This is a genomic window from Paraburkholderia dipogonis, assembly GCF_042680985.1.
Lineage (GTDB): Bacteria > Pseudomonadota > Gammaproteobacteria > Burkholderiales > Burkholderiaceae > Paraburkholderia > Paraburkholderia phytofirmans.
Genome location: NZ_JBHUFR010000002.1, coordinates 115344 through 173014 on the forward strand (window position 1 = coordinate 115344; position 57671 = coordinate 173014).

Below are 57671 nucleotides of genomic sequence, written 5' to 3' on the forward strand. Positions count from 1 at the left end.
ACCCCGAGTTCGTACTGGCTGCCGAGCGCGCCGCGCGCAAAGCGGGCCACTTCCTGATGGTTTGCAATACTGACGATGACGCCGAAATCGGCCGCGCGTATCTGAACCAGATCGCCGGCACACTGGCCGACGGCGTGCTCGTCATGAACACGGACATCACGATCAACGACCTGTGCGCCTCTGCCACGCACAGCGCCCCGATTCTGCTGGCCATGTGGGAGCATCCGGAAGCGCCGCCCGCGCTGCCTTGCATCGCCGTGGATTTCGCGCGTGCGGGCGAGTTGGCCGCGCAGCATCTGCTCGAACTCGGCCACCGCGAGATCGGCCTGTTGATCGGCGACGGTTGCGGCGGCCTGCAGGACGCGCGCTCCAACGGCTTTCGTGCCGCCATGCGCGCCGCCGGCATCGAGACCGATGCGGCAGCGGTGCTGCAGATCCGCGACTCGATCGACGCCGGCTACGCCGCCTGCATGCAGTTGATGGCGAACCGGCCGCACCTCACCGCGATCTTCGCAACCAACGACCTGCTCGCGATCGGCGCGGCACAGGCCCTGATCACGCTGGGCCGCGCGGTGCCGAACGACGTTTCGGTGATCGGCATTACGGATATTCAACTGGCTCATCAGGTGCACCCTGCTTTGACGACGGTCGCGATTCAGACCGCGGCGATCGCGGAGTTGTCGATCGAGAGTCTGATCCGACTCATCCAGACCCCGCACCAGCAGCCGTCGATGGTGCTCGCGCCGCCGCCCACTTTGATAGTGCGCGCATCGACCGGCCCACGCCGGCTGAAATGAATTCGCAGGGTAATCAGCAGAAAATGCTGTGATCGCCGCAAAAAAACGGCATGCAACCCGTGAGCGCCTCGATTGGCAATTTCATCGATTGCGCTAGAGGCGTAGCATCGATCCATCAATCGACGCGCGTGCGCGGCCGCGAGCCTCGCTACGTCAAGGGCAACCTGAAGGAGCAACCGAATGTCTCTCGCATTGACACGCAGTGAACTGATTCGCCCGCAGAACCTGATCGACGGAGCATGGACCGGCGCCGCCGACGGCGCCCGCTTCGCCGTCACCAACCCGGCCACCGGCGAGACGATCGTCGAAGTCGCCGACAGCGGCGCCGCTGACGCGCGCGCCGCCACCGACGCCGCAGCCCGCGCGTTCCCCGCCTGGCGCGACAAGCTGCCGCGCGAGCGCGCCGAGATTCTGCGCCGCTGGCATGCGCTGATCGTCGCCAATACCGACGACCTTGCAAAGCTGATGTCGATGGAACAGGGCAAGCCGCTCGCCGAGGCCCGCGGCGAAGTCGCTTACGGCGCGTCGTACGTGGCCTGGTTCGCCGACGAGGCGACTCGCATCTACGGCGATCTGATTCCGCAGCAGCAGCGCGGCAAGCGCATGAGCGCGGTGAAGGAACCGGTCGGCGTGATCGCCGCGATCACGCCGTGGAATTTCCCGCTGGCGATGATCGCCCGCAAGATCGCGCCCGCGCTCGCGGCAGGTTGCACCGTGGTAGCCAAGCCCGCCGAAGACACGCCGCTCACCGCGCTCGCCCTCGCCGCGCTCGCTCAGGAAGCCGGTCTGCCGGACGGCGTGCTGAACATGCTGTCGGCGTCGCGCGAACAAGGCATTGCCGCCGTTGCCGATTGGCTCGCCGACGCACGTGTGCGCAAGATCACCTTCACCGGTTCGACGCCGGTGGGCAAGCATCTCGCACGTGAATCCGCGGGCACGCTGAAAAAGCTCTCGCTGGAATTGGGCGGCAACGCGCCCTTCATCGTGTTCGACGACGCCGATCTCGACGCGGCTGTCACCGGACTGATGGCAGCGAAATTCCGCAACGGCGGCCAGACCTGTGTGTGTCCGAACCGCGTCTATGTGCAGGCCGGTGTCTATGAGCGCTTCGCCGATCTGCTCGCGAAACGCGTCGGCGCGCTGAAAGTTGCGCCTGCAACCGACCCCCAAGCGCAAATCGGTCCGATGATCAACGAGCGCGCGATCCAGAAGATTGCCCGTCACGTGGAAGACGCCGTCAAACACGGCGCGAAGGTGCTGGTGGGCGGCAAGCGCCTGACCGAACTCGGCCCGAACTACTACGCGCCGACCGTGCTGACGGACGCGCGGGACGACATGCTCGTCTGCTGCGAGGAGACCTTCGGCCCGGTCGCGCCGCTGTTCCGTTTCAACGATGAAGCCGAAGCGATCCGTCTCTCCAACGACACGCCGTTCGGCCTCGCCGCCTACTTCTATACGCAGGACGTGCGGCGTATCAATCGCGTGGCCGCGCAACTCGAAGCGGGGGTAATCGGTATTAACGAAGGCGCAGTGTCGAGCGAAGCGGCGCCGTTTGGCGGCGTGAAGGAATCGGGCTATGGCCGCGAAGGGTCGAAGTATGGACTCGACGACTACATGTCGATCAAATACATGTGCCAGGGCGGGCTTGATTGACGAGCCGCAATCCCGCTAGTAGCTCAACGCCTGAATACCTGAACGCCTGAACACTCTGCCGCCGAACGCCAGCGCTTCCCAGTTGTGAGAAGCGCTGTGCCAAGGCGGCAGTTCTCATTTGCCCGCAATAAATCCGGCACGACGCCAGACCGACAACGCGTTCGCTTCTCAAGAGAACGCAGCCACCTCTCCCGCCGCAACACCCCTCGCGCGAAATACCGTAACCGTCATGCACACGATTCATGACGGCCATTTTTGGCCCGAATTTGACCGCGTTTTTTCCCGGCCCTATTGTTCGACCATGCCTGCCGGGCTCGTCTCGCCGCTCCTGCCGAACATCATGGCTAGACGCGCGACCCTCCACATCGTGATCTTCCACCTGCCATGACCCGCCATGAATTCTGACGCGACAGCCGCTCTGACATCTCTGACCGCAACCCGGCCCACCAGCAAAGTTCGTCGCGCGGTGACGACCGCCGTGCTCGGGCAGGTCCTCGAATGGTATGACTTCTTTCTGTATGGCACCGCTGCCGCGCTCGTGTTCGGCAAGCTGTTCTTTCCGGTCGGCAGCGATCCGCTGACGGGTACGATCGCCGCATTCGGCGGCTTTACGGTGGGCTTTATCGCGAGGCCCATCGGCGGCGTGTTGTGCGGTCATATCGGCGACCGCTACGGCCGCAAGACGGTCATGATGCTGACGCTGCTCGTCATGGGCACGGCCACGGTTTGCATGGGTCTGCTGCCGACCTATCAGCAAGTCGGCCTCGCGGCGCCCGTCATGCTCGTGCTGCTGCGCATTCTGCAGGGCCTCGCCGCCGGCGGCGAATGGAGCGGCAGCATTCTGCTGATTCACGAAAGCGCGCCCGCTTCGCGGCGCGGCGCACTCGCGGCGTGGAGTCCATGCGGCGCGGCGTTCGGCTTCGTGCTGTCCACCGCCGCGTTTCTGCTCGTGCAAACGCTCTCGCCCGCCGACTTCCACGGCTGGGGCTGGCGCGTGCCGTTTCTCTGCAGCGCCGTGCTGGTCGCGCTCGGTCTGTGGATGCGCCGCTCCGTCGACGAAAGCGCGGAGTTCGCCGCCGTCAAGGCGACTCACCGCGATGCCCGCATGCCGGTCGTCGAAGTGCTGCGCCAATGTCCGCGTCAGGTGCTGACGGTGTTCGGCCTGCGCTTCGGGGAAGGCGCGGCGTCGTACATTTTCTTCGCGTTCTCGATTGCGTACGGCCAGTTCATCGGGCTCAAATCGAGTTGGGTGTTGGGCGGCCTGACCGTGTCGATGCTGCTGATGATTCCCGTGTCCCTGTTGATGGGCCGCCTCACGGATCGTGTCGGCCGCAAGCCGGTTTATCTCGCCGGCGCCGTGGCGATGGTGTTGGTCGCTTACCCGTATTTCACGTTGCTCGGCTCCGGCGTGCTGTGGAAAGTCATCACGGCGCTCGTGCTCGCCAACAGCATCACGCTCGGCATTCTGGAAGGCGCGCAGCCCGCGTTCATCAGCGAACTGCTGCCGGTTCATCTGCGCTTCTCGGGGCTCGGCATTGGCCGCGAGATTTCGTCGGTACTCGGCGGCGGACTCTCGCCGATGGTAGCGACCGCGCTACTCGCGCATTACCGCAGCGCCGCGCCGGTGGCGATTTATCTCGTCGTGCTCGGCCTGATCACGGTGATCGCGACCTGTCTCGCACCGGAGACCTTTCCCAAAGCGCTACGGCTTCAGGCGAAAGCCAAAGAGCACGCCGGGCACGAAAGCGTCTAAGCCCGCCTCTCCTGTACCGATCCCGCACCCATTCACTTTCTTTCGAAGCCGTCATCATGCAAAGCCTTCAGATGAGCACTCTTTCGACTTACGCCTACGAACCTCGCGCGATCGATCACGCGGATCCGTATCCCGACTACGCAGGCCCGCTCACGCTCGACGCGCTGATCGGCGAGATCGAGCGCCGCCGCGACGAGTTCGATCAACTCTCGCACGTTCCGCGCGACATGATCGCGAAGATGAAGCGCGCCGGCATCTTTCGCGCGAGCACGCCGCAGCGCTTTGGCGGCGACGCGCTGCCGCCGGCGCAATTCCTGCGGATGCTCGAACGCATCGCGATCGCCGACGGCTCCGCCGCATGGGTTGCCGCGTTCGGCTCGGCGAATACCTACCTCGCCGCTTTGCCGATTGAAACGCAGCAGCAGATTTATGCCACCGGCCCCGACCATGTTTTCTCGGGCGGCCTCTATCCGCTGCAACCCGCGATGAAAGCACCCGGCGGCTTCGTGGTCAGCGGGCAGTGGCGCTTCGCGAGCGGCTGCAAGGGCGCGGACTGGATCGGCGTCGGCATCGGCGGCACGCCCGCCAATTCCGGCGATGCCGGCGCAGGCAAGCCGTTCACCGCCGTGTTTCCCGCGCATGAAGTCGAGATCGTCGAGAACTGGAACGTGGTCGGCATGCAGGGAACAGGCAGCCACGATTTGCGGCTGCGCGAGAAATTCGTCGATGCGCAATGGACCTTCGTGCGCGGCGGCGCGGCGCTGATCGACGAGCCGCTTTATCGCTACCCCGCCGTCGCCTATCAGGCGCAGGTGCACGCCGCCGTCAACATCGGCCTCGCGCGCGCGGCGCTCGATCTGCTGACGGACCTGTCCGGCTCGACCAAAACCACCACCGGCGCGCCGCGCCTCGCCGATCGCGGTTACTACCGTTCGGGCCTTGCGAAAGCGGAAGCCAACTGGCGCAGCGCCCGCGCGTTCTTCTACGAATCCGCCGAGGCCGCGTGGCGGACGATCATCGACGGCGATGCCGTCTCGCAGGAACAGGCCAATCTGTTGCGCCTCAGCGCGACGCACGCCGCGCATATCGGCGCGGAAGTGGTGATGCAGGCTTATCAGATGGCGGGCATCGCCGCGATCTATCGCGAGAACCGCTTGCAGCGCCTCGTGCGCGATTCGATCGTCGTGACACAGCATGCGTTTCTCGGCGAGGGCACGTACGACGCGTCCGGCGCGCTGTTCGCCGGCGTGCCGCCGGTCACGCCTTTTCCGTGACGCCGCGCACCCTGACTCATGCCATGCAAAAGGAAAAGGAAAAGACCGTGACGATCGAAGACACCAGAAAGCGTTTCCGCGATGCGATGGCGTGCCTGCCGGCCGCCGTCAACATCATCACCACGGACGGACCCGGCGGCCGCTGCGGCATGACTGCAAGCGCGGTGTGCTCGGTGACGGACGCGCCGCCGACCATGCTCGTCTGTATCAATCAGGCCAGCTATGTGCATGACATCCTGCATCGCAACCGCAGCGTGTGCATCAACGTGCTGGCCGCCGAGTGCCAGGAAGTGGCCCGTGATTTCGCCGGCATGACAGCGTGCCCGATGGACGAACGCTTCGCACGCCACGCGTGGACCGGCGGCGCGTTGTCGGCGCCGGTGCTCACGGATGCGATCGCGAGTCTCGAAGGCGAGATCGTCGACATCAAGACGGTCGGCTCGCACTCGGTCATGTTCGCGCAGATCCGCCACGTCGCGTTGCGCTCGGACGGCGACGGGCTCATCTATTTCGGCCGCCAGTTTCATCGGCTGACACGGCCGCAAGCAGCCGCGCCCCTGGGCGCCGCGCAGGGCGCGAGGTGAGCGTGGAAGTCTGCTTATTTTTGATTGGCCACGCGAATGCACCTATGCGTGAAACGCGCTCTCCTGATCTTTCATTTTTCGAGCTAACACCGCGAGACGTAGACGGATTACGCCGCTGCGTGATCCACGTGCCAGCGGCATCGAGCGACTGCGATCCTCTGTCGAAGACCGACGCTTCCGCGCGACCCCGCTGCGTGCTGCAATGGTATTTCGACGACCTCGAACTACTTGAACAAGCGCTGCAACCAAAGGGCGCGATACATCACATCGCACACGAATCTTCTAGTACGGGTCTCACTTTCACGCAGCAAGCCATGGCGGTCAGGCGATTCGACATTCCGAATCCGGGCAACCTCGGCACTCACACCGAACGCTGCACCTACCTCGTCAGCTACGAAGGCGAAGCGCAGGACTTCAATGCGTGGCTCTCCCATTACCTCGCGCATCATCCACCGCTGATGGCGCAATTGCCCGGCATTCGCGAGCTGGAAATCTACACGCGGCTCGATTACCGCTCGGGTCCTGGCGTCGTGCGCGCCGCGGCCATGCAACGCAACAAAGTCGTATTCGACGATTCCGCCTCGCTGGCGGCCGCACTGGCGTCGCCGATACGCGCCAGCATGAAGCAGGACTTCAACGCCTTTCCACCCTATAGCGGCGCGACGCTGCATTTCCCTATGCGTAGCATTTACGGTAATCTGAAACCCAAATAAATGTCCGCCCTCGCCGCGATCCGAACGTCATGAGCCACTCGCACACCGGCATTACGGATTTGAACCTGCTGCGCGTGTTCCTGGCCATCTCCGATCTGCGCAGCCTGACCGCAGCGGGGGAACGCCTCGGACTCACGCAACCGGCGGTCAGTCACGCCTTGCGCCGGCTGCGCGTCCTGTTCGACGACCCGCTGTTCGTTCGCACGCCCATCGGCATGGTGCCCACCGACGCCGCATTGCGCCTGCACGCACCGCTGACTCAGGCGTTCGGCATCATCAACGGCGCGGTCCAGCAAATCGCCAAATTCGATCCCGCCACGGCGCAGCGCGTGTTTCGCGTGTCCATGTCGGACATGTCGGAGTTCTATTTCCTGCCGCCGCTGCTTTCGATGCTCGACCGCAACGCGCGCGGCATTCGCCTGGAGATTGCGAACGTCTCCGTCGATTCGGTGAGTTCGGCCATGCGCAGCGGCAAGATCGATCTGGCGCTCGGCTATGTGCCCGGTCTCGACCCGGGTTGTGTGAGCAGGACGCTGTTCGTCGACGAACATGTTTGCGTGGTGCGGGCCGGTCACCCGTTGCGCAAACAGAAGCCGACCAAGGAGGATCTCGCGAGCCTGCGCTACGTCTACGCCAGCACCAACGCGACCGGCCACCGGATGGTCGAACAGTGGCTCGAAGAGTTGAACCTGCGCCGGGATATCGTGCTGCGCCTGCCGCATTTCGTGGTCGCGCCGGAGATCGTTCAGCATACCGACCTCGCCGTGATTTTTCCGCGGAGTATCGCGCAGCGCTTCAATCGCAACAAAGCCTTTCGTATTCTGCCCTTGCCATTCGCGTTGCCGCCCATCGAAATCCAGGTGCACTCGCATTCGCAATTCTCGGCGGATCCGGGCATTGCATGGTTGCTCGATGAGATTTACGGCATGTTCCATCAACCGCCGGATAGCGGTAAAACGCGAGTGGAAAAACCGCTATGAACATCAGAGCCCTGCAATGCTTCGTGATTCTCGCGGAGGAACTCAATTTCAGCCGCGCCGCCGAGCGCCTGCATATCGCGCAGCCCGCGCTGAGCCAGCAGATCCGTTCACTCGAAGAACGGCTCGGCACGCAGCTGGTCGATCGCGCAAGACGTCCGCTGAGTCTCACCGAAGCGGGCCACTATCTGTGTAACGAGGCGCGTCAGATACTCGGTTCGCTGGAACAGGTGACGCTCGTCGCGCAGGAAATCGGCGTGGGCCGGCGCGGCTGGCTGAGTGTGGGCTTCACCCGTTCGTCGATGTACAGCGTCTTGCCGCCCGCGCTGAAGGCGTTTCACAAGGCGTATCCGCAAGTCGAACTCAAACTCTTCGAGATGCTCACCGAAGAACAGACCGATGCGCTGCGCGACATGCGCATTCACATCGGCATCGGCCGGCAGCCGCTGACAGTTGAAGGCTGCACATCGTATACGCTGCTGCGCGAACGTGTCGTGGCCGCGCTCGAGCCCAGCCATCCGCTTGCGGCGCAAAAGAAAGTGAGCATCGCCGATCTCGCCGACACGCCGTTGATTCTGTACCCGAAGCATCAGAACGCGCAGTTCAAGCGCTCGGTGCAATCGCTCTATCGCGACGCGGGCATCACCCCGCTCGTCGCGCACGAGGCTTATGAAATCCAGACCGCGATTGCGCTGGTTGCGGCAGGCCTCGGCGTGACGTTCATTGGCGAATCCGTGGCGCGGCTCGGACGCACCGATGTGGTTTACCGTCACCTTACCGGACCGGGCTCGTCGTACCGCTCCACACTTGCCGCCACCTTCCGCACCGACGACGCGTCGCCCCACCTGCGGGCGTTTCTGGCTTGCCTTCCCGCGCCGCTCAAAGACAGCGCACTATAAGCAAAAAATTATAGAAGCATAAGCAAGCGGTCTTGGACTCCCTGTCCGCGCGTTCTTATCATTGACCTCACACATGATTAGAACGCAGCGTTGGCCAAGGCCATCGCCGCAAGGTAGGAGACAGGATGACCGCGACGATCAACGAAGCCGTAACCATGCGAAAAGTCTACGGGCGCCTCATGCCCCTGCTCTTCGCGATGATGTTCTTCAACTATCTCGACCGGATCAATATCGGTTTCGCCGCGCTGGACATGAACAAGCAGCTCGGTTTCAGTCCGGCCGTGTTCGGCTTCGCGGGCAGCATCTTCTTCGTCGGCTACATGCTGCTGGAAGTGCCGAGCAATCTATTGCTGCATCGCGTCGGCGCACGCCGCTGGATTGCCCGCATTCTTCTGACGTGGGGCGCGGTCGCCGCGGCCACGGCATTCGTGTTCAACGATTCGAGCTTCTACGTGCTGCGCTTTCTGCTCGGCGTGATGGAAGCGGGCTTTCTGCCGGGCGTCGCGGTCTATCTGACGAAATGGTTTCCAGTGCGTTACCGTGCGCGCGCGGTTGGGGGCTACATCATCGCCGGTTCGTTTTCGGCGGTGCTGGGCGGCCCGATCTCGACCGCGTTGATGACCTACGCGAACGGCATTCTCGGTTTGCAGGGCTGGCAGTGGATGTTCATCCTCGAAGGCGTGCCGGCCATGCTGCTCGGCCTGTTGACGCTGCGCATCATGACCGAACGCCCCGCCGACGCCGACTGGCTGTCCGACGACGAAAAGCGCTGGCTCGAGTCGACGCTCTCCGCCGAGCGTCAAGCCGTAGGCGGCAACGCACATGTTCCCTTGCTGCGTGTAGCGGGCGACATCCGCGTGTGGAGTCTCGCGTGTCTGTTCGGTTGCGCGCTGGTCGGTATTTATGGCCTCTTCCTGTGGCTGCCGCAGATCGTCAAGAGTCTCGGTCATCTGAGCAATCTCGAAGTCGGCTTTCTGTCGGCCGCGCCGCCGTTGCTCGGCGTATTGGGCACATTCCTGATCAGCCGCAGTTCCGACCGCACCGGTGACCGCAAGAAGCACCTCGCCTTCGTGTACGGCATGAGCGCGCTGGCCATTGCCGGCAGCGCGTACGCGCCAAACCCCGTGATCGCTTATGTGCTGCTGTGCGTGACCGGCTTGTTCATCTATGCGGGCAACCCGCTGTTCTGGAGCCTCGCGTCGTCTTTCAGAACCGGCGCGGCAGGCGCGGCGACGATCGCGCTGATCAACACCATCGCGCAGTTCGGCGGGCTGGTCGGCCCGTGGAGCATCGGCCTCGTGCGCAATGCGACCGGCAACTTCAAACTGGCCTTGCTGACGATTGCGGCTTTCCTGATTGTCGCGACGATCATCGCGCTAGTCATGCGGGTCGCGCCGGTTGAAGACGAAGCGAACTCGCTCGCCACCGGCGACGCCGCGCCGCGCGCCTGAAGGGCCGAGCGGCAACACATCGAGCCTGAAAAAAACAGCGGACTATCTGCGCACGCATCACCTGCGTGCGCAAAGACAACTCACAGGATTTGCACACCATGATCATCGATTGTCACGGTCATTACACGACCTCGCCGCGCCAGCATGAAGCCTGGCGCGCGCAGCAGATCGCCGCGCTGAAGGACGGCGGCATGCCGCCACCGCGGCCCGTCATTACCGACGACGAGATTCGCGAGAGCATCGAGGGTGGCCAGTTGCGGATTCAGCGCGAACGCGGGACGGACCTCACGATTTTTTCGCCGCGTGCGGCCGGCATGGGTCATCACCTCGCCACCGCCGAAGCCAACGCGCTCTGGTCGAGCCAATGCAACGACCTCGTGCATCGCGTGTGTGAGCTGTTTCCGCGCAATTTCGTCGGCGTGTGCCAGTTGCCGCAAGCGCCTGGCGTCGCGCCCGCGAACTGCATCGGCGAATTGCGGCGCTGTGTCGAAGAGCTCGGCTTTATCGGCTGCAATCTGAACCCGGATCCGTCCGGCGGCCACTGGTCCGGCTTGCCGCTCACGGACCGTTGCTGGTATCCGCTCTATGAAGCGATGGTGGAGCTCGACGTGCCGGCAATGATCCACGTCTCGTCGTCGTGCAATCCAAATTTCCATGCGACGGGCGCGCATTACATCAACGGCGATACGTCGGCGTTCATGCAGTTGCTGCAGGGCGATCTGTTCGCCGACTTTCCCACGCTGCGCTTCATCATCCCTCATGGCGGCGGCGCGGTGCCCTATCACTGGGGACGTTATCGCGGACTCGCGCAGGACATGAAACGTCCGCTGCTCAGCGAATATCTGCTGAAGAACGTGTTCTTCGATACCTGCGTCTATCACCAGCCCGGCGCCGAACTGCTCGCCAAGGTGATTCCGGTGGAGAACATTCTGTTCGCGTCGGAGACCATCGGCGCGGTGCAGGGCATCGATCCAGAGACCGGCCACTATTACGACGACACGCGCCGCTATATCGACGCCATCGAATGGCTCAGCGACGCGGACCGTCAGCGTATCTACGAAGACAACGCGCGCTGCGTCTATCCGCGGCTCTCGCGTCAACTCGACCGACAACTCGCTGCGCAGGCAACTCAAGGGGCAACCGTATGAATCCAATCGGATGGCGCGAATACGACTCCGCGCCTCAGGCCGACGCGGCCACGCTCGAAACACTTCGTGAACTGGCCGTCTCGCTGCTGAGCGACAACATGGCGCGCGCGAGCGGCATGGTGGGCTTGCGGCCTTATCACCAGCCGCGCCCGATGGCCGGCACTGCCGTCACCGTCCACACACGGCCGGGCGACAACCTCGCGATTCATCGCGCTTTCGACTTTTGCCGACCCGGCGACGTGCTGGTGATCGACGGCGCGGGCGACCTCACACAGGCGCTGATGGGCGAGATCATGGCGAGCTTCGCGGAAAGTCTCGGCGTGCAAGGCCTCGTCATCGACGGAGCGATCCGTGACGTCGGTGCACTGGGCCGACGCGAGTTTCCCGTCTATGCGCGCGGCGTGACGCATCGCGGGCCGTACAAGAACGGACCGGGCGAGATCAACGTGCCGGTCACGGTTGGCGGCACGGTGGTGCATCCTGGCGATATCATTGTCGGCGACGAAGACGGCCTGCTCGCGATCGCACCCACCGACGCGGCAGCGGTGATCGAAGGCGCGCGCCGCCAGCACGCAAAGGAAGCGGCGGCCGTGAAGTCGATTGCCGAAGGCAAGTTCGACCGCTCGTGGGTCGTTCCGCACCGGCAACGCATGATGAACAACTGACCGTGAGCCTCATGGCGCAATATCTGAACGCTGCAACCCTCCTCGAACTCGCACGCGCCGCGCAGACGCGCGCCATCGCGCCCTGCACGTGCACGAAGACGCCGCTCGACGGCTGGCAATCGCAGCCTTTATCGCTCGATGAAACTCAGTTCGAGGAAATCGGCACCTTGATGCCGGAGGACGATCCGGAGCCGACGTTCAGCGAGTATCTACCGGGCAAGACGACTTACTGGGCGGCGGATGCGCCTATCGCGCCGCGCTACTTTCCGTATAACCGCTGCGCCGTGTGGCAATGCTCGCGGTGCGGGCGGCTTTATCTGCGTTACGTGGAAGGCGGCGGGTATTTCGTGGACCGCAGGATTCGTGCGGTGAAGGCAGAGTTGATCGACGATGTACCTTTGCCGGCGTGATAGCGGCAGCGCGATCGCACGCCGCCTAATGCCCCGGCTTTAATGCCGCATACGCCCCGGGCGTGATCCCATAGGCTCGCTTGAACAGCCGGTTGAGATGGCTTTGATCGTAAAAGCCCACAGCCGCCGCAGCCGTCGCCGCACTCTGCCCTGAGGCAAGCATCCGCTTCGCCGCCAGCAGCCGCACTTGCGTCGCGTACGCGTGCGGCGGCAGTCCAAATTCATTGCAGAAAGCGCGCGTGAGGTAGTAACGGCTCAGCCCTACCAGTTCCGCCAGTTCATCGACCGAGATATCGCGCTCGTAATTGGCGGCGACGTACTCGCGCACCTGCTCCATCTTGCGCGCCTCGCGCCGGGGTTCTCCCGCTTCTTCCCCCGAGCGCCCATAGCGCCCGACCAGCATCCCCATCGCAGCCCACCAGTTCGCCTGACGCTCCATCAGCGACACGGCGCGCTGTTCGTCCAGGCTCGCATGCGCCTTGACCAGCAGGCCCGCGAGGTGCGGATCCTGATACAGCCCCGGCGGGATCAGCAGCGGTTTGTCGGTGCGGGCGTCGGGAGAGAAGACGGCGCTGAGCGCGCCGAGCCCTTCCATGTCCAGGTAGATCGCCCGATAAATCCATTCGCGGCCTTCCCAGACCTCGCCGCTATGGTATTCGCCCGGCCCGAAAACCAGCACGCTGCCGGGGCCGGCAACCTCGCTGCCCGCGCGCGTATGACATTGGCCCGCGCCGGTCTCGGTCATGACGATGACGAGTTCGTCGTGCAGATGCCGGTCGAATTTGTGATTGCCGTAACGGGCGCTCGCGAGACATGCGCCATCGAGCGCGCCGTCGCGCCAGCAGACCACTTCCGGCTCGCTTTTATCCGATGTCTCCATAGCTCGCGCCTCCCTGTTCTTCAAACCAGTTCGATCCTGACCCGGCGATTGCGACGGCCCTTGTTCTCTATCTTCGCGATGCGAATGGGCCGCGACTGCGCGGTATTGGTCAGGTGAGTGCCGCCGCACGCCTGCCGGTCCAGATCGCCGATCTCGACGATGCGCACCGTGCCGTCCGGCGTCGGCGGCGGCGCCACCGAGAGGCTGCGGATCAGGCCTTGGGTCGCCTTCGCTTCATCGGCGCCGACATAATAGGTGCGCACTTCCATCGCGCTGCGAATCACCTCGTTGACGGGTTCTTCCAGCAGCCGCAGCGCGTCGTTATCCGCTTCGGGCAGATCGAAGTCCATGCGCGCGGTGCCGTCGGCGTTGATCTGCGCGCCGGTCACGAGCGCGCCGGCAAAGCGCTGATACACCAGCGCGTTGAGAATATGCGTCACGGTATGGAGTTGGGCGACCGCGGCGCGGCGCGCCGCGTCGATGGCCACGTGCACGTTGCCGTCCAGTTCGAGCGGCGCGTCGAGCAGATGCCAGAGCACGTCGCCTTCCGCCGCGACGCCGGTAATGCGCACCACGCCCTGCGCGTGCGTCAGCGTGGCGGCGTCCGACACCTGGCCGCCGCCGCCCGGATGCAAGGCGGAACGGCCCAGCACGACCGCGCCGGGCCGCGCGGCGATCACGGCTGTTTCAAAGTCCAGCAGATCCGGTTGCTCATGGCAAAGATAATGCGGCACCTTGGTGTCCTCGCGGGAATTGACGGAATACGCCTAGGATACCCAGTCCCGTGGGAGGCCGTCTTGGTTAAAAATGCCCTCGCGGAGCGAGTCACGGGCGAACGCCTGTTGGCGAACACGAAAAAGCCAACGCCCGGAGCGCTCAGGCGAAGGCCTATTTCTCGCGAATTCCAGTATCCTGAACATCCCGCTGAACGCACCCGACAGCCCCGGCTCTTCTCCATGAATCTATCTTTTGAAGTCCTGCAGGTACTCGATGCAATCGATCGAACCGGCACGTTTGCAAGCGCTGCGGAAACGCTTCACAAGGTGCCGTCCTCGCTGAGTTATCTGGTTCAGAAACTCGAACTCGATCTCGGCGTCAAGCTGTTCGACCGCACCGGCCGGCGCGCCACGTTGACGCACGCGGGGCGTGTGGTCGTCGAGGAAGGCCGCCGTCTGCTGGAAGCGGCCGAAGCACTCGAATTCAAGGCGAAGCGAATCGAGCACGGCTGGGAGTCCGAACTGCACATCGCCGTCGACGAGATCATTCCGTTCGACCTGCTCTGGCATCACGTCGGCGAGTTCTACAAGCTGAAGCTGGACACCAGACTGCATCTGTCGAAAGAAGTGCTGGGCGGCTCGTGGGACGCGCTGCTCACGCGTCGCGCCGACCTGATCGTCGGCGCGGCCGGCGATCCGCCGCCCATTCCCAATCTGATCGCGAGACCGATCGGCTCGCTGAAGCATGTGTTCGTGGTGGCGCCAGATCATCCGCTCGCGTCGATACCCGGACCGCTCACCATGGACATCGTCGCGCGCCATCGTGCGGTTGCGATCGGCGATACGTCACGCAAACTGGCGCCGCGCACGATCGCGCTCGCCGTCAATCAGGAAGTGCTCACGGTGCCCACGCTCGAAGCCAAGCTCGCCGCACAGATCAGGGGCCTCGCGGCGGGCACGATTCCGGAATGCCTCGCCGTCGACGCGCTGAGCCAGGGCGAACTGGTGCAAAAAGAAGTGATCGGCATGCGCGACGTCACGCATTTCTATCTGGCATGGCGCGACGACGAAAGCGGCAAGGCGCTGCAATGGTGGGTCGATCAGTTGAACCGGCCGGACCTGATCGACGAAGTGGTGCAACGGCGTACGCTGCACGGTTGAGGTTCGATGACTAGCAGGCTTCGCTGATCTCATCCGGCGGCGGGCCGTCGAACGACGCCGCATTCGCTTCCGCATTCGTCTCCATACGCAGATCGATGCCGGCGGAAATACCGGCCAGCGTACAGGCTTCGTTCGCGACGCGCAGTAGTTCTTTAGCCGCCTTGAAGTCGTCCCAATCGCGGCCTTCCGTGAGTCCCGCACAGGCGGACTTCAGCAGATGCACCGCCTCGGCGCTCCGGCCTTGCGCGTGCCAAAGCCGCCCAAGGCTGGTCGCGGCTCGCAGGTGCAACGTGCAGCAATCCCGTGCCGACGATTCTTCCACTGCCGCGATCAGACTCGCCTGTGCGTGTGTCGCCGCATCGCCGAACGGTGATTGGCCAGAGCCGTACTCCATCAGCAGCAATTCGGCGTGCACGCGTCTGAGTTCAGCCGCATACCACTGATCGCCAGTTTCGTCGCTGCGCGCGAGCGCATCGACCACGGCGGCAACGCCCTCCTCGTGCTGTCCGGCGCGGCCGAGCGCAAGGGCGTATTGCGCGGCGAGCATGGCGCGTGGCGCGGCGTAGTCGAGCGCGTCGAGATCGTCCAACGCGGCGCGAAAGCTGTGCACACGCTGCGCGCTGGTGTCATCCAGCGAATGCAGGTATTCGTCGAAACAGCGGCAGCACGCATGCGCCACTCGCAGCCCGCCACGCGCCGACACGTCGCGCAATAGCGCGATGGCCTGAGCCGCCCGCTTGCGCTGGCCCGCCAGCAGCGCCAGCGGAATCTCCGCCTCGACCAGCACGTAGCACGTGACGATCGCCTGCCCCTGCCGGCACGCTTGCGCAACGCATGCCTCGGCGATCATCAACGCCTGATCGCGCGCGCCTTGCAAGCCAAGCACGCGAGCGAACGTCGCGCGGCCGACCACGCCCTGATCGATGGACTGCCCCAGCGGTAGCCGATGTTGCAGACGCCCGGCGTGCTGCAAAAACCGATCGAGCGAGGCGCGCGCCTGGTGCTGATCGCCCGCGTAATGTGCGGCAATGCCGAGCAGGCGATCAGCGAGAATCCCGTTGGCGGTATCGCCCGTCTCCGCGGCGAGCGACGCGAAGCGCTGCGCGAACGCCAGCGCGTTGCGCGCCTCACCGGAGGACTGGCTCGCGTTCCACATGCCCCACAACGCGCGTGCTTCGAACGTCTGATCGCCGAGCGCGATCGCGATCGCGAGCACCTCCGCCCAAACGCCGAGCGCTTCCCGGTTCGGTCCGTTGACGTAGACGAGCGCCGCAGCGAGCGCGGCCAGCAGCTGCATCCGCACGCGCAAATGGCGCGGCGAGCGCGAGCCTTGATATGTCGCGTTCATGGCGTCGAGCGCGCGCCGTGCCCAGACGCAGCATTCGTCGACCAGCGAAAGCTCATACAGCAGCGACACGAACTTCACCGCCAGCGTTTCGCCCAGCGCGGCGTCGCCTTTGGGCGATAGCGCCCAGCCCAGCGCGGCTCGCAAATCGTCGAGTTGCTCGCGCATGCGGAGATGCCAGCCGTGCCGTTCGGCGCCGGCGGCGTTCGCTTCCCGTGCCGCGTTGGAGGCGTCGCTCGACGGATCGCGTTCGAGCAGATTGGCAAAATAGCGCGCGTGAGTGAGCGTGACGGCACGCCGCTCGCCGTTGTCGTCGAGCTTTTGCATCGCGTAGGCACGCGTGGTTTCCAGCAACCGATAACGCGCCTTGCCGCGCTCCGCCTGCATCACCACCAGCGATTTTTCGACGAGTCCGGACAGCGCCGCGATCACGGCCGATTCGCGCAAGCCTTCGTCGCTCACCAGAGCGATCGCCGAGTCGATCGTGAAACTGTTGACGAAAACACCGAGCCGCCGCAGCGTCGTGCGCTCCGCGTCGTCGAGCAATGCGTGGCTCCAGTCGAGCGTCGCCTTCAAGGTCTGGTGGCGCGGCAATGCAGTGCGATTGCCGCCAGTCAGCATGTTGAAACGGTCGTCGAGATGATCGGCGAGCGTCTCGATGCCGAGGATCGCGGCACGCGCCGCCGCCAGTTCGATCGCCAACGGAATGCCGTCGAGGCGGCGGCATACGGTGCCGGTCAAATGGATGCTTCTGTCGTCGGACGAAAAACGCGCGTCGATCGCGCGGGCCCGTGACAGAAACAACTGGACGGCACTGCGTTGCAAGACCTGCTGGCTTTCATCGTCGCGAGCGGGCACATCGAGCGACGCCACCCAGTACAGGTGCTCGTCCATGACACGCAGAGGCTCGCGGCTGGTCGCGAGAATCCGCATGGCCGGACTCGCGTTCAGAAGCGCTTCGGCCAGTTCGGCGGCGGGACCGAGTACGTGCTCGCAGTTGTCGAGCACGAACAGCACGCGCCGCTCGCTGAGTTCCTTGCTGATGTGCGCCAGCGTAAGCGGGCCGCTCGCGGCGCTCACACCGACGCTATGGGCGAACATGGCGAGCACGCTGTTGGCGTCCACGGTGCACGCAAGCGGCACGAGATAGACACCGTCCGGAAAGTGCGCCAGTAAGCTGCGTGCGATCTCGATCGCCATGCGGGTCTTGCCGATGCCGCCCGAACCGACGAGCGTCACATGACGCGTCGAAGCGAGCGCTCGCGCAATGTCGCTGATCGCCTGATCGCGGCCGATCAGCGACGAGATATTAGCGGGCAGATTGTTGGGGATGCCGCGCAGGCACGCGCTGTCTTCGGCGGCGTCGGGCGCGCTATCGCGAGCGGGCTTGCCCGCCTGTTTCGCGGGTGCGTCCCGGGACGCTAGCCGGTAGCCTCTTCCCGACACGGTCTGTATCAGGTTGCGGCTCTCGCCCAGCACCTTGCGCAAGGCGGACATATGCACCTGAAGGTTGTTCTCTTCAACGATGGTGTCCGGCCACACCTGTTCGAGCATCGCACTCTTCGACACCAGCGCCCCGTTCGCGCCGATCAGCACGGCCAGGATGTCGAATGCACGGCTGCCGATGCGCACGGGCTGCCCGTCGAGAAACAGTTCCCGGCTGGCGAGGTCCACCTGAAGCGGGCCAATGCGGATCATTGCCTGATTATCCAAGACGCTGCGGGATGAGAAACGACTGAGTAGCGACTACTCAGCGTTGAGTCCCCGCAGTCTAGATCAATCGCGAATGCGCATGCGCGGAAAAAACTGAACCTATCGTTCAAATTTTTTGTACTGAGCAAGCAGCGATCGACGCCGGTTTTCCCGCTCGCCCTCGCGATCTAACGCGCGTCGCCCGACACGACCGTGGACGCCATGCACGCAATGACGGAAGCCAGAATCATGGCGTCCGCATTGGCCGGAATCGCGGCGCGTATTCTCGGCTTGTAGATCGCATCGTCACGGCGAATCGTCGCGCCGCTCAATGCACAGCGTCCCTTGATGCGAGCGCGGCAGCAGATCCACACCTGGTCGACGTACCGGCAACGGGTCGCATCCTGCCAGAGCACGGCGATCGACGTGTCCGACAGACGCTCAAGCACTTCGATCTGGATATGACGCGACAGCATGTCAGCGGCGGCGACACGTTTCGCCCGTGGCTTCAGATAGGCTTCCCCTTCGTTCTCGCTGCCATAGTCCGCCAATAGCCTGCTGATCACGTGACTCCACACCGGCGCGCGACCGTCGTCCGGCAGCGCTGATGTATTGGCGCCAACCTCGCAATACGCTTCACGACGACCGCGCCCCCCGTGCTGAGCCGTCTTCGTGCATTGCTTCAAGGGGGTTTCGATCTGCATGATGCCGCTCCCGAAATGTTGGCGGGTAGTTTTCAAAGAGCACGAATGTCATCTGCCGGGTGCGGCCTCGTAATTGACCGGCACCCAGTCATACGTGTGGCCGTTTTTTCTGATGTGTCCGAGGCCCGGAAAGGCAACGTGCGCTGCGCCGATCAGATAGCGTTTGTTGGCCGCGAGTTCGAACGCCTGGCGGCGCGAGTGCTGCGCATCCGCCGCGCTGGTGTCGTATTCGACCGAAGCCGCGGGGTTCTGCAACTGGATGGACGCAACGTGGACAATGTCGCCCCACACCAGCAGATCCTGCGATTCGCTCTCCACTAGATAACCTGTGTGGCCCGGCGTATGGCCGGGCAATGCGACCGCGCGAATGCCCGCGTCGAGTTCGGCGTCGCCGCTGAACGGCCTGAAGCGTCCGGCCGCGACATAAGGCGCGACAGAGGCGCTTGCCGCGTCGAAGAAGGTGCTGAGAAAAGCCGGCGCTTTCGACTTGTTGGCCGGGTTCAGCCAGTAGTCGGCCTCAAGCTGGCTCACTCGCACAATCGCGTTCGGAAACGCCATCTGACCGTTCGACACGATGCCGCCGACATGGTCCTTATGCAGATGCGTCAGCAGCACTTCGTCGATCTGCTCGGGCTGATAGCCGGCCGCGCGCAAATTGTCGGGCAGCTTGCCGCAGCAGTCGCCGTACAGCACGCCCGCGCCGGAATCGATCAGGATCAGCTTCGAACCGGTATTGATCAGAAACGCGTTGATGGACCCTTGCACCGGTGCCTGCAGAAAATCGCGTTGGAGATCGCGCGCGATTTCGGCTTCCGGCACGTCCTTCACGACCGTGTCGATTGGAAACGGATGCGTGCCGTCGAGCAAGGCGGTCACTTCAAAGCCGCCAAGCACGATCCGGTAAAAACCCGGCCCCTGCGTCTTCACCTGAGGCGCGGCGGCGAACGCGCAAGCGCCCGTCATGCTCGCCACCAGGCTCACTACGAACACGCGCCACATGACTGCATGCATCGCCCATTTGCGCCGTATCCACTTCATGATTCGATCCCTGGTGTTCATCGTGAATATGCTGAAAAGCATAGCGGCCGCCTGCCGGGCGCACTCGCTAATTTTTATTAATCCTCCTGAGTAGCCACTGTCGCGAGCTGACTCAGATACGCATGAATCTGCGCGACGACCGCCGCGCCGTCGCCCACGGCGGCGGCCACGCGTTTAGCGGATTCGGAGCGCACGTCGCCCACCGCGAACATGCCCGGCACGCTGGTTTCCAGCGGATATCGCGCGCTGTCTTGCGAGAACCCATGCTCGCTACGCGCAAAACCGGTGACGACGAAACCGCGGTTATCCAACTCCACGCCGCTCCTGTCGAGCCAATCCGTTTTCGGGTCCGCGCCGATAAAGAGAAACAGATGGCGCGACGCCACCACTTCGTCCTCGCCGTCGTCTTCGTGCCGCACATGCAGATGCGTGAGTCCGGCTTCGTCGCCTTCCAGCGCGCGCAGTGTGCAACCGGTGCAAAGCGTGACATTGGGCAAGGAGCCGATCCGGTCGATCAGATACTTCGACATGCTCGCGTTGAGGTCCTTGCCGCGAATCAGCACGCGAATGCTGCGCGCGAAGTTGGCGAGGAACACGACCGCCTGGCCGGCGGAATTGCCGCCGCCCATCAGCACGATGTCCTGGCCTTTCACCAGCTTCGCTTCGATCGTCGACGCCCAGTAGTACGTGCCGCGTCCTTCAAAGCGCTCGAAACCCGTCACCGCCGGCTTGCGGTACGCGGCGCCGCTCGCCACCACGACCGTGCGCGCGTTGATGCGCTGGCCGTCGAGCAGCGTGAGCAGGAACATGCCTTCGTTGCGGCACACCTCGACGACCTTGCCGGGGATCGCCAGATGCGCGCCGAACTTCAGCGCCTGCTGGAACGCGCGCGCGGCAAGCGCCTGCCCGGAAATGCCGGTGGGAAAGCCGAGATAGTTTTCGATGCGCGAACTCGCGCCGGCCTGGCCGCCCGGCGCCCTCTGATCGAACACCGCAACCGACAGTCCTTCCGTGGCGGCATACACGGACGCGGCGAGTCCCGCCGGCCCCGCGCCGATGATCGCGACGTCGTACACATGCGATTGCTCGAAGGTCGGCACGAGTCCGAGGCACGACGCGAGCTGCACTTCGTCGGGCGCGCGCAGCACGTTTCCGTTCGGGCAGAACACCAGCGGAAAATCGCCGGGTCCGGTGGTCATGCCGCCCAGCAGCGTGATGGCTTCGGGATCGGTGCGTGCGTCGATCACCATCGCGGGATAGGCGTTGCGGCGCAGAAAGCCCTGCAATCTGATGAGCCGGTCATCGTTCCCGTTGCCGACGATGATCGGGCCCAGCCCCTGCTCGATGAGCCCGAGCCGCCGCAAAATCAGCGCGCGCATGATGTGTTCGCCGAGTTGCGCATCGGCGACGATCAGCGCCCGCAGCCGCTCCGGCTCGATCACGAGCGTCTCGGCGTCGGTCAGCGCCACGCCGTCGATCAGCGCGGGTTTGCCGGAGAGTTGCGCCATCTCCGCCATGAAGTGGCCGTCTTCATGTTCCGTGACGAGCGTGGAGCGCCCGAAGCTGTCGCGCGAATAAATGCGCACGCGGCCGCGCAACAGCACGAACAGACCGAGTGCCACCTTGCCGGTTTCGAAGATCAGTTCGCCGGCCTTGAACGACATGGGCGTGGCGAAGCGCCGAAGGCTTTGAATTTCCGCGGGCGAAAGCCGCGGGAACATCTGATGCTGCCGGTATTCCAGCGACGAATACGGAAACTCGAGTTCGGACGGCGTCGTCGCTTCGATCTGTAACTCAGGCGTGCTCATAAAAAATAACCCTCTTCTGACACGCCTTGCTGATGACGTGGTGCCGATACGGCGTTACCAGCCGAACTTGAGTTCGGCGCCTACGTAGTCGGAATTGCGCGCACCGAGATCGCGCAGCGACGGTCCGACCTGAAAATGCACGGCTTCGAGGGCGGCGGCGAGATTCGCGGTGACCGCATAGTCGGCGCGCAGCTGCGTATAGAAGCCGGTCCAGCGGCTGCCGTGTCCCGCCGTCCCCGGCACGACTGCCGAGCCCTGCTGATACACAGCGTCGGCAGTGGTCTCGCGCCACTGCAGCCCCACGCCCGCGAGCAGCGACAGCTTGCTGCTCGGTTTGACGATCAGCGACGGCTTGACGTGAATCACGTTCGAGTAGCCGGTATAACCGGCGAGCGCGAAGTAGTAGCCGTTCGGAAAGAGCGGATTGAAGGTGCCGATGCGGCCGTCTCCCGGATGCGTGTCGCCCGAGGCCGCATCGACCTGCAGGCCGAGACGCGGCGTCCATGGCAGCGAAGCCAGCGTGTAGCCGGCGAGCGTGCCTACCGCCCACGCACCGATCGTCTTGTTGCCGACATGGCCCGACTGATACATCGCCTCCGCGTCCCAATCGATGTGATTGGCCGAGCCGGCGTAACGCGCGTCGAACACGTCGCGATGCTCGTTGCCGGTAGCGTCGAGAAAGCGCGCGTTGCTGCGGTTGTAGCGGGAGTAATAGGCTGACAGATCGCCCGGACCGACAGCCTTGCGCTCGACCCGCACGCCGCTGAAGGTCAGATCGCGATTCGAAACGTCGTCGAAATCCGAGTTGTCGCGGTATTGCACCGGCTGCGTCGCATAAGCGATCCAGCGCCACGGTCCGGTTTCATAGTCGGCCCAGATGGCGTCGAAGGCCTGGCGCACATTCGGGCCGTCGCGCACGGAAATGAACCGCTGCAAGTCGAACGCCATCTCCTGGCGGCCGACGCGAAACTTGAACGTACCGGGTCCGAGCGGTTCGGTGATGGCGACAAACGCCTGCCGCAAGTCGAGCGGATTCTTGTCGACCGGCGAGACGTTGTCCTTGCCGAAAGGCCGCGCGTCCTCGAACTGCGTGAAGATCTGCACGTGCGGGCCGAGGCGCACATCGGCGTGAACTTCGAGACGTTGCAGCACGTAGGTGTCGTCGCGGCCCGAACCGAGGCCGAAGAGCGGCGCATCGTTCATTTCGAGCCGCTCGCGCAGCACCATGCCGAGCGAGATATACGCGTCGGGATTGCCGAACAGCGGAATGTATTTCAGCGAATCGAAGGGCTTCTTCGGCACGCACGGATTGGCGAGCGCCGACCAGTTTTCCTGCCAGCGGTTGAACATGACGGCAGGTCGCGCGCATGACGTGCTTGCCGTCGTTGCCGCCGTGCTGGGCGTACTTGTCGTGCTGGTATCGTCCGCACCGCCGAGCGCGGTATCCGCCGCCGACGCCGGCAGCGCGGCCGCCAGCCCCGTGCTGATCAACAGCGCGCGGGCCGCGCACAGCGCCAGGCGCCGGCGCGAGCGCTTGCGCGGCTGCAACGCCTGCAAGGTCTGACAGTTCCGCAACGTCCGCATGAGGCCTGCTTTACTGGCCATCGTGCACTTCGGCGATATACCCGCCCGGGAATTCGAGCACCGCGCTCTTGCCGGCTTCGCTGCTGTACGGCTGCGATACCACCTTCGCGCCGGCCGCTTGCGCGCGCTCGAGCGTCTGCGCAAGATCGTCGACGGCATAGCCGGTCGTTTCACGTCCGAACGGGAACGGCAGCTTGCCGTCCGTGACGAACACCACCATGCGGCCGAAGCCCGAATTGATGCGGATCTCGCGAATCGTCTCGCCGGGACGGCCGATCACGCCGGCGTCCGCGCGCGGGTTATCCGACACCACCTTGCCATGCGAAAAATGCACCCAGCGACGCACGAAGTTGTTGGCCTCATAACGCGACACATACACGCGGTTGTCCGGCACGCTGTGCAACGGCGCGTAGTTCGGCGCCTTGGTGTGCCAATAGAGCTGCATCGTCAGGCCGCCCGGCCATTGGATGATCGCGTCCTTGCCGATCGGATCGTCGAAGCTGTCGACTAGCACGTCGGCACCCGCCGCGCGCGCCGCCTTCACCGCCTGGTCGATGTTGGTGACCAGATAGCCGGTGCGCTCGTTGCCGAACGGATAGGGAATCGGCGTCTCGAAGCCGAACACCGACAGCATGCCGACCGGCGTCTGCACATATTGCGACGCGGTCTTGCTCGGCGTCGGCGTCACGGTGAACACCGCGCGCGGCGACGCCTTGCCGCCGAACGTGGCGAGAAAGCTGGTGACAAACGCGTCGAGATCCGCCGACGCGACGTACACGTGGGTCGTGTCGTACTGCGCGCCGACCGAGACGTCGGGCATGCGCGCCGCGAGCGCGCTCTTGCCGCTCGGGACTTCCGGCGGGCCGTTATCGGCGAACGCGGCCGGGACCGGCGCGAGGCCGATCAGCAAGGCTGCGCCGAAAGCCGCAAGGGGACGAAGGCGTTGAAGCGATGTGAACATGTGATTACCCGATGGTGTTAGCAATATCTGAATGGACGGCCTGCAGGATCAGCCACCCTCTTTTGTCGCGCTCGGCGTGGCCGGTTTTTGCGCCGGGCTGGCCTGCCGCGGGTCGGCGACCTGAACCGCGGCCGTCTGCGCGAAAAACTGCGCCTTGACGGCCGGTATGGCGTGCTCGCCCAGCACCATGCCGAGCAGGCCGGCGAGCGCGATCAGCGGCGGCGCCGGCGACTGCACCTTGAGCAGCCAGTAGAGAAGTCCGATGCCGAAGCCGACTCCCAATGAAATGATGTAGCCCATGCCGATTTCCTTTTCGATACACACTTGCGGCGAACCGCGTCGTCAATTCGCCCACTCCGAACCCAGCACCAGCCCGCAGAAATTCAAGCGGCGATAGTTCGGATCCCACCGGTCCAGCACGTCGGCATTCACGGTGCCGAACGTCGTCTCGGGACGATGCTCCATGCCGCGCGCGTAGGCTTCGATGATCTTCTTCTTGAAGCCGGCCTCACGCGGCCAGGCCTGCACGATTTCGTTGCGCTGCTGCGCGGTGAATTCGTCGTAACGCGCGCCGCGAATATCCATCTGCACGCCCGCGCTCACCAGCGCGACGAGCGGCGACAGATGCTCCGGAATGCCCGGCGTGCTGTGCAGCGCGATCGCCGCCCAGACCTCGTCGATCGCGCCGGCGGCGGCACCGTACTGCAGCATGAAGTCGCGCGCCTCGTTCGCGCTGTCCACCTCGTAGCGATACGCGGAACGTTGGTGTTGCACACTCAAACCGACGTTGTGAAACAAGGCGCTCACGTACAGCAACTCCGCGTCGAACCTCAGCTTGTCGCGCAACCCGGTCAGCGCGCCGAACAGAAACGCCCTGAGCGCGTGATGAAACATCAGGCTCGACTCCGTGGCCCGGATCTGTTCGGTTGCCGCCCGCGCCAATGGACTGTCGGGAATGTCGACTCCCGCAATCGTTTTCTTCATGTCATCTCCTCGCTTTCCGACATCCGCTCGCGGGCGCGCATCGCCGTCCGACTGATCAGTGCAGCGTAGCGAATAAAGCTCATAAAGACTTTGGCGAATCCTTAAAAAGACTTAATCGATGCGGCACCGCTCGCACTCCGCTCACAACGCGAGATCATGGATACGCCGGACGCCGTCGCGAATCCATTGCAGCAAACCACCCGGGCCGGCGTCGGCATTGTCCGGCGACGCCAGCAGCAGCTTTTCGGTTTCATGGTGTTCCGACAGCAGCCGGCACATTTCGCGCCCCACCTCGGGACGCCGCGCGAGCATTGGCGTCAATGCCGCCTTGTCGAGCTGGAACACGGTGACGCGCGTCATCGCATGGACGATCACGCCGGTTTTCACGCCGGCCAGAATGCCCGACTGGCCGATGGAGTCGCCCGGCGCGAGCCGGCGCAATTCGACTTCGCCGTTATCCTTCGGCACGCTGACTTTCGCCACGCCGCTCGCCAGAATGTGCAACGCGTGGCCGTTTTCGTCGGCTGCGCTGTAGATGGTTTCGCCGATGTCGAACTCATGGCGCGTCAGCTGCGCAGCCAACTCCGCGATCCCGCTGTCGTCGAGCGTCTGGAAGATGAGCACGCTGCGCAGCAAGCGCTGCTTTTCATCCGTGGCCTCGTTGGCGGGTTCGGACACGGACAGCGGATGCAGCACCACGCCACGCGATGACAGATGCCGGTGCGCGAGATCGAACAGTTCGTTGCGCACTTCGATCTTCTTGCTCAACGAATCGACATAGCAGACGATCTCGTACTCGATCGCGTCGTTGGTGGCCCGCCGCACGCTGACCACCGGCTTCGGCTCGGCAAGCACGTTCTCCGAGCTGGCTGCCGCGTTGGTAAGAGCCTGCAGCACCGTGGCGGGCCGCACCGACGGCTTGACCGGCAGCAGCACGCTGATGCCGTGCGTATGCGAAGGCTGGTTGGCGTTGACGATATTGGTGCGCGCCGCCACGCTGTTGGGAATCACGACGATGTTGCCCTGCCCGTTGAGCAGGCTCGTTGCGCGCCAGTTGGTTTCCACCACCTTGCCTTCCACTTCGCCGATCGTCACCCAGTCGCCGATCGAAAACGGCCCCGTGGCGTTGAGCACCACGCCTGAAAACACATCGTTGAGCGTGCTTTGAATCGCGAGACCGAGCACGACCGCGAGTGCGCCCGAGGTCGCGAGCAGGCCGCGCACCGGCAGTTCCAGCACGAAGGCAATCGCGCCGACCGCGGCCGCCAGAAACACCAGCGCGCCGAACACGTCCTGAAAGAGGCGCTCCTTGTGCCAGGTCTCCGGCAGCACGGTGCGATCCAGCACGATCGTCACGAGCCGCGCGCCTTGCAGCCACCACACCACCTCCAGCAATTGCGCGAGCAGATGGCGCACCGGCTCGTCAGGCCAAGGCGCCGCGCGCAGCGGATTCATCCCGTGGCTGAACAGCACATAAGTGGACAGGCCGAACATCAGCGCGCGCAGAGCAAGACGCCCCTTGTCCGTTTTACGGGTCATGAAGCGCCAGGCGAGGAAATCGAGAACCAGAATGCCCAGCCCATACATCACACCGTCGTTCAGGGTCGGCATAAAGGTTCTCGCTGGCCTCGTGGGATAAGACAGTGAATGTCAGAACGCGAAACAGCTACAACCCAGCGCGCCCCAAAAGCCGTTCGAATCGCTGACCGGCACGTTCTTCCGCCATGCCCAACCGTGCGCGTGAGCATGCACGCCGCACAGATTCACGCAGCCGTCCACGCACGCTACCGCGGTCGGCTTGTATCGGCTGTAGCCGCCAAATTCGGCGACCGGCGACCACGACGGACTAACCGGCAGATCCGGTGGCGCGAGCGGCGCGAACTCGTCGTCCGCATAGACCACCTTGCCGCCCACCACCGTCATGTTCGAGGTCAGGAACTTGATGCGGCTCTCGTCGACCGTGAAGAAGTCTTCGCTAAGCACCGCGAAGTCCGCGAACTGCCCGGGCACCAGCGCGCCCTTGCGATCTTCTTCATTCGAGAACCAGGCGCTGCCCACCGTATAGCGGCGCAACGCCTCCATGCGATCGAGCTTGTTCTCGTTCCCATACATCGACGTGCCGCCCACCGTCTTGCCCGACACCATCCAGTACAGCGAGACGAACGGATTGAAACTCGCGACGCGCGTCGCGTCCGTGCCCGCGCCGACCGGCAGGCCGGCGTCGAGCATGTGACGGATCGGCGGCGTGCGCTTGACCGCCTCTTCGCCGTATTGATGGATGAAGTACTCGCCCTGATACGCCATGCGGTGCTGGATCGCAATGCCACCGCCGAGCGCGCGCACGCGCTCGACGTTTTTCTGCGTGATGGTCTCGCAGTGGTCGAAGAACCAGCGCAGTCCGTTGAACGGAATTTCGGCGTCGACGCGTTCGAACACATTCAGGAAGCGTTCGATCGATTCGTTATAAGTGGCATGCAGACGGAACGGCCAGCGGTTCGCCACTAGCAGTTTGACGACGGCTTCGAGTTCGTCTTCGAGCGAATCAGGCAGATCCGGACGCGGTTCGAGAAAGTCTTCGAAGTCCGCAGCGGAAAACACCAGCATTTCGCCGGCGCCGTTCACGCGCAGGAAGTCGTCGCCCTCGCCGGGTTTCGTCATCTTCACCCACTTGGCGAAGTCTTCGATTTCCTTCTTCGCGTTCTGCGTGAACAGGTTGTAGGCGATCCGCACGGTCAGTTCGCTGTGCTTCGCCATGTCCATGATGACGGCGTAGTCGTCGGGATAGGCCTGATAGCCGCCGCCCGCGTCGATCGCGCTCGTCACGCCGAGGCGATTCAGTTCGCGCATGAAATGGCGCGTGGAATTGCGTTGATCCTCGGGCGCGAGCTTGGGGCCTTTCGCGAGCGTCGCGTATAACAGTCCGGCGTTCGGCCGCGCGATCAGCATGCCTGTCGGGTTGCCGCGCTTGTCGCGCTGAATCTCGCCGCCGGGAGGATTGGGCGTGTCTTTCGTATAGCCGACCGCGCGCAATGCCGCTGCATTCAGCAGCGCGCTGTCGTACAGATGCAGGATGAACACCGGCGTATCCGGCGCGATTGCATTGATTTCTTCGAGCGTCGGTCCACGGCGCTCGGCAAACTGGAATTCGTTCCAGCCGCCCACCACGCGCACCCACTGCGGCGCAGGCGTGCGGGCCACCTGCTTGCGCAACATGTCGAGCGCGTCCGCGAGCGACGGCACGCCGTCCCAGCGCAACTCCATATTGAAGTTCAGGCCGCCGCGAATGATGTGCAGGTGCGAGTCGTTCAGGCCCGGAATGACCGTGCGGCCTTTCAGATCGACGTGGCGCGTGGCGTCGTTGGCGTGCCGCATCACGGCATCGCGCGACCCCGCGGCGACGATACGGCCGCTCGCCACGGCGAGCGCATCGGCGAAGGAGCGCTTGTCGTCCTGCGTGGCGATCTTGCCGTTGAAGAAGACGACCTCGGCCGGCGTCGGCGCGGAAGGTGTGGAAGTCATGGCGATCCTCATGGGAGAGCGCTCCGGTTTGCACGCACGGAGCTATTTCCGGGCAAGCCCGGAAATCGGGAAACAGGGAAGCCTGGAGGCGCGCGGTGGGCGCGCGCCGTCTATCGAATGTTCGAACGGATGCCGCGGCCGGCACGAGCCCGGCGAAAATGCCGGACTCCGGTCGCCGAACGGCGCGGCATCCCTCCACACGGGTTGGCCGGCGTCATGCGGTGCCGGCCGCGCTGAATCAGCCCGCTTCGCTCGCGTGTTCGCCGAGAATCGACTTGGCGTAACGCACGCCGATGCCATAGGCGCTATGCGCCTTCAGGATGTCCATGCAGCCTTCGTACGTCTCGCTGCGTCCCCAGTCGCGTTGCAGTTCGAACATGTACTGGAACGAGGTCATCGGCACCGCGCCGGCCTGGATGATGCGTTGCACCGCGCGTTCGTGCGCTTCCGTGGTGATGTCGCCGCAGGCGTCGGTCGGCACGTAGATTTCGTAGCCTTCATTGATCATCTGGATGGTCGGGAACGACACGCACACTTCCGTCCACAGACCGGCGAGCACGATTTTCTTGCGGCCGGTCGCCTCGATGGCTTTGCGGAAATTCACGTCTTCCCACGAGTTCATCGACGTGCGGTCGATCGGTGCGTACTCCGGGAAAACCGATTGCACTTCCGGCACCATGTCGCCGCTGAACGACTTGGCGGCCACCGTGGTCAGGATCGTCGGGACCTTGAAGAGCTTCGAAGCCTTCGCAATCGCCTGGACGTTGTGCAGAATGGTGGTCCGCTCATGCGAGGTCGTTCCGAAGAACATCTGCGGCTGGTAGTCGATCAGGGCAACCGCACATGTATCGGGGGTCAAGAGTTCTTTAGGCATTACGGGCTCCGTATTGAATTGACAAAGCAGTCTGAAAGACGTGCCGTGCTCGCCAGAACAGCGAGGAAAACTGGAATTGAGTCTATCGACGGGCCTTCGCGGAGTCCTTGTGGAAGTCCTTAATCGTTCTTAAAAATGATGACGGCGCGGAGTGGATCGCACTCCGGCGAGCGTGAGTGCGATGTGTCGCCAGAGGGTGACGGCCCGCCCCGGTGGATCGGCGCACGCAAGCAGTCGCATTCAGAAGAATTAAGCAATCTGAAGTTCTCTACAGTGGCTCGCACCGTACGATTGAAAACTGCGATGTCACGTCATGCATTGTCGGGACGGGACGTCCTTCAACATCACAAGACTGGAGAGAAAAACTTGGCTAGCCCATCTGGAATTGCGTCGGCGAATCGTCGCCAGCTACTCGTCGCCGGCGCCGGCGCAGCCGGCGCGGCAGTCGCCGCGATGGCGGCGCCGGGCGTCGCGATGGCCGCCGCGGCGGCCGGCAGCGGCAGCGCACACGCAGGCAATGCATCCCACTCACAGCATGGAGAGCGTCACACTATGAATACGGTAACCACGAAAGACGGCACGCGAATCTTCTTCAAGGATTGGGGCACCGGCAAACCCGTCGTCTTCTCGCACGGCTGGCCGCTCGACGCCGACGCGTGGGATGCGCAAATGCTGTTTCTGGTCCAGAAGGGCTATCGCGTCATCGCCCACGACCGCCGCGGCCACGGCCGCTCGGATCAGCCGTCGCACGGCAACGACATGGACACCTATGCCGACGACCTGGCCGCGGTCATCAACGCGCTCGACCTGAAGGGCGCGACGCTCGTCGGCCATTCGACGGGCGGCGGCGAGGTAGCGCATTACATTGGCCGCCACGGCACCGCGCGGGTGGCGAAGGCCGTGTTGATCGGCGCCGTGCCGCCGCTCATGCTCAAGACCGAAGGCAATCCGAACGGCCTGCCGATGTCGGTGTTCGACGGCATTCGCGCGAGCGTGGCGTCGAACCGTTCGCAGTTCTACAAGGACCTTGCCGTGCCGTTCTACGGCTTCAACCGGCCCAATGCAAAAGTCTCGCAAGGCACGATCGACGAGTTCTGGCGCGAAGGCATGCTCGGTTCGATCCAGGGCCAGTATGAATGCGTCAAGCAATTCTCCGAAGTGGACTACACCGAGGATCTGAAGAAGATCGACGTGCCCACGCTGATCCTGCACGGCGACGACGACCAGATCGTGCCGATCGACGACTCGGCCCGCCTGTCGGCGAAGCTGGTGAAGAACGCCACGCTGAAGGTTTATCCGGGCGCACCGCACGGCATGTGCACGACGGAAGCGGACAAGGTCAACGCCGATCTGCTCGCGTTCCTGCAAAGCTGATGGCAGCCAGGGCGCTGCGTGTGGTCGAAACCACGCGGCGCTCGTTGGATACGTTGTAGACGCGCGGCGCGGCAGCCTGGCGGATTCACTTCGCCGGGCGCCGCGCCGCGTTGTCTTTGCCCGCTCGAATCGGTCCATGCGATCTGGGCCGTCAGCGTTTCAGCTCTACTCCGTCACCTCGCCGAATGCCGGCTTCAGAATTTCCACGCCACATCGATATGTATTACGCCAATATGTCGGCGCAAAAATAAAACATTTCGACAAGCCCGACAAAAATAAAATCGCCTCTCGCCAGTGACGGGCGACGCGCCGCCGAGCCCGACCCCTCAAGCCCAAACGCCCGCTGCGCGCGGGCCAAGGGGCGATCGCCGACCGCCCGCTTCAAATGCTTCTTTCTGCCTAATATTAAAGCAGCAGCCATTTAACTCAGCACTTTCACATTCCGGGGCGATTAAGCCATAATGACGCCTGCTTACATTTTTTAATTTTCGGGTAAATTGCTGAAAGCAGTGCGACCGCTGCGCGACGATCGAGGTGACCCATCATGTTGAACGCCACACTGACCGCCACCACCGCCCCGGCCGCACGATCCAAAGACTCGCTGGGATGCCTGTCGAACCAGCTCGGCCGGGATCTCGAACTCGACACCGGCGAGTTCAAGTTCTATCGCAAGTCCACCGTCGACAACCAAACCAGCGCGGTCGCCATGCACGGTTCCGACCGCGGCTTCCTGATCGGCGTGTCGCTCAAGCCAGGCCACCGGCGGCGCATTTACTCGGCACACCGCTGGACCACCCACGACTTCGGCCAGGATAGTGTCTATATCCGTGACTTCGCGGACGACTACAAAGCCGATCTGCAACGCGGATTCGATTTCGTGCTGATCGAACTGTCGCGCGCTTTCATCGCAAACGCCTGTTATGAGCGCAACGGTTCAAACGTGGCGCGCCTCGCCACGCTAGCAGGTCGCAACGATCCAACGCTCGGCCATTTCGCGCAGATCCTCTCGCTCACGCTGGATCGCAAGAGCGAGGCAAGCCCGCTCTTTGTCGAGCAGTTAGGCATCGCCGTCGGCACACATCTGCTCGATCAATACGGCGACACGGCGTGCTCATCCTTCAGCAGAACCCGGCGCCTGTCGAGCTTGCAGGAAACGCGCGCCAAAGACATGTTGCTCGCCAAGTCGCAAGGCAACGTGTCGATCGAAGAAATCGCCAACGCATGCAACCTCTCGCGCAGCTACTTCATTCGCGCGTTTCGCGAAACCACGCATCGCACGCCGCATCAATGGCTGCTCGAGCGGCGCATCGACCGGGCTCGCGATCTCCTGAGAAATTCCGACTATTCCCTTTCCCAAATCGCCATTGCATGCGGCTTCTCCGACCAGAGCCATTTCACGCGGACCTTCTCGCAACTGGTCGGCACGCCGCCCGGCACATGGCGCAAACAGGCCGCCGGCTAAGCGGCCGGGCCGTCGAGCAAACGGCGCTGAATGCGCCTCCCGCCTCTTGAGCCCATGCCGGTATCGCAACAAACGAGCCGTGTTCGCGCGCGCCGCGAGACTTTCTTACAAAGCATCGCACTAACCGACAAGACGCGCGTGATTTGCCAAGGTACTTTCAAGCCCATCGACGATGGCCGTTCGAGCTTGCGCCGACGCAGCGAGGACATGCGAGGCGCTCACCAGCAGCCGAGCGGCGCATCTCCCTATCACGCTCATTGTCCCAGGACTTGAAAACGACATGATTGAACTAGGCCGCTTTCAAATCGATCTGGAAATGCGCACCGTGCGGCGGGACGGCGAAGCACTGCATCTGGGCTCACGCGCCTTCGACATTCTCGCCGTCATCGTGTCGGCCGCCGGCCGTCTCGTCACGAAAGACGAATTGATGAATGCGGTGTGGCCGAACACCGTAGTGGAAGAGAACAACATCCAGGTGCATCTCTCCGCCTTGCGCAAAATTCTCGGCGCGGACCGGCATCTGATTCTCACCGTGCCTGGCCGCGGCTATCAGCTTGTGCATCGGCAAAAGCCAGCGCCCGTGCGGCCCATCAGCCGGGTTTGCGCCGGGCGTCCTTTGCCTTCGCCGAAAACCCGCCTCGTGGGCCGCGACGCGGCAATCGAACAGATCCGCGCGATGCTGCGGGAGGCGCACGTGCTGACGCTGGTGGGCGCGGGCGGCATCGGCAAAACCAGTCTCGCGATCGAAGCCGCGCGTCAAGCCGCGGACGATTATGCCGAGCCGGTCTGCTTTGTCGAACTGGCCACGCTGAACACGTTTGACGGCGTGCTCGGCGCCATCGCGCAAGCTTGCGGACTGCTCACGGAAGGCGCGACGCCCGCCGTCACGCAGCTCGCCGCCGCGCTCGCGCACAGGCACCGACTGCTAGTGCTCGACAACGCCGAGCATGTGATCGGTTGCGTGGCCGAGATCGTGGAGGCGTTGATCGCGGAAAGCGATTCGCTGCGTGTGCTCGTGACTAGCCGTGAGCCGCTGCGCATCATGCCCGAGGCCGTCTTTCGCGTGGATCCGCTGGACGTGCCGCACTTGCATTCCACCGATGCGGAGATCCTGCAGCAGTCGGCCGTGAATCTGTTTCTGCTGCGCTCCAACTCGTTGCAATACAAGGTGGGGGCCGAGAGCGCCGAATTACGGCTGGTCGGCGAAATATGCCGGCGGCTGGACGGCATTCCGCTCGCAATCGAACTGGCCGCGGCACGCGTCGCGGCGCTCGGCGTGGAGGGCGTGCATCGGCGGCTGGACGATCGCATGGCGATTCTCGCGGGCGGCTATCGCACCGCATTGCCACGCCATCAGACCTTGCGCGCCACCTTCGACTGGAGCTTCGCGCTGCTCGACCAGGGCGCGCAGTCGCTCTTCAGACGGATCGCGGTATTCGGCGGCGTGTTCACGTTCGAGGCCATGTGCGCGGTCGTGTGCGATTCCACTTTGACGATCGAGAACGCAATCAGCGGGATCAGCGAACTGCTGGCCAAGTCGCTCGCCAATGTCGAGTTCGACGGGCCGGTCGCGAAGTACCGGCTGCCCGAATCGACGCGGGCCTATGCGCTGGAGAAACTGCAGGCCGAGGGCGAGCACTCGGCGTTCGCTTCGCGCCATGCGCGCTATCTGTCCACCTGCTTCCAGACGCGCACGGCGCCCACCGTGTGCCGCGACGCCGAGCGCGCCACGGCTCTGCACCACACGTTCGACGACGCGCGTGGCGCGTTCGACTGGGCCTTCTCCGCCGAAGGCGATGTGCGCCTCGGCGTCGATCTCGCCTCCAACCTCGCCGGTGCGCTGCTCGATGGCGGCATGATCGCGGAGGCTTGCGCGCGCGCCGAACTCGCGGTCGGCGTACTCGACCAGCTTCCGGCCGCCACGGTGGACGCCGCCTGCGAAATGCGCGTGCGCGCGGCGTTGGCGACGGCCTTGCCGTCCGTTCGCGGGTGCGTCGCGCGGTCGGCCGAACTATGGCGCGATGTCTTCGCACTGGCGATCGCGAGCGGCGACCAGGAGTTTCAGGCGCGCGCGCTGTGGGGCTTGTGGAACATGATGCTCTCCAGCAGCGACATCCACGAATCGATGAAATTCGCGCGGCAATTCCAGCGCCTCGCCGAAGACGAAGGCAATGCATGGCAAGCCGTTCTGGGCGACCAGGCGGTGGCCATATCGCTGCATTGTCTCGGGCAGCACGCGCAGGCCAAACAGAAATTGCTGGGCGCGCGCGAACGCTTTGCACAGATCGAGGGAAAGTCGCAGTGGGACAGCATGTTCGCCGTCGATCCGCTCGTCTATTGCAACGGGACGCTCGCACGGATCGCCTGGCTTGAGGGCAATCCCGGCGAGGCCATGACGCTGGTCGATGCGCTCGTGAATCTCGTGCGGCCCGAAACGATGGAGCCGTCGCTCACGCACATGCTCGGCACCGTGGCCGCGCCGCTCGCGCTGTTGTCGGGCGATCTGGGCCGCGCCGCGGCGTATCTGGAGATCATGCGTTCGCAGGCCGCGCTGCATCGCTTCGATGTCTGGGTGGAGTATTGCGACTGCCTGAGCGCTTACCGCGACATTCTCGACGGACAGGCGGCGCGGGCGCTGCCGATCCTGGCCGCATCGCTCGATGCGTTGATCGCGCGCGGCTTCCGGCGTGTCGTCACGTTGTTTGTCGTCGTCCATGCCGAGGCGCTCGTGAGCGTGGGACGAACGCGCGAAGCGACCAGCCGTCTGAACGACGCCCTGGCGTTTTGCCAACATCATGGTGAGTTGATGTTCGTTGCAGAAATCTGGCGCGTGCTGGGAATCGCCGCGCACGCCGAAGCTGGCGTGCAAGCCGGTGCCGGCAAAGATTTCGGCAGCAAGCTTGCGCACGCGGCCACCTGCTTCGCGACGGCGCTCGAATCGTCCCGCGAGCAGGGCGCGAGAATGTGGGAACTGCGCGCGTCGCTGGCCATGGCCGCGTTGCTGCGCGACGAAGGCCGCAATGACGAAGCGGTCGAAGTGCTGACACAGATCGCACCGTATTTCGACACGGCATCCAGCGCCACCGATGTGCGGTCCCTGTTCGCGATGCTCAGGACGCTGCGCTCGCGTCATGACAAAGCAATCCAGCGAGCGGTGTTCGAATTGCCGCAGCGGGAAGCGCATCGGTTTAACGATACCGTCGAACGCGTTGGCTAGGCGCGGACGTGCCGCGCCGTTCCAAGCCTGCCTGCGCGCACCTCACCGCTCCAGTTCAGCAAACAGCCAATCCTGAAAGCTGCGCAGCTTCGGCAAGTCGGCACGCGACTTCAACAGATTCAGCGTGTAGCCGTGCACGTCGAGGCCGTCCGTGCCGAACGGCGCGACGAGCCGTCCGGTTTCCAGTTCGCGTTGCGCGAGCAGCAGGCTCTCCAGGCACACGCCCAAGCCATCGACCGCGGCGCTCAGCGCCATGAACGAGCGGTCGAAGCGCGGTCCGCGTCCAATATCGATCCGCGTCTTGCGATGCAAACGCATCCAGTCCCGCCAGCCGACCAGACAGCCCTCGCTATGAATCAGCGGATGGTGCTGCAGGTCCGCGACGCTGCGCAGCGGATAGTCGCCGCTCATCAACGCCGGCGCGCATAGCGGCACGATCGTCTCCGGCGGCAATTCCAACACCAGCGTGCCGGCCGGTTGCAGCTTGCGCGGACCGTAGCGGATGTCGATATCGACCGCTCCTGAAATCAGATCCGCCGCTTCCGATGACGCATTCAATCGCACGTCGATATCCGTATGCGCCGCGCTGAAGCGCGCGATGCGCGGCATCAGCCATTGGGTCGCAAAACTCGGCGTGCAATGAATCGTGAGGATGTCGCTCTTCGCCACGCGGCCGATCTCGCGCGTGGCCGCGTCGATACGCGCGAACGCCGCGCTGATTTCCTCTGCGTATTGCCTGCCCGAGTCCGTCAGCAGCACCGTGCGATGCAAGCGATGGAACAGTCGAATGCTCAATTGTTCTTCGAGCAGCTTGATTTGATGGCTGACCGCCGAGGGCGTCACGAACAGTTCTTCTGCTGCGAGCGCGAACGACGAAAGCCGGGCGGCTGCTTCGAAGGCTTGTATCGACTTGAGGGTGACGCGATTGTGCATGGCAGCATCCACGTGAATTCAATTCATCTATCGGCCATCTTAATTCGTTTGAGCGATGCCTGGCGTGCGATTACGCTTGTCATCACTGGCTGCGACGTCGATGCGGCCCACGCAAAAGAGGAGACGCACGAATGAACCTGAGAGAAACCGCGCCCTATCCCGAGCTCGCGGAGCATGCCTACCAGATCCGCCGCAACGCGCTGCGCATGGGCGAGGTGCAAGGGCAAGGCTATATCGGCCAGGCGCTCGACATCGCCGACGTGCTGGCGGTCGCCTACTTCCGAGCCATGCGTTATCGCGCCGACGATCCCGACTGGGAAGGCCGCGACCGCTTCCTGCTCTCGAACGGCCATTACGCGATCGCGTTGTACGCGGCGCTGATCGAAGCCGGCATCATCGCCGACGAAGAACTGGAGACCTACGGCAGCGACGACAGCCGCCTGCCGATGTCCGGCATGGCGAGCTACACGCCCGGCATGGAGATGTCCGGCGGCTCGCTCGGCCAGGGGCTGACGATCGCGGTTGGCCGCTGCCTGGGTCTCAAGCGCAAGGGTTCGGACGCCATCGTCTACACGCTGTTTTCGGACGGTGAACTCGACGAAGGCGCGGTGTGGGAAGGTCTCATGTCCGCCGCGCATTGGAAGCTCGACAACCTGATCGCGATGGTCGACGTCAACAATCAGCAAGCGGACGGGCCGTCTTCGGCGGTCATGGCGTTCGAGCCGCTGGTCGAGAAGCTGCAGGCATTCGGCTGGTACGTGCAGCGGGTGGACGGCAACGATCTCGCGGCGGTGGTCGCCGCGTTCGATGCGGCGCGCGCGCATCCCGAAGCGCAACCGCGCATCATCGTTTGCGATACGCGTATGGGCTGCGGCGTGCCGTTCCTCGAAGCACGCGAGAAAAACCACTTTATCCGCGTCGATGCGCACGAGTGGCAACTCGCGCTGCAAGCGCTCGAAGCCAGGAGAACCGTATGAGCGCCGCAGCACCGAAACCGCGCCTGAAGACTTCGGCGATGATCGCCTCGATCGCTGGCGAAGGCCAGATTACCCGCTCCGCGCCGTTTGGCCACGCGCTGGTGGAACTGGCGCGCAACCGGCCCGAAGTGGTCGGCATGACCGCCGACCTCGGCAAATACACCGACCTGCATCTGTTCGCGAAGGAATTTCCCGAGCGCTACTACCAGATGGGCATGGCCGAACAACTGCTGATGGGCGCCGCCGCCGGCATGGCGCACGAAGGCGCGCAGCCGTTCGTCACCACCTATGCGGTGTTCGCCGCGCGCCGCGCCTACGACTTCATTCACCAGGCGATTGCCGAAGACAACCTCGACGTCAAGATGGTGTGCGCGTTGCCCGGCCTCACGACCGGCTACGGCCCGAGCCACCAGGCGGCCGAAGACCTCGCCCTGTTCCGCGCGATGCCGAACCTCACGGTGATCGACCCGTGCGACGCGCTCGAAATCGAGCAGATGGTGCCGGCGATTGCCGACCATCGCGGCCCAGTATATGCGCGGCTCTTGCGCGGCAACGTGCCGGTCGTGCTCGACGAATACGACTATCAGTTCGAACTCGGCAAAGCCAAGCTGCTGCGCGACGGGACCGAAGTGCTGATCATCTCGTCCGGAATCATGACGATGCGCGCGCTCGAAACGGCCAAGGCGCTCGCCGCCGACCGCGTCGACGTGGGCGTGCTGCATGTGCCGACCATCAAGCCGCTCGACGCCGTCACGCTGCTGCGCGAAGCGCGCCGTCCGGGGCGCCTCGTGATCGTCGCGGAGAACCATACGGTGATCGGCGGACTTGGCGAGGCCGTGGCCACCGTGCTGCTGACCAACGGCGTCACGCCGCCCTTCCGTCAGATCGGCCTGCCCGACGCCTTTCTCGACGCCGGCGCGCTGCCGACGCTGCACGACCGTTACGGCATTTCGACCGAGGCGATGTGCGACACCATCAAAGGCTGGCTGCGCTAGACGCCGATTTCATGAGTAGAAACAAGCGTAGTCACCCATAGCAAAGACAGTAGCAAACCATAAGCATCACATTCAGGAGATCCGCATCATGTCAGAGTCACGTCTTCTCGACGGCAAGGTCGCCGTCATTTCCGGCGGCGCGTCGCCGCGCGGCATCGGCATGGCGACCGCGCGCAAATTCGCCGCTCACGGCGCGCGCATCGCCATTTTCGATCTCGACGAAAAGGCCGCTGTGGAAGCCGCCGCGTCGATCGGGCCGGAGCATCGCGGTTATGTGTGCAATGTCACCGACCGCGGTGCATGTCAGGCGGCGGTGGAGCGCACCGTCGCCGATTTCGGTTCGATCGATATCCTGATCAATAACGCCGGCATCACCCAGGCGGCCAAATTCCTCGACATCGACCCGGAAAGCTGGGACCGCATTCTCGACGTCAATCTGCGCGGCGTGCTGTATCTGTCGCAAGCGGTCGTGCCGCAAATGAAGAAGCAGAAGAGCGGGTCGATTGGCTGCATGTCGTCGGTGTCGGCGCAGCGCGGCGGCGGCATTCTCGGCGGCCCGCATTATTCGGCGGCCAAAGCCGGCGTACTCGGTCTCGCCAAAGCAATGGCGCGCGAACTCGGCAACGACGGCATTCGCGTGAACTGCGTGACGCCGGGCCTGATCCAGACCGACATCAACGCCGGCAAGATCAGCGACGACAAGCGCGTCGAGATTCTTTCGGGCATTCCGCTGAATCGCCTGGGCGTGCCCGACGATGTGGCCGGCGCGTTCCTGTTCCTTGCGTCGGACCTGTCCTCGTATATCACCGGCGCGGTGATCGACGTGAACGGCGGCATGCTGATTCACGGCTGATTCAAGGCCGATCGTCCGGCAGGACGGGCTGCACGGCGGGAGGCCGGCGGCGATGGAAACCGCGCAGTAGAGAACAAACGGGCGCGGTGCGCGACACGTGCAGCCGCCTCGCTCGAGACTGTAGAAAAACATAACGACACGCCATATTGGAGGAAGACACCATGACTACCCGTTCGAACGCCCCGCAGGGCATCAGCCGCCGCAGCTTTCTGAAGGCCGGCGCGACCCTGTCCGCAGCCGTGCCGTTATGGAGCGTCTCGCGGCGCGCCATGGCGGCGCCCGAGTTCTCGTACAAGCTCGCCACCGGCCAGGACCCGACGCATCCGGTCAATATCCGCGCGCAGGAGGCGATCAATCACATTCGCGAAGCGACCAACGGCCGCCTCGACATCAAGCTGTTTCCGCAGAACCAGCTCGGCTCCGACACCGACCTGCTCTCGCAGGTCCGCAACGGCGGCGTGGAGTTCTTCAACCAGGCCTCGTCGATTCTCGCGACGCTCACGCCGGCCGCGGGCATCGTCAACACCGGCTTCGCGTTCAAGGACTACGACGCCGTGTGGAAAGCCATGGACGGCGATCTCGGCAATTACATTCGCGGGCAGATCGGCAAGTCCGGCCTCGTGTCGGTCAGCAAGGTGTGGGACAACGGCTTCCGGCAGATCAGCTCGTCCACACGCGCGCTGCGTGCGCCGGCCGATCTGAAGGGCTTCAAGATCCGCGTGCCGCAAGCGCCGATGCTGACCTCGCTGTTCAAGGCGCTCGACGCTGGCCCCGCGCCGATCAACTTCAACGAACTGTATTCGGCCTTGCAGACCGGCGTGGTGGAAGGCCAGGAAAATCCGCTGCCGATCATCGCCACGGCCAAGCTTTATGAAGTGCAAAAGTACATCAGCCTCACGTCGCACGTGTGGGACGGTTACTGGATTCTCGGCAACCGTGCCGCGTGGGAACGACTGCCGGCGGACATGCGCACCATCGTCACGCGCGAATTCGAAAAGGCCGCGATGCTGCAGCGCGCGGACATCGCGAAGCTGAGCAGTTCCCTGCGCGACGATCTGAAGGCCAAGGGCATTACTTTCATCGACGTGGATCGTGAGTCGTTCCGCGCCGCGCTGGCCAAGACGAGCTTCTACCACGACTGGAAGAGCAAATACGGCGACGAAGCCTGGGGTCTGCTGGAGAAGTCCGTCGGAAAACTGGGGTGATGCGATGATCTCGATCTCTTATTCACACGAGCGGCAGCACCGCTTCGCCTGCGCGCTCGATTCCGCGCTCGGGCATCTGGTGGAGATTCCGGCCGCCTTGCTCGTGCTGGCGGAAATCGTCGTGCTGCTGGCCGGCGTGACGAGCCGCTATATTCTGCACGCGCCGCTCGTCTGGTCCGACGAACTGGCCTCCATGCTGTTCCTCTGGCTCGCCATGCTCGGCGCCGTGATCGCCTTGCGGCGCGGCGAGCATATGCGGATGACCGCGCTCGTCGGCATGGCGCCACCCGGCGTGCGCGCGTTTCTCGACGTCGTGGCGATCGCCGCGCCGATCGCGTTTCTCGCGATGGTGATCGGGCCGGCCATCAGCTTCGCGCAGGACGAGTCGTTCATCACCACGCCCGCGCTCGAACTATCGAATTCGTGGCGCGCCGCCGCGTTGCCGATCGGTTCCGCGCTGATGCTGCTGGTCGCCGTAGTGCGGCTTGCGCGCATGGGCAACTGGCGTCTCGTGCTCGGCGCTGTCGCGACGGTCGGCGCGCTGGTCGGCATCTTCATCGCGTTGGGGCCGCTGTTGCGCGACCTCGGCAATATCAACCTGCTGATCTTCTTCGTTGGCCTCGTGGCGCTCGGCGTGCTGAGCGGCGTGCCCATCGCGTTCTCGTTCGGGCTCGCCACCTTCGGTTATCTCGCGCTGACCACGAACACGCCCATGCCGGTGGTGGTCGGCCGGATGGACGAAGGCATGTCGCATCTGATCCTGCTGTCCGTGCCGCTCTTCGTGTTCCTCGGCCAGTTGATCGAGATGACCGGCATGGCCGCGGCGATGATCGCGTTTCTCGCGAGCCTGCTGGGTCACGTGCGCGGCGGTCTTTCGTACGTGCTGGTCGGCGCCATGTATCTCGTCTCCGGTATCTCGGGATCGAAAGCCGCCGACATGGCCGCAGTCGCACCCGTGCTGTTTCCGGAGATGAAAGCGCGCGGCGCGAAACCCGGCGATCTGGTCGCGCTGCTCGCCGCGACCGGCGCGCAGACCGAGACGATTCCGCCAAGCCTCGTGCTGATCACGCTCGGCTCGGTGACCGGCGTGTCGATTTCCGCGCTCTTCACCGGCGGCATGCTGCCGGGCATCGTGCTGGCGATCACGCTGTGCATCGTCGTGCAGTGGCGCTATCGGCGCGAAGACATGTCGAGTGTCAAGCGCGCGTCGCGCAGCGAGATTCTGCGCAAGCTGGTGATCGCGTTTCCGGCGCTCGCGCTGCCGTTCGTGATTCGCGCGGCGGTGGTCGAAGGCATCGCGACGGCGACCGAAGTCTCGACCATCGGCATTGCGTATGCGGTGCTGGCCGGCTTGCTGATCTATCGCCGTTTCGAGTGGAAGCGGCTCAAGCCGATGCTGATCGATACCGCCACGCTGTCCGGCGCGATCCTGCTGATCATCGGCGCGGCCACCGCAATGGCGTGGGCGCTGACGCAATCGGGCTTCTCGGGCCAACTCGCGCAGACCCTGGGCGCTTTGCCTGGCGGCGCGGCGATGTTCATGGCGGCGTCGATCTGCATGTTCGTGATTCTCGGCAGCGTACTCGAAGGCATTCCGGCCATCGTGCTGTTCGGCCCGCTGATGTTTCCGATCGCGCGGGCCATGCATATCCACGACGTGCATTACGCCATGGTCGTGATCCTCTCGATGGGCGTGGGCCTGTTCGCGCCGCCGTTCGGCGTGGGCTACTACTCCGCTTGCGCGGTGAGCCGCATCCATCCGGATGAAGGCATGAAGCCGATTCTCGGCTACATCGCCGCGTTGATGGCCGGGTTGATCATCGTGGCCGCGGTGCCGTGGATTTCGACGGGCTTCCTGCATTGAGCCTTTGACCTCTCCTGAAGCGCGAGGCCAACGCCGTCATGCCTCGCGCGACGTTCTTCCGCCCGCTGCTTCGGGCCACGCCATTCGATCGATTCAATTTGTCTGATTGCCGCCGCTGCCCGTAAAAGCAGCGGCGTAGAGGAGCCTTTTGCCATGTCCACCACCGAAGCCCCGTCTGCCGCACTGAATGCTTCGCCTGCTTCGATCACGCCGCAGGTCCAGGTTGCGCAAAGCGCGCCCTTGCCTTTGGCCGACGCGATCCGCTTCCTTTCCATCGATGCGATTCTGCGCGCCGGCGAAGGCCATCAGGGCGTGCCGCTCGGCATGGCGGAAATCGCGACCGCGCTGTTCACGCGCCACCTGAAATTCAACCCCGCCGATCCGACCTGGCCCGATCGCGACCGCTTCGTGCTGTCCAATGGTCACGGCTCGCTGCTGCTGTACTCGCTGTTGTATCTCACCGGATATGACGCGATCGGGCTGGAACAGATCAAGACCTTTCGCGAGCTGGGCTCGCATTGCGCGGGGCATCCCGAGTACGAACCGGCGCACGGTATCGAGGCCACCACCGGCCCGCTCGGCCAGGGCATCGCCAACGCGCTCGGCATGGCGATCGCCGAAGCGTATCTCGCGGCGAAATTCGGCAGCGAGCTCGTCGACCACTATACGTATGCGTTCGTCGGCGATGGCTGTCTGCAGGAAGGCATCGGCCAGGAGATGATTTCGCTGGCCGGCCATCTGCAACTCGGCAAGCTGATTCTCTGCTGGGACGACAACCAGATTACCGACGACGGCAGCACTTCCCTCTCGATCAGTGAAGACGTCTGCGCGCGTTTTCGCGTTGGCGGCTGGCATGTCGTCGAGGTCGACGGGCACGATCTCGAAGCGGTATCGGCCGCACTGACGATCGCCCGCACGGACCCGCGCCCTTCGATGATCGCCTGCAAGACCGTGATTGGCCGCGGCATCGCGCGTCTGCAAGGACAGCGTGGCGGCCACAGCGGCAAGCTGTTCCAGACGGACGCCGACGCGGCCCGCGACGCACTCGGCTGGCTGCACGCCCCGTTCGAGATACCCGCGGAGATTCTCGGCGCATGGCGCGCGGCAGGACGGCGTAGCGATCCGCAGTACTACGCGTGGCACGAACGTCTCGCCGCGTTGCCCGCCGCTCAGCGCGACGAGTTCGAACGGGTCCAGTCCGGCTATCTGCCGCAAGGCTGGCGCGACGTGCTGGACGACTACCGCAAACGCGCCGTGGAGCGTGACGAGGCGCAGCCCGGCATTACCGTGTCGGGCGAGATCAGCGATCTGCTCGCGCCGCTGTTGCCGGAACGCATGGTGGGGTGTGCCGACCTCGAAGCGCCCACCGGCCACAAGCGTCAGTTGCATGCCTTTACTGCCGAGGACCGCAGCGGCGCCTACGTCCACTGCGGCGTGCGCGAACACGTGATGGGCTCGATGGCCAACGGCATGGCCGCGCATGGCGGCGTGATCGCGACCAGCGTCACGTATCTCGCGTTCTCCGACTACCAGCGTCCGGCCATGCGAATGGCGGCGCTAATGGGCCTGCCGGTGCACTACGTGTTCAGTCACGATTCTATCGGCGTCGGCAAAAATGGCCCGACGCATCAACCCGTCGAGATTCTCGCCTCGCTGCGCGCGATGCCGAACATGCGCGTGCTGCGCCCCGCCGATGCCGTCGAAGCCGCCGAGTGCTGGGCGCTCGCGCTCGAACATCGGCGCGGACCGAGCACGCTGGTGTTCGCCCGCCAGGCGCTGCCGTTGGTGCGCCGTGAATATAGCGCCGAGCCATTGTCGCAACGCGGCGCTTACGTACTCGAAGAAGCAGAAGGCGGCGCGCGCGTCGTGACGTTATTGGCGACCGGTTCCGAAGTCGCGCTGGCCGTAGCGGCGCGCCGTCAGTTGCAGGACGAAGGCATTGCGACGGCCGTGGTGTCCATGCCGTGCTGGGAGATTTTCGACGAACAGGACGACGCCTATCGCACAACCGTGCTTGGCGCGGGCACCGTGCGAGTCGGCGTGGAGGCGGCGTTGCGCTTCGGCTGGGATCGCTATCTCGGCGAGCGCGGCGGCTTTGTTGGGATGACGGGATACGGCGCGTCGGCTTCGGCGGAGACGCTGTACGAGCACTTCGGCATCACCGCGCAGCATATCGTCGCTGAAGCGAAGCGGCATCTGTAAATCATCGGGGACATGACCATGCATAAGATCGTTTTTCTGGACCGCTCGACCCTCGCGCCGCAGATCGTGTTGCGTGAACCGCGCTTCGAGCATCAGTTGATCGAGCACGACCGCACTACGCCGGAGCAAGTGATCGAGCGACTGGCCGGTGCCTCGATTGCGATTACCAACAAGGTGGCGCTGAGCGCCGAAGTGCTGGAGCAGTTGCCGCAGTTGAAGCTCGTCGCGGTGGCCGCGACCGGCACGGATTGCGTCGACAAGGCGGCGGCTCAGCGCCTCGGCATTGCGGTGAGCAATATTCGCGGCTACGCGATCAACACCGTGCCCGAGCATACCTTCGCGCTGATCCTCGCGCTGCGGCGCAATCTGGTGGCCTATTGCGACGACGTGCTCGCCGGCGAGTGGCAGAAGTCCGGGCAGTTCTGTTTCTTCACCCACGCGATTCACGATCTGGCCGGCGCGCGGCTCGGCATCATCGGAGAAGGGGTGCTGGGGCAGCGTGTGGCGGAACTCGGCAAAGCGTTCGGCATGCAGCCGATGTTCGCCGCGCACAAAGGACGCGAAGGTCTCGGCCCGCTATACACGCCATGGGACGAAGTGCTCGCGACGAGCGACATCATCACCGTCCACAGTCCGCTCACGCCGCAAACGCGCAATATGCTCGCCATGCCCGAGTTTCGCGCGATGAAGCGCCGGCCGTTGATCATCAACACGGCGCGCGGCGGACTCGTAGATGAAGCCGCGCTCGTGCAGGCGCTCGACGAAGGGCTGATCAGCGGCGCGGGTTTCGACGTGACCGCGGGCGAGCCGCCCGCCGACGATAACCCCTTGTTGCGTGCCGCCGGCCGGCCGAATGTGATTCTGACGCCGCATGTGGCGTGGGCGTCGGATGAAGCACAGCAGAGTCTCGCGAATCAGTTGATGGATAACATCGAGAACTTCGTCAACGATACGCCGATGAATCTGGTGAGCGGAGCGTATTGAGCTTGCCAGCCGCGCCGCCTGTAAATCGAGCGACGCGGCTTCCCGCCTTTACTCCGCTCAGGCTTGACGGAAAATCGGCGCGCCCCACGGTGCCCCGATCGTGCCGCCATCCACGACGATTTCCGCGCCCGTCATTCCCGATGCGTCGCTGGAAGCCAGGAACAGCACTGCTGCCGCGACTTCTTCCGGCGCGGCGAGGCGTGCCATCGGCACACGCGGCGCGAGCGCCTGTTCGGTTCCGTCGAGCGTCGCGCCCTCGCGCGCGCCACGCGTCCAGATCGGCGTGCGCGTGCCGCCGGGAATCACCGTATTCACGCGAATACCACGCTGCACCAACTCCGACGCGAAGACCTTCGCCATACCCGTGATGCCAGCCTTGGTTGCCGAATACGCCGACGAACCAGGCGAGCCGAGCTCACGCATCACCGAGCCGTTCAATACGACCGCGCCACCCGCGCTCATCAGCGGCAATGCGGCTTGCACCGTCAGAAACACTGCGGTCAGATTGGTGCGAAGAATGGCCTCGAACGCCGCGGCCGTCGTGCCGCCGAGCGGCGTCGGACCGGAGATGCCGGCGTTCGCGAACACGATGTCCAGCGAGCCGAATTTGCTCTTGATCTGTTCGAACAACGCGTCGATGTCCGCCTCGTTGTCCAGATTGGCCCGCACACCCAGTGCGTTTTCGCCGAGTTCCGACACGGCCTGATCCAGCTTCGCATTGTCGCGGCCGGTGATCACCACCTTTGCGCCTTCGGCGATCAGCAGCTTCGCCGTGACGAAACCAATCCCGCTATTCCCACCGGTAATCAACGCTGTCTTTCCTGAGAAACGCATCATCTCTCTCCTTGCTTGCGCCGCCAACGCACCGGAAGTCACGGCCGTGCGACGCCTGTAACGGTTAAGCGGCCAAACGGCGCCGCCGCGTAGGGACATCCGCGAAAGATGCCCTCACCCAACAATCTGCATGTTGATCATCATGCACATTTTCAGTATTATGCTCATCATGCAGATTGTCAAGAGGGGTGACGGAAATGGGCTACTCGCAGGCGCAAAAGGCAGAAAGCCGTCAACGCGTGCTGGAAACAGCGGCGTGGCAGATTAGGGAAGACGGTATCGAGGCGCTCGGCGTGGCGGACTGCATGCGGCGCGCCGGTCTCACGCATGGCGCGTTCTACGGCCACTTCGAGTCGCGTGACGCGTTGATCGTCGAGGCGTTGGAGTATGCCGTCGCGCTGAGCGAGAAACGGATCGCCGCCACGGTTGCGGCGGCAAATGCGAATGGGTCGGCGAAGAAAGAACCGTTGCGCGTGATCGCCGAAATGTTTCTCAGCGAGAAACACATCAAGGATCCAGGCAACGGTTGCGCGTTGTGCTCGCTTGCCGGCGAAGCGCGGCACGCGGCGCCGGCGGTTCGCGCGAGTTTGACGCAATACGTGCACAAGCTCGCATCGCGCATCGCGCAGACGTTGGCCGGCGACGGCGAAACCCTGGCGCTCGGCATTGTCGCGACCATCGTCGGCGCGGTGACGCTGGCGCGTGCCGTCGACGACCCTGAAACAGCCAGATCGATTCTGGCGGGCTCGCTGGATCTGATCGTGGCGCAAAGCGCCGACGCGTAGCTCGACGGAGCGGCGCCGGCATGAACCCGCGCCGCCCTTCGGTTGCTTTGACGCGCGCGGGGAACTACGAGGCGTGCGTCAGCCGTTCAATGATCGTCGTCGCGATCGGGACCGCACATGTGGTCCGAGTCGCCGTGGTCACGGCGGTGATCGCCGTGATGATCGTCGTCCACGCCGGGCAGTTTTTGCGCCACGTAACCCGGCAAGTCGCTCGGGTCCCAGGCAAAGGCGAAAAACTGATTCGGGTTCGCGATGCCGGCCGGGTGGTTGGTATCGGTGATCGTGCCTAAGAAGTCGTTGTCGTTGGCGACGAACAGCGTGTGCTTCTTCACACCGCCGACCACGACATCGGGACCGAATGCCAGACCCTCCAGCTTCGCCGGAATATCGTTCGCGTTGTAGCCGTGCGCGGTGAGCGTGGCGACCACATCCAGAAACAGCGCTTTCTGCACCGCATACGGCGCGAGGCCGGCCTCGCCGCTCGCGTTGCTCACGTCCTGAGCGCCGCTCAGGTCGATATGAAACACCTTCTTGAACACGGCCGTCGAGTTATCGCCCAGCCCCTGGCCGTCCCGTTCATCCATCAGCAATTCGTGATCGTTGACGGCCACCACGTCGCTAATGGTCGGATATTTGGGCTTGGCCGCGGTGCCGATGTTCGTCAGCGGATAGGCGAACTGGGCGGTCCTGCCGGTGCGCACGTCGATTCTGACGATACGCGTGTACGCGCCTTTCGTGCCGCCATCCTGGATCAGCGGGCTTTGCATCGCACCGAACAGCGTCTTGCCGTCCGGCGAGATCGCGAGGCCTTCCATGCCCTTGTTGGCGACGCGGCCCGAGGTGTTCTGCGAGATTTCGTCGTTGCCGATCGGGCTCAGCGTGGCAACCGCGAACGCGTCCGGCAGCTTGTACGTGTCGATCCGGCGGCCGCTGCGGCGATCGAAACGATACACGTAAGGGCCGTACTCGTCCGAGATGAAAACGCTCTCGCCGTCATTGCTCACGCGCACGCTCTCGGGATCGAAGCGCGCGTCGCGGTCGTCCGTCGAGAGGCGTGTCGGATCGAAGTTGTCCGAGCGGCCGGTGAAGTAGTTGGTGTGATTGCGGCGATTGAGCGCGGGCGCGCCGTTGGGCACGCCCGCGGCGGCGCCCGTGCCGTAGACCAGCTTATCGTTGGTGTGGAGCAGCGTCGTGGCGAGCAGGGCCGGCGTCATCGTGTACGGAAGCGAGGCGCCGGCCGCGCCGGGTTTCAGGCGCAGGCGCAGAGTCTGAAAACGGTTGATGTAAGAAGCGGTGTCGTCGATTGCCGGGTTGTACGACACGGCATTCGGGCCGCGGTCCGGCACGGCGACGAACGTATGGCATCCCGCGTAAGCGATGCCCGAACCCAGACCGCCGAGCAGATTGCCCGCCACGCCGTTCTCCAGCGGCGCCGCGGTTTCCTTCGATAAGTCACCGGTGAGACCGCTCAGTTGACCGACCGCGATGAGATCGATGCCGGCATGCGCGGCCGTTGCGAAGAAAAGCGATGAAGCGATCGCTGTCAGAGCAAAGATTCTTGAACGGGACACGGTGTCTCCTTGATTGGAATGCCTGTTTGTCGACGGATCGGGCGCGCGGCGTCGTGCGTGGGCGCTTTGGTCCGCGTGGAGGTGCGAAAGACGTGAAGGCGGGCCGGCCCGCGGCCCGTCGGCCGATTGAAGGCCGCCGGTAATACTGCGTGAGGTTCGTGACCGAATAATGACGTCGAGAACCAGCATTGAAGCAACGGCGGCAGTATTGCACTGCGCCAGAAAGGTCGATGCGTGCCCGCGCCTTACCCGATCGCCAATCCCGCATCCGCCAGCGAACGCTTCAGCCGCAGCTTCGGATAGGCCCGATCGACCGCGCGCACGTCCGCGCGCGTTTCCTCGATGATCCAGTCGCGCACGTCGGCCGCGGCCGGCCGCAACGCGCGGCTCTCCGGCCACACCAGACAGCAGCGCCGGTTCGTGACGATCAGTTCCTGTTCGGCCGGCTGAAGCGCGCCTTCCAGCAGCCAGTGCGACACCACGTTCAGCCAGCCGAGCGCGACGCCCTGGCCAAGCAGCGCGGCCTGCACGACGATCGCATAGTCGTTGAAGCTCAACATGCTGGCGGCGTGACGCCCGTGCGCCGCGAAAGCTTCAAAGCGGTCATGCCAGCCGCGTTCGCCGTCGTCCATGACGATCACCGTGTCGCCGTGCGCGCGCCCCGCCTCGGTGGCAGCGATCTCGTCATAGCGCCGGTTGCACACCGGCAGCAACGTCTCCGGCATGACCAGCACGCTGTTCTCGCCGATCTCGTCTTCACGCCGAAAGCGCATGCCGAGATCCACATCGACGAGCGGCCCGCCGATGCGCCCCGAGATCAGCTGGAACCGCAAGTCGACATTTGGAAACGCCTGATTCAGCCGGTTCATGCGCGGCATCAGCCAGTGCGTGGTGAAAGCCGTGGACACCGACAGCGTGACCGACTCCACGCCGGTGGCGCGCGCCTCGATCTCGCGGATCGCGCCTTCAATGCCGTTGAAGCCCTCGGAAATCTTCCGGTAAAGAATCTTGCCGTTCTCGGTGAGCTCGATACCGCCGCGCACGCGCTCGAACAGGCGCACGCCGAGATGGTCTTCCATGCGCGCCAGCATGCGGCTCACCGCGGGCTGGCTCACATATAACTCCTGCGCCGCGCGCGTGAAGTTGCCGCAGCGCGCGGCAGCTTCGAACACGAACAGCGCATTGGCGCTCGGCAGTTTTTTGCGGAGATTGGGCATGACCTGATGTTATGCCTTCTCCAACAATTTGGGAATTGCCGCCAAAAAGGGCGAAGCCTATATTTTCCCTAACGCAGGCTTCTACAGCGAGACAGGACGCAATGGACGCACGAGCGAAAACAGGTGTTTCGATCCGATCGGCAGCGAAACGTTATGGCCAGGTCGTGGCCCTCGACGACGTTTCACTCGACATCGCCCCCGGCGAATTCGTCTCGCTGCTCGGCCCTTCGGGCTCGGGCAAGACCACCCTCCTCGGCATTCTCGGCGGCTTCGTGCAGCCGAGTTCGGGCGCGGTGTGGGTCGGCGAACGCGACATTACATTTGCGCCGCCGCATAAACGCGACATCGGCATCGTGTTTCAGAACTACGCGCTGTTTCCGCACATGAGCGTGGGCGAGAACGTCGCGTTTCCGTTGCGCGCGCGCCGTCTGCCGAAAGGCACGTGGGCGAAGAAAGTCGCCGACGCGCTCGCCATGGTCGAACTCTCCGGCTACGAAAGCCGCGGCATCTCCCAGCTTTCCGGTGGCCAGCGCCAGCGCGTGGCGCTCGCCCGCGCGATGGTGTTCGAGCCGCAACTGATCCTGATGGACGAGCCGCTCTCCGCGCTCGACAAGCAACTGCGCGAAACCATGCAGATCGAACTGCGGCGGCTGCATCGCAAGCTCGGCGCGACGATCGTCTATGTGACGCACGATCAGCGCGAGGCGCTCACCATGAGCGACCGCGTGGCCGTACTGAAGAACGGCCGGCTGGTGCAGATCGACACGCCCGAGCGGCTCTACGACCGCCCGTGCGATGCGTTCGTGGCGAGCTTCATCGGCGAGGCGACGCTGCTCGACGTGACGCGCGCCGGCGACGACGCGGTGCGTCTCGGCGATACCGTGCTGCGCACCGCGCATCCGCTGCCGCATGGCAACAAACTGCTGCTCGCGGTGCAGACCGAAAAGCTCGTGATCGACGGCGGCGGTGACGGCAACGACCGCGTGAACCGCTTGTCGTGCCGCGTCACCGAAGTGCTGTACCAGGGCGAAAGTCTGCGCGTGTTCGCCGCGCTCGCCGACGGCACCGCCATCAGTCTGCGGCAACCCGGCGGCCACGACGCGCGCCGCCGCATTCCCGAGCCGGGCGCACACATGAGCGTGACGCTCGACCCGCAGGACACGATCGTCGTGCCCGCCTGATTTTCTCCGCCCACGCGTGGGGCACTCCCTCTCCGATTCACCGCACATTGCAAAAGGATGGTTTCATGAAGCTCACCGATTTCAAGGTCCTGACGTTCGACGTCGTCGGCACACTCATCGACTTCGAGCGCGGCGTGCTCGCCTCCGTGCGGCGCATTGGCGGCCCGAAAGCGAAGGACCTGACCGACGACCAGATCTTCGAACCGTACATGCGCGGCCGCGCCGCCTATCCGGGCCGTTCGAGCCACGAAATGGCGAACGTCTATCTGTCGCTCGCGAAAGAACTCGGTCTGCCCGACGACGCGCAATCCGCCGCCGCCTTCCAGCGCGACGTGCTCGAATGGCCGGCGTTCGCGGATTCGGTCGCGGCGCTCAAGCGTCTGCGCAAGCACTTCCGCCTGGTCGCGATGACCAACGCCGACCGCGTAGCGCTTTCGGCCTACGCGCACACGCTCGGCGATCCGTTCGACGATACCGTCTGCTGCGATGAAACGGGCGTCGCCAAACCGGACCCGCAATTCTTCGCGTACAACCGCGGCCGTCAGGCGGCGTTCGGCTACAAGTTCGGCGAAATCCTGCACACCGCGCAGAGCCAGTATCACGACATCGGCGTCGCCACGAAGCTCGGTTACGCGACCTGCTGGATCGAACGCCGGCAGAACGTGAAGGGCTTCGGCGCGACGCCCGTGCCGGAAACCGTGACCACGCCGACCTTCAAGTTCGCGACGCTCGGTGCGCTCGCGGACGCCGTCGAAGCCGAAGCACGCCTCGCCGCCTGAGCCGATGCTCGCGCCGATGAAACCGCACATGCCCGCGCCTGATTCGCTCTGGCGCGCGCTCCTCGCCGCATCGCCAGGCGCGGGTGCGGCGGTCAGCACCGGCGTGCCGCTCGCACGCGATCTCGACGTCGAGGTCGCCGTGATCGGCGCGGGCTACTCCGGTCTCGCCGCCGCGTATGCGCTGCAAAACCGCGGCGTCGACTGCGTGGTGCTCGATGCGAATCCGGTCGGCTGGGGTGCGAGCGGGCGCAATGGCGGCGTGGTGTCGTCGAAGTTCAGATTGTCGTTTCCGACCATCGACAAGCTGCACGGCCCCGATACCGCGAAACGCATGCATCGACTCGCGCATGAAGGTGTGCGCGTTGTCGAAACGCTGGTCGATGAATTCCGGCTGGCGAGCGCCCGCTTCGAACATACCGGCAGTTTGCGTTGCGCTCACACCGAGGCCGCTTTCGGCGCGATTCGCGCTGAGGCCGACTGGGTTCGCGCGAATCTCGGCGATACCTCGATGACCGTGCAATCGCGTGCCGAGATCGAGCACGAGACGGGTTCGAAAGGTTTCGTCGGCGGCGTGCTGAGCGCGGACGCCGGCACCATTCTGCCGCTCGAATACGTGCGCGGACTCGCGCGCGGACTCACGCTGCGCGGCGTGCCGATTTACGAATCGACGCCCGTGCAGCAGATGCAACGCGCGCCCGGCGAGAACCGCGTCACGCTGCACACGCCCGGCGGCACAGTGCGCGCGAAGCAGGTCATCGTCGCGACCAATGCGTATTCCGATCTCACGGCGGCGACCTCGGCGTATCAGCGCGAACTCGTGCCGTTTCGCAGCGCGATGATCGCCACCGAGCGCCTGCCCGCCGACCTCGATGCGCTTCTGATGGTCGAGCGCCGCAGCTACACGGAAACGCGGCGCATGATGAAGTGGTTCCGTAAAGTGGACGGCCGCATGCTGTTCGGCGGCCGCGACGCGTTCGGCAAGGAAGGACAAACCACCGGCTTCGACGCGTTGCAACGCGCGATGGTCGCGCTCTTTCCCGATCTCGCGGATGTGAAGGTGGACTACCGCTGGTCGGGTTATGTGGGCATGACGTTCAATTCGCTGCCGCATGTCGGACGCAGCGACGAAGCCACGACCTTTTGTCTGGGGTATAACGGAGCAGGCGTCGCGATGGCGAGTCTGCTCGGCCAGCATGCCGCCGCGCTCGCGCTCGGCGAAACGCCCGAGCTTTCGCTGCTCGGCGCGCCCGGCCTGCGGCCCGTGCCCTTTCATTCGCTGCGCGCGCCGGGTGTGAGACTCGTCGCGGCGTGGTATCAGTTTCTCGACGCCGTAGGTGCATGATGACAACCGCCAAACGGATGCTCCAGGGAACCACCTTGATGCAGGCCACCGAGTCCGATCCCGCCGCGCGCTATCAGCGCCGCGAAGATCGCACCATGCTTCTCCTGATGACGCCCGCGCTCCTCGTGATCGTGGTGCTGCTGGTCGTGCCGCTCGCGTGGCTGTCGTGGCAGTCCATCTATCACGATGGCTTCACGCTCGAAAACTATCGGCGCATGTTCACCGGCGCTTACCTCGAAACGTTTCTGCTGACGTTCAAGCTGAGCATTGTCGTGACCGTCATCACGCTGCTGCTCGGCTATCCGGTGGCCTACTTCGCCGCCTCGCTGCCGCCGAAGCTGAGCGCGCTCGTGCTCGGCATGGTGATTCTGCCGTTCTGGACCAGCGTGCTGGTGCGCACCTACGCGTGGCTCGTGCTGCTGCAGCGCACGGGACTGGTCAACAAGGCGCTGATCGCCTCGGGGTTGGTCGACCGGCCGGTGCAGCTCGCCTATAACCAGTTCGGCACGGTCATCGCAATGGTGCATATCCTGCTGCCGTTCATGGTGCTGCCGCTCTATTCGGCGATGCAGAAAATCCCGTCGAATCTTTCGCAAGCCGGCGCGAGTCTCGGCGGCTCGCCGCTGCATGTGTTCCTGCGCGTGTTCCTGCCGCTGTCGTTGAGCGGCGTGTTCGCCGGCGTCACGCTCGTGTTCGTGTTGTGCCTCGGCTTCTACATCACGCCTGAACTGATGGGCGGCGGCAAGTCGATCATGGTGTCGATGGTGGTGAGCCGCAACGTCGAGATCTACAACAGTTGGGGCGCGGCGAGCGCGGTGAGCGTCGTGCTGCTGATCTGCGTGTTCGCGATTTTCTACGCCGCGAGCCGCGTGGTGCCACTCGAAAAGACCTTGGGCGCGAAATGAACAAACTCCCGTTCGGACGGATCGTCCTCGGCGCGAGCGTCGTGCTGATTCTGCTGTTCCTGATGGTGCCGGTACTGATCGTGGTGCCGCTGTCGTTCTCCGACACGCGCTTCATGACCTTCCCGCCGCCGGCCTACTCGCTGCGCTGGTATCACTCGTTCTTCGACAACCCCGCATGGATCGACGCCGCGCGCACCACACTGACCGCTTCGATTTGCGCCGCGCTGATCGCCACGCCGCTCGGCGTGGCCGCCGCCTACGCGATCCAGAACGGCACGCACTGGATCATGCGCTATCTGCGCACGCTGCTGATGCTGCCGTTGATGGTGCCGATCATCATCGTCGCAGTGGGCGTGTTCTTCGTGTACTCGCAGGCGGGCTACGTGAATACGCTCGGCGGTCTGATTCTCGCCGATACGATGCTCGGGCTGCCGTACGTGCTGATTTCGGTCGGCGCCGATCTGCGCACCTTCGACCGCACGCAGGAGATGGTCGCGCGCAGCCTCGGCATGAATCGCTTTCGCAGCTTCATGACGGTGACGCTGCCGCAAATCAAGGCGAGCGTGATTTCGGGCGCGGTGTTCGTGTTCATTCAGGCGCTCGACGAAACGGTGGTCGCGCTCTTCGTGTCGGGCGGTTCGAACCAGACGCTGACGCGCCGCATGTTCGTGACGCTGCGCGACGAGATCGATCCGACCATCGCCGCGATCAGCACGATGCTGACCGCGCTCACGCTATGCCTTGTGATGATCGTCGTGGTGAGCCGCCGCTCGGGCGCGGCGCGCGCCTAACCTCTTTCTGAAGATAGCCAATACATGGTCGATGCACTGAAGTTCTATATCGATGGCGCTTGGGTCGAGCCGTCTACCAATGCACGCCGTGCCGTGGTCGATCCCTGCACCGAGCAACCCATCGTCGAAGTGGCGATGGGCACGCCCGCTGACGCCGATCGCGCGGTAGCCGCCGCGAAGCGCGCGTTCACGTCGTTCTCGCAGACCACGCCGGCCGAGCGCCTCGCATTGATCCGCCGCATTCTCGAAGTATTTCTCGAACGTCACGACGAAATGGGCGACACGATCTCGCGCGAACTCGGCGCCCCGCGCGCAATGGCGCGTGCGTGGCAAGCGGGGATCGGGCGGCGGCATCTCGAAGAATTGATCCGCACGTGCGAAACGTTCGCGTGGCAGCGCAGGAAGGGCACCACGCTCGTCAATCACGAACCGGTCGGTGTGGTCGCGCTGATCACGCCGTGGAACTGGCCGATCAACCAGATCGTCTGCAAGGCCGCGCCCGCCATTGCGGCCGGTTGCACGATGGTGCTCAAGCCGAGCGAAGTCACTCCGCTCAATGCCTTGCTGTTCGCGGAGATACTCGACGCGGCGGGCGTGCCGCCGGGCGTCTTCAATCTCGTCAACGGCGACGGGCCGACTGTCGGCGCGGCGCTCGCGGCGCATCCCGATGTCGATATGGTGTCGTTCACCGGTTCGACACGCGCGGGCGTCGAGATAGCGAAGCTCGCGGCGCCGACCGTGAAGCGCGTGCATCAGGAACTGGGCGGCAAGTCCGCGAACATTCTGCTGGACGACGTCGATTTCGAAGCCGCCGTCACAGCTGGCGTCAATTCGTGCTTTAACAATAGCGGCCAGTCGTGCAATGCGCCGACACGCATGCTCGTGCCCGCGGCGCGCCACGACGAAGCAGTGGCGATAGCGCGACGCGCGGCGCAGGCGCAACGCGTCGGACCCGCCGATCACGAGCGCACGACCATGGGTCCGGTGGTCAGCAGCGTGCAGTTCGAGCGTGTGGAGCGGCTCATTGCGGCAGGCATCGACGAAGGCGCGCAACTGGTGGCTGGTGGCCTCGGGCGCCCGACGGGTCTTGAACGCGGCTATTACGTGCAACCGACGGTCTTCGCGGATGTGCGCCCTTCCATGACGATCGCGCGCGAAGAGATCTTCGGCCCGGTGCTCGCGATCATGCCGTATCGCGATGAGGAAGAAGCGATTGCGATCGCCAACGACAGTCCCTTCGGGCTCGCGGCTTATGTTCAATCCGCCGATCTGGAGCGCGCGCGGCGCGTGGCGTTCAGACTTCGTGCGGGCAGCGTGTATCTGAACTATCCGTCGTGGGATGCGGGCTCGCCGTTCGGCGGGTACAAGCAGTCGGGCAATGGACGTGAATACGCTGAGTGGGGGCTCGAGGCGTTTCTCGAGGTGAAGGGTATTGTCGGGTTTGGCGAGTGAGCGAGCTTTGGCCTTCTTGCGCCTGGTCGGACCGTTCATCGCTTGATACTTGACGCCTGCCGGGCCGCCGCGTTTCAGCACGTCGGCCCTTCTTCGCATTCACACACGCCCGCGCAACATATCCGCAATGCGCTCCGCGATCATGATGGTCGGCACATTCGTGTTCGCGCACGGTATCGACGGCATGAGCGACGCATCGCAGACGTAAAGTCCGCTGACGCCATACACCGCGCCGCGCGCGTCGCAGACTGCGAGCGCGTCGTCGGCGGCGCCCATGCGGCAGGTTCCCGACGGATGCCAGGTGCCGCCGACCGAACGCGTGACGAACCGCGTCAACGCATGGTCGTCGGCGAGCAATGCGTTTAGCGTCACGCCTTGCGTGATCACGCTGCGCACCAGCCACGCGCGTAATGGTCCGGCAATGTCCAGCAGCGCGCTCAGCAACCCGCGCTGCAACGCGTTCCACGCGCCCGGCACGGCCACGCTCGCGACGCGCGGTGAATAGCTCGACGGCAGCAGCGTGGCGCAGTGCTTCGCCATCATCGGATCGGCGAGCGTACGGGCGCCGAAGCACAGCGCGAGCTTCAGCCGCGCGAGATCGCGCGCGTCGGAGAGCATGTTGAAGTCGACGATGGGTTCGTCCTGCGGATCGGCCGATGCGAGCCTCACGCGGCCGCGCGAGTACGACTTGTTCACCCAGAAGAAGATCGTGCCGAGCCGGTGGCCGACCGAATGCCAACCCGAACGCGACAGGATCGCACCGTGCATGTCGCCGGGCACCGCCCCGCTCACGCCCGACGAGAAGCGCACGATCGCCTGCTCGTGATGCTCGTCCGGATATAACGTGCGAGCGGCGCGCGGCAGAAACGCCGACACGGCAATCGACGGATGCTCCATCAGATTGCCGCCGACACCGCGTCGATCCGCCACCACCTCGATACCGTGCGCGGCGAGCTCGGCTGCCGGGCCGATACCGCTTCGCATCAGCAGCGCCGGGCTGTGGATCGCGCCCGAGCAGACGATCACGTGTTTGGCGCGCAATGCTTCGCTCGCGCCGTCCTGGCCGACGACCCGCGCGCCAATCGCGAGCTTGCCGTCGAACAGCACGCGCTCGACGAGCGTGTGCGTGCGGATCGTCAGATTCGGGCGCGCACGCAC

At 64.3% G+C, this 57671-nt stretch carries 48 protein-coding genes (2 of these 48 cut by a window edge); 30 read left to right on the forward strand and 18 right to left on the reverse strand.

All coding sequences use genetic code 11. The annotated features are described in order from the left end of the window. From ACFSNN_RS02590 to ACFSNN_RS02645, 12 genes are all read left to right on the forward strand, one after another. Positions 1-797: the 3' portion of a LacI family DNA-binding transcriptional regulator gene (locus tag ACFSNN_RS02590; RefSeq protein ID WP_134463211.1), read on the forward strand. It extends 220 nt beyond the left edge of the window; 797 of the gene's 1017 nt are visible here — the last part of the coding sequence; its start codon lies beyond the left edge, outside the window; it ends in the stop codon at positions 795-797. 180 nt (positions 798-977) lie between these two features. Then, positions 978-2450: an NAD-dependent succinate-semialdehyde dehydrogenase gene (locus ACFSNN_RS02595; RefSeq protein WP_134463209.1), complete on the forward strand. Its 1473-nt coding sequence runs from the start codon at positions 978-980 to the stop codon at positions 2448-2450. A gap of 394 nt (positions 2451-2844) precedes the next feature. Then, positions 2845-4203: an MFS transporter gene (locus ACFSNN_RS02600; protein ID WP_134463207.1), complete on the forward strand. Its 1359-nt coding sequence runs from the start codon at positions 2845-2847 to the stop codon at positions 4201-4203. A 56-nt stretch (positions 4204-4259) separates the two neighbouring features. Next, positions 4260-5477 carry an acyl-CoA dehydrogenase family protein gene (locus ACFSNN_RS02605; protein WP_134463205.1) on the forward strand — a complete coding sequence of 406 codons (1218 nt, stop codon included), beginning with the start codon at positions 4260-4262 and terminating at the stop codon, positions 5475-5477. Between the two features lie 23 nt (positions 5478-5500). Further along, on the forward strand, positions 5501-6061 hold the full coding sequence (gene hpaC / locus ACFSNN_RS02610; protein ID WP_134463203.1) for a 4-hydroxyphenylacetate 3-monooxygenase, reductase component: 561 nt from the start codon (positions 5501-5503) through the stop codon (positions 6059-6061). A 2-nt stretch (positions 6062-6063) separates the two neighbouring features. Next, a complete protein-coding gene (locus ACFSNN_RS02615; RefSeq protein ID WP_134463201.1) occupies positions 6064-6774 on the forward strand; it encodes an EthD family reductase in 711 nt (236 codons plus the stop codon). A gap of 29 nt (positions 6775-6803) precedes the next feature. After that, positions 6804-7754 (forward strand): LysR family transcriptional regulator, encoded by a 951-nt coding sequence (locus ACFSNN_RS02620; RefSeq protein WP_134463199.1) that lies wholly within the window; start codon positions 6804-6806, stop codon positions 7752-7754. Then, complete coding sequence (locus ACFSNN_RS02625) at positions 7751-8650, forward strand: LysR family transcriptional regulator (protein WP_134463197.1); 900 nt, start codon at positions 7751-7753, stop codon at positions 8648-8650. The genes ACFSNN_RS02620 and ACFSNN_RS02625 overlap by 4 nt, the downstream gene beginning before the upstream one ends. Before the next feature lie 125 nt (positions 8651-8775). Then, complete coding sequence (locus tag ACFSNN_RS02630; protein WP_134463195.1) at positions 8776-10101, forward strand: MFS transporter; 1326 nt, start codon at positions 8776-8778, stop codon at positions 10099-10101. Positions 10102-10199: 98 nt separating this feature from the next. Further along, complete coding sequence (locus ACFSNN_RS02635) at positions 10200-11249, forward strand: amidohydrolase family protein (RefSeq protein ID WP_377689102.1); 1050 nt, start codon at positions 10200-10202, stop codon at positions 11247-11249. After that, a complete protein-coding gene (locus tag ACFSNN_RS02640; protein ID WP_134463193.1) occupies positions 11246-11914 on the forward strand; it encodes an RraA family protein in 669 nt (222 codons plus the stop codon). Before ACFSNN_RS02635 ends, ACFSNN_RS02640 begins: the two co-directional genes overlap by 4 nt. A gap of 11 nt (positions 11915-11925) precedes the next feature. After that, positions 11926-12324 (forward strand): hypothetical protein, encoded by a 399-nt coding sequence (locus ACFSNN_RS02645; RefSeq protein WP_134463191.1) that lies wholly within the window; start codon positions 11926-11928, stop codon positions 12322-12324. Positions 12325-12349: 25 nt separating this feature from the next. On the opposite strand, the gene ACFSNN_RS02650 is transcribed toward ACFSNN_RS02645, so the two are convergent. Then, positions 12350-13204 carry an AraC family transcriptional regulator gene (locus ACFSNN_RS02650; RefSeq protein ID WP_134463189.1) on the reverse strand — a complete coding sequence of 285 codons (855 nt, stop codon included), beginning with the start codon at positions 13202-13204 and terminating at the stop codon, positions 12350-12352. A gap of 20 nt (positions 13205-13224) precedes the next feature. Next, positions 13225-13938, reverse strand: a complete 714-nt coding sequence (locus ACFSNN_RS02655) for an alanyl-tRNA editing protein (protein ID WP_134463187.1) — start codon at positions 13936-13938, stop codon at positions 13225-13227. Positions 13939-14160: 222 nt separating this feature from the next. Between ACFSNN_RS02655 and ACFSNN_RS02660 the strand changes: the two genes are divergently transcribed. Continuing rightward, complete coding sequence (locus tag ACFSNN_RS02660; protein ID WP_134463185.1) at positions 14161-15081, forward strand: LysR family transcriptional regulator; 921 nt, start codon at positions 14161-14163, stop codon at positions 15079-15081. Positions 15082-15091: 10 nt separating this feature from the next. Here ACFSNN_RS02660 and ACFSNN_RS02665 read toward each other — a convergent pair whose 3' ends face one another. The 11 genes from ACFSNN_RS02665 to ACFSNN_RS02715 all read right to left on the reverse strand — a co-directional run bounded on the left by ACFSNN_RS02665 (position 15092) and on the right by ACFSNN_RS02715 (position 29590). After that, positions 15092-18124 (reverse strand): ATP-binding protein, encoded by a 3033-nt coding sequence (locus tag ACFSNN_RS02665; RefSeq protein ID WP_134463183.1) that lies wholly within the window; start codon positions 18122-18124, stop codon positions 15092-15094. Positions 18125-18306: 182 nt separating this feature from the next. Then, on the reverse strand, positions 18307-18822 hold the full coding sequence (locus ACFSNN_RS02670) for a DUF3331 domain-containing protein (protein ID WP_134463181.1): 516 nt from the start codon (positions 18820-18822) through the stop codon (positions 18307-18309). A gap of 48 nt (positions 18823-18870) precedes the next feature. After that, positions 18871-19860 (reverse strand): MBL fold metallo-hydrolase, encoded by a 990-nt coding sequence (locus tag ACFSNN_RS02675; RefSeq protein WP_208949574.1) that lies wholly within the window; start codon positions 19858-19860, stop codon positions 18871-18873. Positions 19861-19937: 77 nt separating this feature from the next. After that, positions 19938-21668 (reverse strand): FAD-dependent oxidoreductase, encoded by a 1731-nt coding sequence (locus ACFSNN_RS02680; RefSeq protein ID WP_134463177.1) that lies wholly within the window; start codon positions 21666-21668, stop codon positions 19938-19940. A gap of 54 nt (positions 21669-21722) precedes the next feature. Next, complete coding sequence (locus ACFSNN_RS02685) at positions 21723-23252, reverse strand: alginate export family protein (RefSeq protein WP_134463175.1); 1530 nt, start codon at positions 23250-23252, stop codon at positions 21723-21725. A gap of 10 nt (positions 23253-23262) precedes the next feature. Beyond that, complete coding sequence (locus ACFSNN_RS02690) at positions 23263-24213, reverse strand: VOC family protein (protein WP_134463173.1); 951 nt, start codon at positions 24211-24213, stop codon at positions 23263-23265. Positions 24214-24261: 48 nt separating this feature from the next. Continuing rightward, the gene (locus ACFSNN_RS02695) at positions 24262-24513 is read right to left on the reverse strand and encodes a DUF1427 family protein (RefSeq protein WP_134463171.1); all 252 of its coding nucleotides are present in this window, start codon (positions 24511-24513) and stop codon (positions 24262-24264) included. A gap of 42 nt (positions 24514-24555) precedes the next feature. Next, complete coding sequence (locus ACFSNN_RS02700) at positions 24556-25197, reverse strand: HD domain-containing protein (protein WP_134463169.1); 642 nt, start codon at positions 25195-25197, stop codon at positions 24556-24558. A gap of 141 nt (positions 25198-25338) precedes the next feature. Next, on the reverse strand, positions 25339-26808 hold the full coding sequence (locus tag ACFSNN_RS02705; RefSeq protein ID WP_134463167.1) for a mechanosensitive ion channel family protein: 1470 nt from the start codon (positions 26806-26808) through the stop codon (positions 25339-25341). 39 nt (positions 26809-26847) lie between these two features. After that, a complete protein-coding gene (locus ACFSNN_RS02710; protein WP_134463165.1) occupies positions 26848-28716 on the reverse strand; it encodes an amidohydrolase in 1869 nt (622 codons plus the stop codon). Positions 28717-28954: 238 nt separating this feature from the next. Beyond that, positions 28955-29590 carry a hydrolase gene (locus tag ACFSNN_RS02715; protein ID WP_134463163.1) on the reverse strand — a complete coding sequence of 212 codons (636 nt, stop codon included), beginning with the start codon at positions 29588-29590 and terminating at the stop codon, positions 28955-28957. 552 nt (positions 29591-30142) lie between these two features. Here ACFSNN_RS02715 and ACFSNN_RS02720 point away from each other — a divergent pair. The 3 genes from ACFSNN_RS02720 (at position 30143) to ACFSNN_RS02730 (ending at position 35643) form a co-directional block, all read left to right on the forward strand. Then, the gene (locus ACFSNN_RS02720) at positions 30143-30964 is read left to right on the forward strand and encodes an alpha/beta fold hydrolase (RefSeq protein ID WP_106312561.1); all 822 of its coding nucleotides are present in this window, start codon (positions 30143-30145) and stop codon (positions 30962-30964) included. Positions 30965-31508: 544 nt separating this feature from the next. Then, on the forward strand, positions 31509-32426 hold the full coding sequence (locus ACFSNN_RS02725; protein WP_134463161.1) for a helix-turn-helix transcriptional regulator: 918 nt from the start codon (positions 31509-31511) through the stop codon (positions 32424-32426). Positions 32427-32706: 280 nt separating this feature from the next. Next, on the forward strand, positions 32707-35643 hold the full coding sequence (locus tag ACFSNN_RS02730) for an ATP-binding protein (RefSeq protein ID WP_134463159.1): 2937 nt from the start codon (positions 32707-32709) through the stop codon (positions 35641-35643). Positions 35644-35685: 42 nt separating this feature from the next. Here the strand turns inward: ACFSNN_RS02730 and gcvA are convergent, their stop codons facing one another. Then, a complete protein-coding gene (gene gcvA, locus ACFSNN_RS02735; protein ID WP_208949572.1) occupies positions 35686-36576 on the reverse strand; it encodes a transcriptional regulator GcvA in 891 nt (296 codons plus the stop codon). 131 nt (positions 36577-36707) lie between these two features. On the opposite strand from gcvA, the gene ACFSNN_RS02740 reads away from it, so the two are divergent. The 7 genes from ACFSNN_RS02740 (at position 36708) to ACFSNN_RS02770 (ending at position 45656) form a co-directional block, all read left to right on the forward strand. Further along, positions 36708-37553 (forward strand): transketolase, encoded by an 846-nt coding sequence (locus tag ACFSNN_RS02740; protein ID WP_134463155.1) that lies wholly within the window; start codon positions 36708-36710, stop codon positions 37551-37553. Beyond that, entirely contained in the window at positions 37550-38548 is a 999-nt protein-coding gene (locus ACFSNN_RS02745; protein WP_134463153.1) for a transketolase family protein, read from the forward strand. Before ACFSNN_RS02740 ends, ACFSNN_RS02745 begins: the two co-directional genes overlap by 4 nt. Positions 38549-38636: 88 nt before the next feature. Further along, positions 38637-39401 (forward strand): SDR family NAD(P)-dependent oxidoreductase, encoded by a 765-nt coding sequence (locus tag ACFSNN_RS02750; protein WP_012427977.1) that lies wholly within the window; start codon positions 38637-38639, stop codon positions 39399-39401. A gap of 161 nt (positions 39402-39562) precedes the next feature. Then, positions 39563-40606 (forward strand): TRAP transporter substrate-binding protein, encoded by a 1044-nt coding sequence (locus ACFSNN_RS02755; RefSeq protein ID WP_134463151.1) that lies wholly within the window; start codon positions 39563-39565, stop codon positions 40604-40606. 4 nt (positions 40607-40610) lie between these two features. Then, entirely contained in the window at positions 40611-42470 is a 1860-nt protein-coding gene (locus ACFSNN_RS02760; protein ID WP_134463149.1) for a TRAP transporter large permease, read from the forward strand. A 153-nt stretch (positions 42471-42623) separates the two neighbouring features. Continuing rightward, a complete protein-coding gene (tkt, locus tag ACFSNN_RS02765) occupies positions 42624-44672 on the forward strand; it encodes a transketolase (RefSeq protein WP_244322947.1) in 2049 nt (682 codons plus the stop codon). An 18-nt stretch (positions 44673-44690) separates the two neighbouring features. Further along, positions 44691-45656, forward strand: coding sequence for a D-2-hydroxyacid dehydrogenase (locus ACFSNN_RS02770; protein ID WP_134463147.1), 966 nt, complete (start codon positions 44691-44693; stop codon positions 45654-45656). A 57-nt stretch (positions 45657-45713) separates the two neighbouring features. On the opposite strand, the gene ACFSNN_RS02775 is transcribed toward ACFSNN_RS02770, so the two are convergent. Continuing rightward, a complete protein-coding gene (locus ACFSNN_RS02775; RefSeq protein WP_134465577.1) occupies positions 45714-46490 on the reverse strand; it encodes an SDR family NAD(P)-dependent oxidoreductase in 777 nt (258 codons plus the stop codon). A 197-nt stretch (positions 46491-46687) separates the two neighbouring features. Here ACFSNN_RS02775 and ACFSNN_RS02780 point away from each other — a divergent pair, with 197 nt between their 5' ends. Then, positions 46688-47275, forward strand: coding sequence for a TetR/AcrR family transcriptional regulator (locus ACFSNN_RS02780; RefSeq protein WP_134463145.1), 588 nt, complete (start codon positions 46688-46690; stop codon positions 47273-47275). Positions 47276-47361: 86 nt separating this feature from the next. On the opposite strand, the gene ACFSNN_RS02785 is transcribed toward ACFSNN_RS02780, so the two are convergent. Then, entirely contained in the window at positions 47362-48846 is a 1485-nt protein-coding gene (locus tag ACFSNN_RS02785; protein WP_134463143.1) for an esterase-like activity of phytase family protein, read from the reverse strand. 245 nt (positions 48847-49091) lie between these two features. After that, complete coding sequence (locus tag ACFSNN_RS02790) at positions 49092-50063, reverse strand: LysR substrate-binding domain-containing protein (protein ID WP_134463141.1); 972 nt, start codon at positions 50061-50063, stop codon at positions 49092-49094. A gap of 101 nt (positions 50064-50164) precedes the next feature. Here ACFSNN_RS02790 and ACFSNN_RS02795 point away from each other — a divergent pair, with 101 nt between their 5' ends. From ACFSNN_RS02795 to ACFSNN_RS02820, 6 genes are all read left to right on the forward strand, one after another. Beyond that, on the forward strand, positions 50165-51244 hold the full coding sequence (locus ACFSNN_RS02795; RefSeq protein ID WP_134463139.1) for an ABC transporter ATP-binding protein: 1080 nt from the start codon (positions 50165-50167) through the stop codon (positions 51242-51244). Between the two features lie 65 nt (positions 51245-51309). Next, positions 51310-52023 (forward strand): HAD-IA family hydrolase, encoded by a 714-nt coding sequence (locus ACFSNN_RS02800; RefSeq protein ID WP_134463137.1) that lies wholly within the window; start codon positions 51310-51312, stop codon positions 52021-52023. A 4-nt stretch (positions 52024-52027) separates the two neighbouring features. Further along, on the forward strand, positions 52028-53365 hold the full coding sequence (locus ACFSNN_RS02805; protein ID WP_134465576.1) for an NAD(P)/FAD-dependent oxidoreductase: 1338 nt from the start codon (positions 52028-52030) through the stop codon (positions 53363-53365). After that, a complete protein-coding gene (locus ACFSNN_RS02810) occupies positions 53362-54270 on the forward strand; it encodes an ABC transporter permease (protein ID WP_106312608.1) in 909 nt (302 codons plus the stop codon). The genes ACFSNN_RS02805 and ACFSNN_RS02810 overlap by 4 nt, the downstream gene beginning before the upstream one ends. After that, positions 54267-55061: an ABC transporter permease gene (locus ACFSNN_RS02815; protein WP_012427990.1), complete on the forward strand. Its 795-nt coding sequence runs from the start codon at positions 54267-54269 to the stop codon at positions 55059-55061. The genes ACFSNN_RS02810 and ACFSNN_RS02815 overlap by 4 nt, the downstream gene beginning before the upstream one ends. A gap of 24 nt (positions 55062-55085) precedes the next feature. Then, positions 55086-56513 carry an aldehyde dehydrogenase family protein gene (locus ACFSNN_RS02820; RefSeq protein WP_134463135.1) on the forward strand — a complete coding sequence of 476 codons (1428 nt, stop codon included), beginning with the start codon at positions 55086-55088 and terminating at the stop codon, positions 56511-56513. Between the two features lie 99 nt (positions 56514-56612). Here the strand turns inward: ACFSNN_RS02820 and ACFSNN_RS02825 are convergent, their stop codons facing one another. Then, positions 56613-57671, reverse strand: partial view of a GMC family oxidoreductase gene (locus ACFSNN_RS02825; RefSeq protein ID WP_134463133.1) — the 3' portion only. It continues 621 nt past the right edge of the window; the window shows 1059 of its 1680 coding nt (coding positions 622-1680); the start codon falls outside the window, past its right edge — the gene reads right to left on this strand; the stop codon is at positions 56613-56615.

Bases quoted from the DNA above. Each gene is read 5' to 3' on its own strand.
- ACFSNN_RS02595 (WP_134463209.1), top strand. From the start codon at position 978: ATGTCTCTCGCATTGACACGCAGTGAACTGATTCGCCCGCAGAACCTG.
- ACFSNN_RS02600 (WP_134463207.1), top strand. From the start codon at position 2,845: ATGAATTCTGACGCGACAGCCGCTCTGACATCTCTGACCGCAACCCGG.
- ACFSNN_RS02605 (WP_134463205.1), top strand. From the start codon at position 4,260: ATGCAAAGCCTTCAGATGAGCACTCTTTCGACTTACGCCTACGAACCT.
- hpaC (WP_134463203.1), top strand. From the start codon at position 5,501: ATGCAAAAGGAAAAGGAAAAGACCGTGACGATCGAAGACACCAGAAAG.
- ACFSNN_RS02620 (WP_134463199.1), top strand. From the start codon at position 6,804: ATGAGCCACTCGCACACCGGCATTACGGATTTGAACCTGCTGCGCGTG.
- ACFSNN_RS02625 (WP_134463197.1), top strand. From the start codon at position 7,751: ATGAACATCAGAGCCCTGCAATGCTTCGTGATTCTCGCGGAGGAACTC.
- ACFSNN_RS02630 (WP_134463195.1), top strand. From the start codon at position 8,776: ATGACCGCGACGATCAACGAAGCCGTAACCATGCGAAAAGTCTACGGG.
- ACFSNN_RS02635 (WP_377689102.1), top strand. From the start codon at position 10,200: ATGATCATCGATTGTCACGGTCATTACACGACCTCGCCGCGCCAGCAT.
- ACFSNN_RS02640 (WP_134463193.1), top strand. From the start codon at position 11,246: ATGAATCCAATCGGATGGCGCGAATACGACTCCGCGCCTCAGGCCGAC.
- ACFSNN_RS02645 (WP_134463191.1), top strand. From the start codon at position 11,926: ATGGCGCAATATCTGAACGCTGCAACCCTCCTCGAACTCGCACGCGCC.
- ACFSNN_RS02650 (WP_134463189.1), bottom strand. From the start codon at position 13,204: ATGGAGACATCGGATAAAAGCGAGCCGGAAGTGGTCTGCTGGCGCGAC.
- ACFSNN_RS02660 (WP_134463185.1), top strand. From the start codon at position 14,161: ATGAATCTATCTTTTGAAGTCCTGCAGGTACTCGATGCAATCGATCGA.
- ACFSNN_RS02665 (WP_134463183.1), bottom strand. From the start codon at position 18,124: ATGATCCGCATTGGCCCGCTTCAGGTGGACCTCGCCAGCCGGGAACTG.
- ACFSNN_RS02670 (WP_134463181.1), bottom strand. From the start codon at position 18,822: ATGCAGATCGAAACCCCCTTGAAGCAATGCACGAAGACGGCTCAGCAC.
- ACFSNN_RS02675 (WP_208949574.1), bottom strand. From the start codon at position 19,860: ATGAAGTGGATACGGCGCAAATGGGCGATGCATGCAGTCATGTGGCGC.
- ACFSNN_RS02680 (WP_134463177.1), bottom strand. From the start codon at position 21,668: ATGAGCACGCCTGAGTTACAGATCGAAGCGACGACGCCGTCCGAACTC.
- ACFSNN_RS02685 (WP_134463175.1), bottom strand. From the start codon at position 23,252: ATGCGGACGTTGCGGAACTGTCAGACCTTGCAGGCGTTGCAGCCGCGC.
- ACFSNN_RS02690 (WP_134463173.1), bottom strand. From the start codon at position 24,213: ATGTTCACATCGCTTCAACGCCTTCGTCCCCTTGCGGCTTTCGGCGCA.
- ACFSNN_RS02695 (WP_134463171.1), bottom strand. From the start codon at position 24,513: ATGGGCTACATCATTTCATTGGGAGTCGGCTTCGGCATCGGACTTCTC.
- ACFSNN_RS02700 (WP_134463169.1), bottom strand. From the start codon at position 25,197: ATGAAGAAAACGATTGCGGGAGTCGACATTCCCGACAGTCCATTGGCG.
- ACFSNN_RS02705 (WP_134463167.1), bottom strand. From the start codon at position 26,808: ATGCCGACCCTGAACGACGGTGTGATGTATGGGCTGGGCATTCTGGTT.
- ACFSNN_RS02710 (WP_134463165.1), bottom strand. From the start codon at position 28,716: ATGACTTCCACACCTTCCGCGCCGACGCCGGCCGAGGTCGTCTTCTTC.
- ACFSNN_RS02715 (WP_134463163.1), bottom strand. From the start codon at position 29,590: ATGCCTAAAGAACTCTTGACCCCCGATACATGTGCGGTTGCCCTGATC.
- ACFSNN_RS02720 (WP_106312561.1), top strand. From the start codon at position 30,143: ATGAATACGGTAACCACGAAAGACGGCACGCGAATCTTCTTCAAGGAT.
- ACFSNN_RS02725 (WP_134463161.1), top strand. From the start codon at position 31,509: ATGTTGAACGCCACACTGACCGCCACCACCGCCCCGGCCGCACGATCC.
- ACFSNN_RS02730 (WP_134463159.1), top strand. From the start codon at position 32,707: ATGATTGAACTAGGCCGCTTTCAAATCGATCTGGAAATGCGCACCGTG.
- gcvA (WP_208949572.1), bottom strand. From the start codon at position 36,576: ATGCACAATCGCGTCACCCTCAAGTCGATACAAGCCTTCGAAGCAGCC.
- ACFSNN_RS02740 (WP_134463155.1), top strand. From the start codon at position 36,708: ATGAACCTGAGAGAAACCGCGCCCTATCCCGAGCTCGCGGAGCATGCC.
- ACFSNN_RS02745 (WP_134463153.1), top strand. From the start codon at position 37,550: ATGAGCGCCGCAGCACCGAAACCGCGCCTGAAGACTTCGGCGATGATC.
- ACFSNN_RS02750 (WP_012427977.1), top strand. From the start codon at position 38,637: ATGTCAGAGTCACGTCTTCTCGACGGCAAGGTCGCCGTCATTTCCGGC.
- ACFSNN_RS02755 (WP_134463151.1), top strand. From the start codon at position 39,563: ATGACTACCCGTTCGAACGCCCCGCAGGGCATCAGCCGCCGCAGCTTT.
- ACFSNN_RS02760 (WP_134463149.1), top strand. From the start codon at position 40,611: ATGATCTCGATCTCTTATTCACACGAGCGGCAGCACCGCTTCGCCTGC.
- tkt (WP_244322947.1), top strand. From the start codon at position 42,624: ATGTCCACCACCGAAGCCCCGTCTGCCGCACTGAATGCTTCGCCTGCT.
- ACFSNN_RS02770 (WP_134463147.1), top strand. From the start codon at position 44,691: ATGCATAAGATCGTTTTTCTGGACCGCTCGACCCTCGCGCCGCAGATC.
- ACFSNN_RS02775 (WP_134465577.1), bottom strand. From the start codon at position 46,490: ATGCGTTTCTCAGGAAAGACAGCGTTGATTACCGGTGGGAATAGCGGG.
- ACFSNN_RS02780 (WP_134463145.1), top strand. From the start codon at position 46,688: ATGGGCTACTCGCAGGCGCAAAAGGCAGAAAGCCGTCAACGCGTGCTG.
- ACFSNN_RS02790 (WP_134463141.1), bottom strand. From the start codon at position 50,063: ATGCCCAATCTCCGCAAAAAACTGCCGAGCGCCAATGCGCTGTTCGTG.
- ACFSNN_RS02795 (WP_134463139.1), top strand. From the start codon at position 50,165: ATGGACGCACGAGCGAAAACAGGTGTTTCGATCCGATCGGCAGCGAAA.
- ACFSNN_RS02800 (WP_134463137.1), top strand. From the start codon at position 51,310: ATGAAGCTCACCGATTTCAAGGTCCTGACGTTCGACGTCGTCGGCACA.
- ACFSNN_RS02805 (WP_134465576.1), top strand. From the start codon at position 52,028: ATGCTCGCGCCGATGAAACCGCACATGCCCGCGCCTGATTCGCTCTGG.
- ACFSNN_RS02810 (WP_106312608.1), top strand. From the start codon at position 53,362: ATGATGACAACCGCCAAACGGATGCTCCAGGGAACCACCTTGATGCAG.
- ACFSNN_RS02815 (WP_012427990.1), top strand. From the start codon at position 54,267: ATGAACAAACTCCCGTTCGGACGGATCGTCCTCGGCGCGAGCGTCGTG.
- ACFSNN_RS02820 (WP_134463135.1), top strand. From the start codon at position 55,086: ATGGTCGATGCACTGAAGTTCTATATCGATGGCGCTTGGGTCGAGCCG.